53 protein-coding genes, 1 tRNA gene and 1 pseudogene (2 of these 55 running past the window's edge) are annotated in these 57,671 nt (G+C 39.1%); 22 read left to right on the forward strand and 33 right to left on the reverse strand.

Annotated features, from left to right (window positions below; translation table 11 throughout):
* Positions 1-826: the 5' portion of a CTP synthase gene (locus AAC026_RS07910; protein WP_339606512.1), read on the reverse strand. It extends 788 nt beyond the left edge of the window; the window shows 826 of its 1,614 coding nt (coding positions 1-826); the start codon lies at positions 824-826; the stop codon falls past the left edge of the window.
* A gap of 280 nt (positions 827-1,106) precedes the next feature.
* On the opposite strand from AAC026_RS07910, the gene AAC026_RS07915 reads away from it, so the two are divergent.
* Both AAC026_RS07915 and AAC026_RS07920 read left to right on the forward strand, forming a co-directional pair.
* Positions 1,107-2,525, forward strand: a complete 1,419-nt coding sequence (locus tag AAC026_RS07915) for an HD domain-containing protein (RefSeq protein WP_339696753.1) — start codon at positions 1,107-1,109, stop codon at positions 2,523-2,525.
* Positions 2,526-2,546: 21 nt separating this feature from the next.
* Complete coding sequence (locus AAC026_RS07920) at positions 2,547-3,236, forward strand: tetratricopeptide repeat protein (protein ID WP_339606514.1); 690 nt, start codon at positions 2,547-2,549, stop codon at positions 3,234-3,236.
* A gap of 58 nt (positions 3,237-3,294) precedes the next feature.
* On the opposite strand, the gene AAC026_RS07925 is transcribed toward AAC026_RS07920, so the two are convergent.
* Positions 3,295-3,795, reverse strand: a complete 501-nt coding sequence (locus tag AAC026_RS07925; protein ID WP_339606515.1) for a metallophosphoesterase family protein — start codon at positions 3,793-3,795, stop codon at positions 3,295-3,297.
* Between the two features lie 198 nt (positions 3,796-3,993).
* Here AAC026_RS07925 and AAC026_RS07930 point away from each other — a divergent pair, with 198 nt between their 5' ends.
* From AAC026_RS07930 to AAC026_RS07940, 3 genes are all read left to right on the forward strand, one after another.
* Entirely contained in the window at positions 3,994-5,403 is a 1,410-nt protein-coding gene (locus tag AAC026_RS07930; RefSeq protein WP_339606516.1) for a thrombospondin type 3 repeat-containing protein, read from the forward strand.
* 233 nt (positions 5,404-5,636) lie between these two features.
* Positions 5,637-5,939 (forward strand): metalloregulator ArsR/SmtB family transcription factor, encoded by a 303-nt coding sequence (locus tag AAC026_RS07935; RefSeq protein WP_053223262.1) that lies wholly within the window; start codon positions 5,637-5,639, stop codon positions 5,937-5,939.
* Between the two features lie 51 nt (positions 5,940-5,990).
* Entirely contained in the window at positions 5,991-7,355 is a 1,365-nt protein-coding gene (locus AAC026_RS07940; RefSeq protein WP_339696756.1) for an NAD-dependent succinate-semialdehyde dehydrogenase, read from the forward strand.
* 86 nt (positions 7,356-7,441) lie between these two features.
* Here the strand turns inward: AAC026_RS07940 and AAC026_RS07945 are convergent, their stop codons facing one another.
* The 5 genes from AAC026_RS07945 to AAC026_RS07965 form a co-directional block, all read right to left on the reverse strand.
* Entirely contained in the window at positions 7,442-7,903 is a 462-nt protein-coding gene (locus tag AAC026_RS07945) for a VOC family protein (RefSeq protein WP_339696759.1), read from the reverse strand.
* A gap of 69 nt (positions 7,904-7,972) precedes the next feature.
* Positions 7,973-8,791: a helix-turn-helix domain-containing protein gene (locus tag AAC026_RS07950; RefSeq protein WP_339696761.1), complete on the reverse strand. Its 819-nt coding sequence runs from the start codon at positions 8,789-8,791 to the stop codon at positions 7,973-7,975.
* Positions 8,792-8,931: 140 nt separating this feature from the next.
* Positions 8,932-9,999, reverse strand: a complete 1,068-nt coding sequence (locus tag AAC026_RS07955) for an endonuclease/exonuclease/phosphatase family protein (protein ID WP_339696764.1) — start codon at positions 9,997-9,999, stop codon at positions 8,932-8,934.
* A 262-nt stretch (positions 10,000-10,261) separates the two neighbouring features.
* A complete protein-coding gene (locus tag AAC026_RS07960) occupies positions 10,262-11,374 on the reverse strand; it encodes a hypothetical protein (protein ID WP_339696766.1) in 1,113 nt (370 codons plus the stop codon).
* A gap of 4 nt (positions 11,375-11,378) precedes the next feature.
* Positions 11,379-12,143, reverse strand: coding sequence for a YdcF family protein (locus tag AAC026_RS07965; RefSeq protein WP_339696769.1), 765 nt, complete (start codon positions 12,141-12,143; stop codon positions 11,379-11,381).
* A 145-nt stretch (positions 12,144-12,288) separates the two neighbouring features.
* Here AAC026_RS07965 and AAC026_RS07970 point away from each other — a divergent pair, with 145 nt between their 5' ends.
* The 7 genes from AAC026_RS07970 (at position 12,289) to AAC026_RS08000 (ending at position 17,896) form a co-directional block, all read left to right on the forward strand.
* Positions 12,289-12,801 (forward strand): sigma-70 family RNA polymerase sigma factor, encoded by a 513-nt coding sequence (locus AAC026_RS07970; protein WP_062302851.1) that lies wholly within the window; start codon positions 12,289-12,291, stop codon positions 12,799-12,801.
* Complete coding sequence (locus AAC026_RS07975; RefSeq protein ID WP_339696772.1) at positions 12,788-13,564, forward strand: HEAT repeat domain-containing protein; 777 nt, start codon at positions 12,788-12,790, stop codon at positions 13,562-13,564. Before AAC026_RS07970 ends, AAC026_RS07975 begins: the two co-directional genes overlap by 14 nt.
* Before the next feature lie 84 nt (positions 13,565-13,648).
* Positions 13,649-14,419 carry a DUF4097 family beta strand repeat-containing protein gene (locus AAC026_RS07980; protein WP_339696775.1) on the forward strand — a complete coding sequence of 257 codons (771 nt, stop codon included), beginning with the start codon at positions 13,649-13,651 and terminating at the stop codon, positions 14,417-14,419.
* Between the two features lie 249 nt (positions 14,420-14,668).
* Positions 14,669-15,409 (forward strand): hypothetical protein, encoded by a 741-nt coding sequence (locus AAC026_RS07985; RefSeq protein WP_339696777.1) that lies wholly within the window; start codon positions 14,669-14,671, stop codon positions 15,407-15,409.
* Positions 15,410-15,420: 11 nt separating this feature from the next.
* Positions 15,421-16,119 (forward strand): hypothetical protein, encoded by a 699-nt coding sequence (locus AAC026_RS07990; protein ID WP_339696779.1) that lies wholly within the window; start codon positions 15,421-15,423, stop codon positions 16,117-16,119.
* Between the two features lie 189 nt (positions 16,120-16,308).
* Positions 16,309-16,587, forward strand: coding sequence for a hypothetical protein (locus AAC026_RS07995; RefSeq protein ID WP_068418441.1), 279 nt, complete (start codon positions 16,309-16,311; stop codon positions 16,585-16,587).
* Between the two features lie 124 nt (positions 16,588-16,711).
* Entirely contained in the window at positions 16,712-17,896 is a 1,185-nt protein-coding gene (locus AAC026_RS08000; RefSeq protein ID WP_339696782.1) for an aminotransferase class V-fold PLP-dependent enzyme, read from the forward strand.
* An 85-nt stretch (positions 17,897-17,981) separates the two neighbouring features.
* Here the strand turns inward: AAC026_RS08000 and AAC026_RS08005 are convergent, their stop codons facing one another.
* The 12 genes from AAC026_RS08005 to AAC026_RS08060 form a co-directional block, all read right to left on the reverse strand.
* Positions 17,982-18,506 carry an NAD(P)H-dependent oxidoreductase gene (locus AAC026_RS08005; protein ID WP_339696785.1) on the reverse strand — a complete coding sequence of 175 codons (525 nt, stop codon included), beginning with the start codon at positions 18,504-18,506 and terminating at the stop codon, positions 17,982-17,984.
* 63 nt (positions 18,507-18,569) lie between these two features.
* Positions 18,570-19,679, reverse strand: a complete 1,110-nt coding sequence (chrA, locus tag AAC026_RS08010; protein WP_339696788.1) for a chromate efflux transporter — start codon at positions 19,677-19,679, stop codon at positions 18,570-18,572.
* Positions 19,680-19,899: 220 nt separating this feature from the next.
* On the reverse strand, positions 19,900-20,721 hold the full coding sequence (locus tag AAC026_RS08015; RefSeq protein ID WP_339696791.1) for a helix-turn-helix domain-containing protein: 822 nt from the start codon (positions 20,719-20,721) through the stop codon (positions 19,900-19,902).
* 6 nt (positions 20,722-20,727) lie between these two features.
* Positions 20,728-21,105, reverse strand: a complete 378-nt coding sequence (locus tag AAC026_RS08020) for a DUF3703 domain-containing protein (RefSeq protein ID WP_339696793.1) — start codon at positions 21,103-21,105, stop codon at positions 20,728-20,730.
* Between the two features lie 7 nt (positions 21,106-21,112).
* Complete coding sequence (locus tag AAC026_RS08025; protein WP_339696795.1) at positions 21,113-21,991, reverse strand: DNA adenine methylase; 879 nt, start codon at positions 21,989-21,991, stop codon at positions 21,113-21,115.
* Between the two features lies 1 nt (position 21,992).
* On the reverse strand, positions 21,993-22,880 hold the full coding sequence (locus AAC026_RS08030; protein ID WP_339696798.1) for a NotI family restriction endonuclease: 888 nt from the start codon (positions 22,878-22,880) through the stop codon (positions 21,993-21,995).
* 85 nt (positions 22,881-22,965) lie between these two features.
* Positions 22,966-23,796, reverse strand: coding sequence for an agmatinase (gene speB / locus AAC026_RS08035; protein ID WP_339696801.1), 831 nt, complete (start codon positions 23,794-23,796; stop codon positions 22,966-22,968).
* A 224-nt stretch (positions 23,797-24,020) separates the two neighbouring features.
* On the reverse strand, positions 24,021-25,688 hold the full coding sequence (locus AAC026_RS08040) for a glutamine--tRNA ligase/YqeY domain fusion protein (protein WP_339696803.1): 1,668 nt from the start codon (positions 25,686-25,688) through the stop codon (positions 24,021-24,023).
* 847 nt (positions 25,689-26,535) lie between these two features.
* The gene (locus AAC026_RS08045; protein WP_339696805.1) at positions 26,536-27,174 is read right to left on the reverse strand and encodes a carbonic anhydrase; all 639 of its coding nucleotides are present in this window, start codon (positions 27,172-27,174) and stop codon (positions 26,536-26,538) included.
* 71 nt (positions 27,175-27,245) lie between these two features.
* The gene (locus AAC026_RS08050; protein ID WP_339696808.1) at positions 27,246-27,998 is read right to left on the reverse strand and encodes a response regulator transcription factor; all 753 of its coding nucleotides are present in this window, start codon (positions 27,996-27,998) and stop codon (positions 27,246-27,248) included.
* Between the two features lie 11 nt (positions 27,999-28,009).
* Positions 28,010-29,029 carry a histidine kinase gene (locus tag AAC026_RS08055; protein ID WP_339608781.1) on the reverse strand — a complete coding sequence of 340 codons (1,020 nt, stop codon included), beginning with the start codon at positions 29,027-29,029 and terminating at the stop codon, positions 28,010-28,012.
* A gap of 61 nt (positions 29,030-29,090) precedes the next feature.
* Positions 29,091-29,492 (reverse strand): hypothetical protein, encoded by a 402-nt coding sequence (locus tag AAC026_RS08060; protein ID WP_339696810.1) that lies wholly within the window; start codon positions 29,490-29,492, stop codon positions 29,091-29,093.
* A 191-nt stretch (positions 29,493-29,683) separates the two neighbouring features.
* Between AAC026_RS08060 and AAC026_RS08065 the strand changes: the two genes are divergently transcribed.
* Complete coding sequence (locus AAC026_RS08065) at positions 29,684-30,205, forward strand: DUF6155 family protein (protein WP_339696812.1); 522 nt, start codon at positions 29,684-29,686, stop codon at positions 30,203-30,205.
* On the opposite strand, the gene AAC026_RS08070 is transcribed toward AAC026_RS08065, so the two are convergent.
* From AAC026_RS08070 to AAC026_RS08095, 6 genes are all read right to left on the reverse strand, one after another.
* The gene (locus AAC026_RS08070) at positions 30,202-30,714 is read right to left on the reverse strand and encodes a hypothetical protein (RefSeq protein WP_339696814.1); all 513 of its coding nucleotides are present in this window, start codon (positions 30,712-30,714) and stop codon (positions 30,202-30,204) included. The two genes, AAC026_RS08065 and AAC026_RS08070, sit on opposite strands and share 4 nt — an antisense overlap.
* A gap of 66 nt (positions 30,715-30,780) precedes the next feature.
* Positions 30,781-31,266: a DinB family protein gene (locus tag AAC026_RS08075; protein WP_339696817.1), complete on the reverse strand. Its 486-nt coding sequence runs from the start codon at positions 31,264-31,266 to the stop codon at positions 30,781-30,783.
* 21 nt (positions 31,267-31,287) lie between these two features.
* On the reverse strand, positions 31,288-32,889 hold the full coding sequence (locus AAC026_RS08080; protein WP_339696820.1) for an amidohydrolase: 1,602 nt from the start codon (positions 32,887-32,889) through the stop codon (positions 31,288-31,290).
* Positions 32,890-33,032: 143 nt separating this feature from the next.
* Positions 33,033-34,049 carry a hypothetical protein gene (locus tag AAC026_RS08085; RefSeq protein WP_339696823.1) on the reverse strand — a complete coding sequence of 339 codons (1,017 nt, stop codon included), beginning with the start codon at positions 34,047-34,049 and terminating at the stop codon, positions 33,033-33,035.
* 69 nt (positions 34,050-34,118) lie between these two features.
* The gene (locus AAC026_RS08090; protein WP_339696825.1) at positions 34,119-34,586 is read right to left on the reverse strand and encodes a RidA family protein; all 468 of its coding nucleotides are present in this window, start codon (positions 34,584-34,586) and stop codon (positions 34,119-34,121) included.
* Between the two features lie 14 nt (positions 34,587-34,600).
* Complete coding sequence (locus tag AAC026_RS08095) at positions 34,601-35,419, reverse strand: alpha/beta hydrolase (RefSeq protein WP_339696828.1); 819 nt, start codon at positions 35,417-35,419, stop codon at positions 34,601-34,603.
* Positions 35,420-35,627: 208 nt separating this feature from the next.
* Between AAC026_RS08095 and AAC026_RS08100 the strand changes: the two genes are divergently transcribed.
* The 5 genes from AAC026_RS08100 to AAC026_RS08120 all read left to right on the forward strand — a co-directional run bounded on the left by AAC026_RS08100 (position 35,628) and on the right by AAC026_RS08120 (position 43,649).
* Entirely contained in the window at positions 35,628-36,254 is a 627-nt protein-coding gene (locus AAC026_RS08100) for a TetR/AcrR family transcriptional regulator (RefSeq protein WP_339696830.1), read from the forward strand.
* Entirely contained in the window at positions 36,238-37,593 is a 1,356-nt protein-coding gene (locus AAC026_RS08105; protein ID WP_339696832.1) for a TolC family protein, read from the forward strand. The genes AAC026_RS08100 and AAC026_RS08105 overlap by 17 nt, the downstream gene beginning before the upstream one ends.
* Positions 37,583-38,758: an efflux RND transporter periplasmic adaptor subunit gene (locus AAC026_RS08110; protein ID WP_339609023.1), complete on the forward strand. Its 1,176-nt coding sequence runs from the start codon at positions 37,583-37,585 to the stop codon at positions 38,756-38,758. The genes AAC026_RS08105 and AAC026_RS08110 overlap by 11 nt, the downstream gene beginning before the upstream one ends.
* Before the next feature lie 24 nt (positions 38,759-38,782).
* Complete coding sequence (locus AAC026_RS08115; protein ID WP_339696834.1) at positions 38,783-42,226, forward strand: efflux RND transporter permease subunit; 3,444 nt, start codon at positions 38,783-38,785, stop codon at positions 42,224-42,226.
* Positions 42,227-42,401: 175 nt separating this feature from the next.
* Positions 42,402-43,649: a metallophosphoesterase gene (locus AAC026_RS08120; protein ID WP_339696837.1), complete on the forward strand. Its 1,248-nt coding sequence runs from the start codon at positions 42,402-42,404 to the stop codon at positions 43,647-43,649.
* Between the two features lie 63 nt (positions 43,650-43,712).
* Here AAC026_RS08120 and AAC026_RS08125 read toward each other — a convergent pair whose 3' ends face one another.
* Entirely contained in the window at positions 43,713-44,510 is a 798-nt protein-coding gene (locus tag AAC026_RS08125) for a M48 family metallopeptidase (RefSeq protein WP_339696840.1), read from the reverse strand.
* A complete protein-coding gene (locus tag AAC026_RS08130; protein WP_339609031.1) occupies positions 44,507-44,944 on the reverse strand; it encodes a DUF4870 domain-containing protein in 438 nt (145 codons plus the stop codon). Before AAC026_RS08130 ends, AAC026_RS08125 begins: the two co-directional genes overlap by 4 nt.
* 129 nt (positions 44,945-45,073) lie before the next feature.
* Between AAC026_RS08130 and AAC026_RS08135 the strand changes: the two genes are divergently transcribed.
* Entirely contained in the window at positions 45,074-45,289 is a 216-nt protein-coding gene (locus tag AAC026_RS08135; RefSeq protein WP_339696842.1) for a hypothetical protein, read from the forward strand.
* A gap of 67 nt (positions 45,290-45,356) precedes the next feature.
* Here AAC026_RS08135 and AAC026_RS08140 read toward each other — a convergent pair whose 3' ends face one another.
* Positions 45,357-45,695, reverse strand: coding sequence for a TM2 domain-containing protein (locus AAC026_RS08140; RefSeq protein WP_339609035.1), 339 nt, complete (start codon positions 45,693-45,695; stop codon positions 45,357-45,359).
* Positions 45,696-46,330: 635 nt separating this feature from the next.
* The gene (locus AAC026_RS08145) at positions 46,331-46,828 is read right to left on the reverse strand and encodes a hypothetical protein (RefSeq protein ID WP_339696845.1); all 498 of its coding nucleotides are present in this window, start codon (positions 46,826-46,828) and stop codon (positions 46,331-46,333) included.
* A 480-nt stretch (positions 46,829-47,308) separates the two neighbouring features.
* On the opposite strand from AAC026_RS08145, the pseudogene AAC026_RS08150 reads away from it, so the two are divergent.
* Positions 47,309-47,467: pseudogene (locus AAC026_RS08150) on the forward strand (metallophosphoesterase); the annotation flags it as partial.
* Between the two features lie 43 nt (positions 47,468-47,510).
* On the opposite strand, the gene AAC026_RS08155 reads toward AAC026_RS08150, so the two are convergent.
* Together AAC026_RS08155 and AAC026_RS08160 are read right to left on the reverse strand one after the other, a co-directional pair.
* Positions 47,511-48,056 carry an inorganic diphosphatase gene (locus AAC026_RS08155; RefSeq protein WP_339696848.1) on the reverse strand — a complete coding sequence of 182 codons (546 nt, stop codon included), beginning with the start codon at positions 48,054-48,056 and terminating at the stop codon, positions 47,511-47,513.
* Positions 48,057-48,206: 150 nt separating this feature from the next.
* Positions 48,207-48,293: transfer RNA gene (locus AAC026_RS08160), tRNA-Ser, on the reverse strand.
* 193 nt (positions 48,294-48,486) lie between these two features.
* Between AAC026_RS08160 and AAC026_RS08165 the strand changes: the two genes are divergently transcribed.
* A complete protein-coding gene (locus AAC026_RS08165; protein WP_339696850.1) occupies positions 48,487-51,777 on the forward strand; it encodes a hypothetical protein in 3,291 nt (1,096 codons plus the stop codon).
* A 155-nt stretch (positions 51,778-51,932) separates the two neighbouring features.
* On the opposite strand, the gene AAC026_RS08170 is transcribed toward AAC026_RS08165, so the two are convergent.
* Positions 51,933-54,395, reverse strand: a complete 2,463-nt coding sequence (locus tag AAC026_RS08170) for an FtsX-like permease family protein (protein ID WP_339696853.1) — start codon at positions 54,393-54,395, stop codon at positions 51,933-51,935.
* A gap of 236 nt (positions 54,396-54,631) precedes the next feature.
* Here AAC026_RS08170 and AAC026_RS08175 point away from each other — a divergent pair, with 236 nt between their 5' ends.
* Positions 54,632-57,097 carry an ABC transporter permease gene (locus AAC026_RS08175; RefSeq protein ID WP_339696856.1) on the forward strand — a complete coding sequence of 822 codons (2,466 nt, stop codon included), beginning with the start codon at positions 54,632-54,634 and terminating at the stop codon, positions 57,095-57,097.
* A gap of 24 nt (positions 57,098-57,121) precedes the next feature.
* On the opposite strand, the gene AAC026_RS08180 is transcribed toward AAC026_RS08175, so the two are convergent.
* Positions 57,122-57,671: the end of a DEAD/DEAH box helicase gene (locus tag AAC026_RS08180; protein WP_339696859.1), read on the reverse strand. The gene runs 665 nt beyond the window's last position; only the last 550 of its 1,215 coding nucleotides appear in the window; its start codon lies off the right edge, out of view; it ends in the stop codon at positions 57,122-57,124.

Consider the following 57,671-nt stretch of genomic DNA (forward strand, 5'->3'; position numbering starts at 1 on the left):
GTGGAGGCTCTTTGTGGGCAAGCTTTAATTTTGTTAAAACGCGCTCGTCTAGTTTTTCTTTACGCATCATCAACGGCACATCGTAGATGGTTTCCGCATCCAATGCCTCGATTACTGAGTTCAGCTGTACGTTACAGAAAAGAGAAAGCTTTCTTCTTATTTCTGAAGGCAAAGGTTTTTCTGAACGACAAACCAATATATCGGGCTGAATACCAGCTTCTAGTAATTGTTTTACCGAGTGCTGTGTAGGTTTGGTTTTCAATTCTTTGGCAGCTGCCAAGTAAGGAATAAGCGTAAGGTGAATTACCAAAAAGTTGCTTTCTCCTAAATCCCATTTGGCTTGCCTAACGGCCTCAATAAAAGGAAGTGACTCAATATCACCAACACAACCACCAATTTCTGTAATTACAATATCGTAATCGCCAGTTTCGCCAAGTCTGTAAAAATTATTTTTGATTTCATCGGTAATGTGAGGAATTACCTGAACCGTTTTTCCCAAATAATCTCCTCTACGCTCTTTGGTGATAACGTTGTGGTAAATTCTTCCTGTGGTTACGTTATTCGCTTGTGAAGTGCGAACATTCAAAAAACGTTCGTAGTGGCCCAAGTCTAGATCTGTTTCCGCTCCATCATCAGTCACATAACATTCGCCATGTTCGTAAGGATTTAGCGTTCCTGGGTCGATATTAATGTAAGGATCGAATTTCTGGATGGTGACACGGTACCCCCTTGCCATCAGAAGATTACCAAGTGATGAAGCAATAATTCCTTTTCCTAAAGAAGAGGTAACACCACCAGTAACAAAAATGTATTTCGTAGAAGCCATAAGTAAGAGTAAATGGAATAACTTATGGGGTACAAAGGTAGTATATTTACTTTGATATGAAGGTAACTTACTGAAAGATTGCCTCACTCTTTTAAAACTATGAGGCTAAATTGATTAGGCATGTCTTTGCTTGTTTCGAAGGAGAAAATTAACCTTGTTACGATATAATTTTAACTAATTTTATGACTCAGATAGCGTGATTTGATAAACCTTTGATCTACTTTTTGTCCGCTTTTGAATTACTACTAACTTTGCGCACCTTTTAAAAAAAGGTTAAGGAATGAACCTCTCAAAACATTTACAAAACAATATTTTTAAACTCGTTGGCACTGTTGCCGATAAAATGGGTGTAGACACCTATGTAGTAGGAGGCTATGTACGAGATATATTACTCGGTCGACCTTCTAAAGATATTGACTTTGTATGTGTAGGTTCTGGAGTAGAACTGGCACAAGCAGTTCATGATGAGTTAGGAGGGAACTTGCCTTTTACCGTTTTCAAATCCTTTGGTACTGCCATGATTAAAAGTGGCGACTTGGAATTAGAGTTTGTGGGGGCCAGAAAGGAATCATATCAACGTGATTCTCGAAAACCAATTGTAGAAGACGGTACTTTAGAAGATGATCAGAATAGACGCGATTTCACAATCAACGCCATGGCCATTTCTCTTAACAAAGAGAGTTATGGTGAGCTGATTGATCCTTTCAATGGTCAAGCTGATTTAGCTGCAAGAAATATTAGAACTCCATTAGCACCAGAAGTTACTTTTTCTGATGATCCACTTAGGATGATGCGGGCCGTTAGGTTTGCTACTCAACTTAACTTTGATATTGAACCCGATACCTTTGAAGCCATTACCAAAATGGCCGAAAGAATACAGATTGTTTCGATGGAAAGGGTAACTGACGAACTGAACAAGATTATTCTGGCTAAAAAACCATCTTATGGTTTTAAATTGCTGTTTTATGCGCAATTGCTAGATAAGATTTTCCCTGAAATGGTAGCACTTCAAGGAGTTCAAACCATTGAGGATAAGTCGCATAAAGATAACTTTTACCACACTTTACAAGTGCTGGATAATATATGTGAGAACACCGATGATCTATGGTTACGTTGGGCTGCCATTCTGCATGATATAGCCAAGCCTGCGACCAAGAGGTTCAATAAAAAAGTAGGTTGGACTTTTCATGGTCATGAAGATAAAGGTGCCCGAATGGTTCCCGGTATATTCAGAAGAATGAAACTGCCGCTTGGTGCCGAAATGAAAAAGGTGCAAAAGTTGGTAAGACTTCATCTGCGTCCTATTCCATTGGTGAGAGATGAAATTACTGATGCAGCAATAAGACGGCTTTTATTTGAAGCAGGGGAGGATACTGATGATTTAATGATGCTCTGCCGAGCAGATATTACATCCAAAAATCAAAATAAAGTAAAGCGGTTTCTTCAGAACTTCGACACTGTAGAAGAGCGCATGCGCGAAGTAGAAGAAAAAGATAAAATTCGTAACTTCCAGCCCGTAATTACTGGAGAAGTGATTATGAACACATTTAAAGTTGCTCCTGGCCGTTTGGTAGGAGAAATTAAGGAGGCGTTGAAAGAGGCGGTGTTGGAAGGTAAAATTCAAAATGAATATGATCAAGCTTTTGACCTAATGGTGAAACTAGGTAGGGAAAGAGGTCTTGAAGTTGTTAAAAGTTGAAATAATCTGAATTTGTATACAATGAGAAAAATGAAGTATTGGATGATCGCGGCCGTTATGATGGTTTCTGTAGCGTCATTCGGACAAGATAGTACCTACCTATCGAATGAGTATGCCAAAGCAATGGCTGTTTATAACCAAGCTCAATTATATAATGACATCGAAGTACAAAAAGCTGCATTGTATGATATGTTGGTCTTAGATCCAGGTGATAGCTCGGTTATGAGAACCCTTTCTGAATATTATTATAATAATAGAAGGTATACATCAAGTGCATTGGTAGCTATGGATCTTCTGAAGAAATACCCAGGAAACATGGTAGCTACAGAAATAGCAGCACTTAGTTATGAACAACTTAGAATTTACGATAAAGCCATTGAGTATTATCAAGAGATGTGGCTTAAGCTAGATGATAATAATATTCTTTATCAGATTGCTTATTTGCAATACTCTATTAAGCGCTATGAGGAAGCCAATACCAATATTGGAATACTTGAGAGCAAGTTGAAAGATGATGCTATTATCACTTTGACTAAACAAGATGGAAGTACCCAAGATGTTAAGTTCAAAGCAGCATTAAAAAATCTAAGCGGTTTAATGTCACTAGATCAAGGAAACAAAGAAGATGCAAAAGCACGCTTTAATGAAGCATTGGCACTTTCTCCTGACTTTGAAGCTGCAAAAATGGGCTTAGCAGAAGCGAGCAAATAAGAATAATTAGCTCATTTAATAAAAAGCTTAAGGCATTACCATATCAGGTGATGCCTTTTTACATTCCTCGCTTTCCTAATTCTATTACCTCAAGATTTTTTATCCTTCCAGCCTCTAGGTCGAAACGAAGTAAAGTTCTCACTTGGTGGAAACCATGATTGCCTGCAGCCCCTGGGTTCATATATAGCATCTTATCTAAGCTATCGTCTGCCATAACCTTAAGAATATGAGAATGCCCACAGATAAACAACTGTGGTTTTATTTCTTCAAGCCTTTTCCGAACGCCCTCTGCATATTTAGGAGGTTTACCACCAATATGAATCATATATACTTTCACTCCTTCAACTTTAAGAACGAGCTCTTCTGGAAAAACGGACTGAATCATTTTATCATCAATATTTCCATAAACACCTCTAGTAGGCTTGAATTGCTCTAATTGTTCAATTACACTGAAGTCACCAACATCCCCAGCATGCCATATTTCATCACAGTCTTTAAAGTGATGAAACACCCGCTCATGAAGGAAGCCATGTGTGTCTGAAATCAAGCCAATTCTCATAATGGTAAAAGTGTAAAATTTTTCCCGAAATGGGATGTTTTTTCCCGAAATGAAATGCCTGATTAAAGGATGAAGATAAATTACGCACTGTATAATGCTGATTTACAGCATGAACGTACTTATGTGCAAAAATAAAATCTAAAAATTATTTCTGGTTTAAGTTTTGAAAGGGGTATTAGAAAAACAAAACCAAAAACGATGAAAAAATTACTACTAATTCTTACAATGGCTGTCAGCACTTTTAGCCTTTCAGCACAGACAGAGGACTCACCATGGTGGTTGACTCTTGAGGTTACCAACAATAAGTTGGATTACAAATGGTACGATGGAATGTTCACTTTTGGGCAACTAGACAATTCTGGTTTCAGGCTTGGTATTGAACGTTATTTGAATCCGAGTTTCGATTTAGAAGTCGGTGCATCTTATGGTAATCTAGTTCATGAGTCAATCATAGACGGAAAAGCAGCTGACATTGATTTGAGATTTGCTTACAAGCTTGACAATGGGTACATCCTTAAAAAGGATGCAAAGGTAGCTCCTTATCTATTTGCTGGCTTTGGGGTAACTAGTTTCTCTAAAATTGAACCTTTTTATGAGGAATTCAATGAAGGAACCTACAAAATGCTTCCTTTAGGAGCTGGACTAAAAATCAAGGTGGTTGAAAACGCTGAGATTAATATGCGCGCAGCTTACAAAAAGAGCATTGATTACGCTCCAAACTACCTTCAGTATGCTGTTGGTGTGTCTTTCTCATTAAGCGGAAAGAAAGATTCTGACGGAGACGGTATCTATGACAAGGAAGATATGTGTCCTACAGAGGCGGGCCCATTAGAAAACAAAGGTTGCCCTTGGCCTGATACTGATGGAGACGGTGTGTTAGATAAAGATGATGCATGCCCTACTCAATCTGGAACATTAAACGGCTGTCCTGATACTGACGGTGACGGAATTAAAGATTCAGATGATACTTGTCCTACAGTAGCAGGTATTGCTAAATTCAACGGTTGTCCTGATTCTGATAACGATGGAGTACAAGACTCACAAGATGCTTGTCCAAATTTAGCAGGTACATTGAATGGTTGTCCTGATACTGACGGTGACGGTGTGAAAGATAGCGATGACGCTTGCCCAACAGTAGCTGGCACTTTAAACGGTTGTCCTGATAGAGATGGTGATGGTGTGAAAGATAGTGAAGATAACTGTCCTGAAACTGCTGGTTTGGCCTCAAATAATGGTTGCCCAGAAGTAAAAGAAGAAGTAAAGAAAGTTCTTGAACTTGCCGTGAAAGACATTCAATTCAACTCTGGTAGTGATGTATTGAAGTCATCTGCAAACGGATCTTTAGATCAAGTTGCTGATTTGATGAAAGAAGAAGATTTCAGCCTAGAATTAAGCGGTTACACTGATAGCACTGGTGATGCTGCTAAAAACCTAGATCTATCTAAGAGAAGAGCAAATGCAGTTAAGCAGTACTTAATTAATAAAGGAATTGCTTCAAGCAGATTGTTTGCTGATGGCTACGGAATTGTAAACCCAGTTGCAGACAACAAAACTGCAGTAGGTAGAGCAAGAAACAGAAGAGTAGAATTGAAAATCATCTTCAGGTAGTAAAGCAGATTAATAAAAAAAATAATAGAGAGGTCGTTGTAAAAGATGGCCTCTCTTTTTACATACTTATTGGTTGATTTAGTCCTAAGTACAGTTATTCATATATGTAAATCAGATGTCTGTATATAAAACTGATTTTGTAAGAATGGTATTTGGCTCTAGAAGGTCGAATATTTTTCGTTTTCCTTTTTTACATGAACATATGTTCATACCTTTGATAAAAACCTATCCAAATGGAAGAGCAGCTTGACAATGAAAGGGTCGAGAAAATTGCCTTCGTGCTGAAGACTATTGCGCACCCTATGCGAGTCGGTATCATTGATCTCCTAAGCAGGAATGAAAAGATGTCGGTGAATGATATTACAGCGTACCTCGGGTTAGAACAATCACTTACATCACACCATTTAGCTAACCTTAAAATGAAAGGAGTGCTTGGTAGTAAGCGTGATGGTAAGAATATTTTCTATTTTTTGAAGATGAAGGAAGCTCCGGAAATCATCAAAATTTTAGAAGATGTTAAGGTTAATGTTTTTTAGAACTTACTCCACAAAATACTGGTTACATTTGAGAACACAGTTTTCTCAATTATGCCTATACAATCAGTAAACCCTTCAAATAATCAATTAATACAAGTTTTTGAACCTCATTCAGAGGACTTTGTGAATGCAGCAATAGAGAGAGCCGACCTTCAGTTTTCTTTGTGGAAGGACGTGCCATTTGCTGATAAAGCCATTCTTTTCAACAAGTTGGCTACCGTATTAGAAGAGCGCAAAGAATCTTTAGCTGAAATTATGACCCTAGAAATGGGGAAACTTACAGCCGAAGGTATTGCAGAAGTTGAAAAGTGCGCATTCGTCTGTAGATATTATGCCGACAATGCTGAAAAATTCTTGAAGGATGAAATCCTTAAATCAGATCATTCTAAAGCCTTTATAAGCTATCACCCATTGGGTACTATCTTGGCTGTAATGCCCTGGAATTTCCCATTATGGCAAGTGTTTAGATTTGCAGCCCCCACTTTAATGGCTGGGAATGTAGGCTTATTAAAACATGCCTCAAACGTTCAAATGTGCGCTCAAGCCATTGAGGATGTTTTTATTGAAGCAGGCTTTCCAAATGGAGCTTTTCAAAATTTAAGAATAGGCTCTGATAAAGTAGAAGCCATTATTAATGATGACCGCATTAAAGCCGTAACCCTTACAGGAAGCGAAGGAGCAGGAAGTGCGGTGGCAAGTGTAGCTGGTTCAAAAATTAAAAAATCAGTTTTGGAGTTGGGCGGCAGCGACCCATTCATAGTGTTAGATAATGCCGACATGGACCTTACAGTTCGTACTGCTGTAAAGGCCAGAATGCGTAATTGCGGTCAGAGCTGCATTGCAGCAAAACGCTTTATTGTAGTAGAAAGAGTGTATGATGAATTTGTAGAAAAATTCAGCTCATTTTTGCAAGCACTCAAAGTAGGAGACCCTAGCGATATTATGACTTCTTGTGGCCCTATGGCTTCAGAAGATTTGGCCAATGAATTACTTAAACAAGTAGAAGAAAGTGTAAGCAAAGGCGCTAAAGTGGTTTTGGGAGGTAAGCGTCCTGAAAGGGAAGGAGCTTATTTTGAGCCTACAATTTTAGCAGATTTAAAGCCGGGTATGCCAGCCTATGAAGATGAGCTTTTCGGCCCAGTGGCATCATTGTTTAAAGTGAAAAATGAAGAAGAAGCCATTGCTTTAGCCAATAACAGTAAATTTGGTTTAGGTGCTTCCATTTGGACACAAGACTTGGTGCGTGGCGAAATGATTGCAAGGAAAATCGAATCAGGAGCCGTGTTTGTAAATCATATGGTTTCTTCTGATCCACGTTTACCTTTTGGCGGTATTAAAACCTCTGGTTATGGCCGAGAGCTTTCGCACTTGGGTATCCGTGAATTTATGAACACTAAAACCATTGCCATTAATTAAGGATTGCTGAACCTGTTTGATAATTCAGAGAGGTAAGCGAATAAAGAGCTGATGAACAATACTGTTCATCAGCTCTTTTCTTTTCATCAATTTAGAGAATGAAGCCCTATACGATTACCCTCTGTATCGAGGAACATAGCGAAGTGTCCATTTTCTTCATCAATTAACGTTTTAGGGACAATGATTTCTCCTCCATTAGCTTCTACTTTATTTAAGATAAACTGAAGATCATCCCCGCCATTGAGGTAAATTATTACACCATCAGATGAAGGGTTGTAACCTTCTCCTTTTATGAGAACTCCTGAGGCGGTTTGTCCATCACTTGGAAATAGCCCCATTTGTGTACCCTGCATTTCTATTTCAGTGATTTCTATATCTAAAATTGATTGATAAAAATTGACGGCACGTGAAAAATCAGTCGTTGGTATTTCGAAAATTGAGATAAAGCTTTTCATATTTTTTCTTTTTTGGTCTAGAGTGTTCTTATCAGTACAAGCAGTCAGTATGATTGCAGAAATTACAATTAAACTTAGTGGTATCTTTTTCATTCTGGGTTCTTAAAATTTTTTCAAAATTAAGAAACTCCAAAAAGAACGAATTGTAAAAATGCGACAGCTCTAGTCCTCTGAATAGAAAAGAGAAGAAAGCACCAATTGCTCGTCACTCAAATACTCTTTAGGATTAGTGCCCGTAAACTCTTTGAAATCTTTAATGAAATGTGCTTGATCATAATATTCACTAGCATACGCAATCGTTGTTAAACTATCAGGTTGCTTATTAAGTATCATTCTTAAAGCAGTTTGCAACCTTATTATTTTACCTAATTGTTTTGGGCTAATTCCCACCTGTTTCAAAAAGTTTCTTTCAAGGTTTCTTCTTTGTGATAGTTCACCTTTCAGAATAGAGCTAATGGGTATACTTCCGTTGGTTATAAAAAGGCTGTCAATAGTAGACTTTACGATTTTATCAATTGTGGATGTCTCAATTAGCTTGCTTAGCAGAAAACTCTCCACAATTTCTATTCTCTCTTCCGTACTTGCAGCATGAATAATTTTTTGTTCTAATTCATTTGCGGATTCCCCAAAAAGCATGGCGAGTGGTGTGTCCTTATCAGCTAATTCTTTAACTGGCGTTTTTATGAAAGTGGCAAAACCATAAGGGTAGAAACGAACGGCAAATGAGTTGACAAATCCTGTGGGTTGTATAAAGTATGACTTAGTAATTTGGCCAACAACCATTGCTCTTGGCTGTAATACCCAGTTTTCTTCGTTCTCCAACCTTTTTATGTCTTCCCCAAGAATAAAGGCCATTTCAATGCAACCGTCAGGTACTATTCTTTGCTTTTCAGTTGCCATTTCGGAAGGAACCTCTAGTGTCCAGTAACACTTAACAATGGCTTCTAGGTCGGGGTGAGCTTTAAACGTTTGGTAATTCATTTAGGGAGAATTAATCTTAGATAGCGTATAATCTGATCTAAATAAAACAAAAAGTAGCAGTTATACTCATGCGGGTGGTCATCAATACCGATTGAAAATGGTCGATTGTTGATGAAGGTACATGTTTGGTGTATTAAACCTTACACTGTTCGGTTGTCGCTCTCCTCTCTTTTTCCTTCGGCAATCAATTCTTTGGTTTCTTTTGCTTCCTCTTTCGTTATTGTTTCTACTTCTTCTTTTTGAGAGTGATCAGATGAATCGATACAGAAAACACAGCATATCGGAAAATGATCTGAGCCAATATGTTCTAAAACACTTAGTTCTTTCAGGAAAATAGTTGGGCTATGAAAAACCAAATCTAAAGGTGTTCGGAAAAACCAATACTTTGCATGATAAGAGGCTAAAATACCACGCCCCATTCTACCATCAATTAACCCGCTGTTTTCACGGAACAATTCAGAGATTTTAGACCAAGCTACTGTGTTGAAGTCGCCTATTACGAGTGTAGGCTTATCTATTTCTTTGGTGCGTTTTGCAATACATAGTAAGTCACCATCGCGCTCTTTAGAAGTATCTTCTTCCGTAGGGCTTGGCGGTGGAGGGTGAACACAGAAAAGAACAAAGTCTTTTCCATCTTTGGTTTTAAAATGAGCTTCAATACTTGGTATATCTTCAGAAACAAAATAGTGCGTAGTGATTTTCTGAAAAGGAATTTTAGCATACAAATGCATGCCATAGGTATTCTCTAGTGTTATTTTTTCTGTATAGGGATAGTCAGTTTCCGTTTCTCGCATGGCAAGTTCCCAATCCTTATTGCTCTCTATGGTGACGAAAATATCAGGCTTTTCTTTTCGAATAAAGTCTTTAAACCTGTCAAACTCTTGATTGAACTGATAAATATTGGTGGAAATAACCTTGAGGCTAGCTAATCCTTTTGTTATGTTCTTGTGACTTTTATAAAACTTTGTGAAACGAGCTAGCAAATAGGAATGATAAACAATTAACCCTATTTGAATTAAGGCGACCACCCAAAAAACAATGCTCTTTTCCGCGAAAACGAAAAGGCCAATGCTCGCTATAACTTGAAAAATGAGCAGTTGGATCTTAATGAATTCAGGCACACGAAAAACCCAATGTTGATTTTTAACAAAAGGCAATAGGCTTAAAAGAATAAGCAGTATAGATAGAATTAGAAAAAAGGTACTCACCTCACAAGTTTAAACAAAGTTACCGAAAGTAGAAGATTCTATGCATACCGAGCGACAAAGGTTCCGTATGTTTTATGTATGTGGTTTTGCCCCTTCACTAACGTGTAGGTTGAGAGGAAATGTATCTATAAAAGATTATTATTGAGTGTTAATGGTAGCTGGGCAACCTCTGAGGGTTTTTATAAGTAAACTGCTGGTTTTCTTTCCTTGAGGAACGAAAGGTCTAGAAGGTCGATTCCAGAAGACAGGTGAGTTACGATTGTTACTTCCTCAAAAGATCAACTTTGGTTTTGTCATTAAGCAGAATGTAGTTTTTAATTAAATCTCCATTTTCGGACCATTCCCAATACTTGAAAATTTTCGTTGAGTCATTTGGGAAATATTCCCATTTTCGCTTCTTATTACTGCTTTCGAAGAATTCTTCTGTCTTAATTTCGGAGTAATTTATGCTATTGTAAACTCCAATAGATGATATAGTGCCGGAATCAAAATAGCTAGTCTTTATAAATTGGTTTGAATCTTTGTCAACTAAAGAGACTTCTTCTAAAACACCTTTATTCGAGAATTTTGAATCTTTCAACATATTTCCACTCTTATCAAAAATTCTTTCATATCGAATCTTTCCATTATGTGGCCAATAAAAATAGCAGGTATCAACGGGGTGATTATTTAAAAAGGTAAAGTCTTTTTCTTTTCTCCCTTTTTGGTCAAACCATATGGAGTGACCTGACTTTTGGTCATTTAAATAGTTTTCAACAATCATTTTAGTCCCACTAGGGTAATATATAACCCTTTCACCATGGCGAAGACCATTCTCGAATTCTTCAAGGATTTCAACGCTACCACTTGGGTACATTGTTTCTATTTTCCCATTTAGCCTTTTGTCTATTTGTTGTTTGGGATGATTATAAATATCTCTGAGCAAGCGAAGTTCCTTAATACCTCTTTCGTATTTCCAGTCTTTTTCACCGTTAATATCCGAATAGAGTTTAGAAAAGGTGCAAAGACCAGTTCGTTGTTTTCCGCTGTTATCTTTATAGGCAAATATTATCCAATATTGATTTTCTTGAATTCCTATATCGCATGAGGTCATGGATAAATTCAGATTAAAATTTCCTCCATTCACTAAGATAGATGAAACGGATTCCCCTTTAAAGGTTTCGAGTGTTGTGACGTTGGCTTCATAAAAAAGATCATGTTCAGACTTCTTCTCAACTTCAGAAACAAATATTGAGTCTACTCTTACAAAAGCAATGAAGGAATACTCCTTTAAATCATCTTTAGTTTTAAACTCATAAGGCCCAGTACATTCACATGCCAACGCTTTAACTGTTGTTAATGAAAAGTAGATTAAAAGTAGAGTCTTGATTCTCATAATATTAAACATACCCCATCACTTTATAAGTTGCCAACCCTACCCATTCTTTAAAAAGGGTTTCCCAACGCTTAATGGCTTCTGCCTTTGGAATGACGATATCATCGAAATTTGGTGTAGGTCTATCTGTATAATAGCCTGCGGGAAATTCGTCAAACTCAACGCCTTGCTTGGCTAGACAGAGGGCCGAACGCTTCATATGAAAGGCTGAAGTAATCAACAGGTACTTTTGATTAGGGTAATCTCGTTTTAATATTTTGGCAGACTCCACCGCGTTTTCATAAGTGTTTACTGCATTGGGCTCCACAGTGATTGCCGAATCAGGAACGCCCGCCATTAGTAGAAAACTTTTTAGCCTTTCCGCAGCAATACTCATTCCTGCCTGCTGAAAACCCAAACCACCACTAACGATAATGTGTTTCAGTTTACCCTCATTATAAAGTTGAAGTGTATGGGTAATTCTATCGGCACCATGGTTAAAATACACTCTGTCGTTCGGACTTTTACTGCCTTTGGTTATACCCGTAAAAACTATCCCCACATCATATATCCCCACTTCATTCATAGGTGTAGGCTCAGGTTCCCACAAAAGCATGGCCCTGTTGCTGATGTATTGGTTCGAAAAGAAAATCAATAATACCAAGGGGAGGATAAAGAAGAGCTTTTTCCTTTTTGGGTTTTTGGTCAACCTAGAGTACACAAGAAAACCAATGACCCAAGTGAGGGGCATTACGAAAAGGGCGAGTATTTTTGAAAGAATAAAGAACACGATGGATTTTTTACGAAATTACACTAACATAGTCTTAAATCATTATCGATTGATTATTAATGAGTTAAATGTTTTTTGTTTTGTTTTTGATATTTATTTCACAACGGGTGTAATGACATACCCTCACCCTCGTCTCTACTATTGAATGGAGTTGCAAACGTTTAAATCACAAGTTCTACCAGTAAAGGATAAGCTCTTTCGGATTGCCCTCAATATGATGCGGTCTGTTGAGGAAGCCGAAGACATTCTACAAGATGTAATGGTAAAGCTTTGGGACAAACGGGCGCAATGGGGCGAGTACAGAAATCTAGAGGCTTTTGCAGTAACCATCACCAAAAACCTTTGCCTAGATCGACTCAAATCAAAAAGAATGAAAGGCCATTTCGATATTCAAGAAATGGAGTTGGATTCTGGAACGGTTTCACCTTACCAACGCATTGAGCTGGACGACAGTGTAAAAACGATGGTGAGAGTGTTTGAGCAACTGCCGGATCAACAGCGGCTTTTGATTACCCTTCGGGATGTGGAAGGCTACAGCTATGAAGAAATAGCGGAGCAAACGGGATTGGAAGTGAACAACATTAGAGTGGGCATTTCTAGGGCAAGAAAGAAGGCGAAAGAAGATTACTTAAAAATTGCGAATTATGAACAGCAATAAAGAAATAGAAGCATTAATCGAGAAATATAACAACGGAGAAACTTCTCTTCAGGAAGAAGAGCAACTCCAAAACTTCTTTCGGGGAGAAGACGTCCCCGACCATTTGAAAGAAGAGCAGGCTTGGTTTGCACAACTCGACTTAAGAGCGAAAACCGAATGGGAAGGTTTTTCTGATGATAAGCTTTTTGGAAAGTTGGATGCGCAGGTGAAGCAAGAAGAAGCCAAAGTGGTACCTATACTTCAACCTAAAACAAAGCAGGTTTGGATATATCGTGTAGCGGCAGCCGTGGCTTTAGTATTGGTAGGCTTCTACATGGGCAATGAAATCAGAAATGATGATGTAGCAGGAGTGAAAGAAGAATTGGCGCAGGTAAAAGCCATGATGCTCGAACAAATGACAAGCTCATCGGCAAGTGGAAGGCTGCAAGCAGTGAATTACTCCATCGAATTTAAAGAAGTAGATCAGGAAATGCTCAATGCTTTGATTAATGTGCTAGAAACCGATGAAAACATGAACGTAAGGTTGAAAGCAGTGGAGGGCTTGGCCAAGTTTTATGACGAGCCTACAGCCAAGAAAGCTTTACTGAAGGCTTTAAAAGAAGAGAAAGAACCGATGATACAAATCGCTTTGATTGACGTGCTAGTGGAAAATAATGAAAAAGCTGCATTGGACGAATTAGAACGCATAGCCGAAGATGGCAACAGTATAAAAGGAGTGAAGGATCAAGCCTATATGGGCATGTTCAAACTCAAGGAAATGTAAAAATATTTAATCGATTGAATTGGTCAGGATTAGCCTTCCTTAAAAGGTAAAACTCAAAATATCTGAAACATAAAAAAATCAATGATGAAAAAGTTAACAATGAATTTATTAGCGATAGCGCTCTTTTTAGTAGCCTTTACGGTAAAAGGCCAAGATTTTAAAGTAGCAGTATCGGGTCAGAAGAAAGTTGTGATTAAAGAAGTAAACAGGGTAAGTGTAGAAGCTTATGACGGCACTGAAATTCAAATTACTTCAAGTAATAAAGACGAAGAGCGATCTGAAAGAGCCGCAGGCCTTAAATCGCTCAGCGCAAGAGGGCAAGATAATACGGGCATAGGTTTGAATGTGAAGACTGAAGCTGGAGAGATTACGGTAATGCAAGTAGCCAGACGCGCAGACGGAAAGTATACCATCAAAGTACCCAAGTCCATGAATGTTAAAGTTGAGCATAATGGTAGCTGGGAAGGAAGCAAAATTGAAGTATTTAGAGTAAGCGGAGAGCTAGAGATTTCAGGTAATAATAACGGAGTGTATTTGGAAGATATCACTGGCCCAGCTTTGGTGAACACAGTGTATGGTGGAATAGAAGCTAAATTCTCTTCATTGAGCCAAGCAGGCCCAACCTCTCTAGTGTCGGTATATGGAGAGGTAGACGTAACACTTCCTGCCAATGCTAAAGCCAATATTTCAGCGAAAACTCCTTATGGTGAAGCTTATTCCGATTTGAATATTGAATTCCCTAAAACGGAGGGCATGAAAAAAATGAGTTCAACTGTGGAAGGTACCTTGAATGGTGGAGGCGTCAAACTCGATATTCAAGCTTCTTACAGCAATGTCTACCTTCGAAAGAAGTAACCTGAAATGTCCGTAAAGCTTGAATAGTAAGTTCTACGGACGTTTTTTAATGTTTGGCTAAAATAGGTAGCCATACTTCCCTCAAAAGGAAACTCAAGTCTAAGACAGTTCTCCCTTTATTTTACTTATTGATTCGTATTCAATTTTGGTTGAAACGGGAAGCTTATGTCTTGAAGTAATGAAGGATCAAACTTGAATTTTGGTTCGATTAGAATCCACAAAACGGTCAACAACTCAAAATATCACAACATGAAAAAGCCAATTTTAATCCTAATAATGCTCATGCTCTTTTCGGTTTGTGCCTTCGCGCAAAAGCAAATCGATCAAACCTTTGATGCCAGTGCAGTCAAAAACATCGACCTCTTTTTCAAATATCCCGAATTGGTCAAGATTAAAGTGTGGGATAAAAATGAAGTCAGCATTAAAGGTCAGGTTGAAATCCACAATGGAGAATTCGATGACGATTTCGAACTCTCTAGCAAGGTCAGCGGAGGTAAACTCATGATAGAGTCGAATATTAAAAACATTGACAACTATAAAAACTATCAGGTATACACCGATAAAGATGAGGACGGAGAAAGCAGAGCCATAACCATTTCAAAAAATGGAACCACCATTACTACTGGGAAAAGCGGCCGCTATACCAACGGAATCAATATTTCCATTGTGTTAGAAGTGACTGTTCCTCGCAACATGGCCGTTGTGCTCGATGCCCGCTATGGTTTGGTGGAAGTGTTGCAGAGCCCGAAACAGCTTGATGTAGAAGCCCGATATGGTGGAGTGGATGTGCAAGTAGACGAGACAGAATCACTCGACTTAGAGGCCAGTACCCAGTGGGGGCAAATCTTCTCTAATCTAGAAACCAAGGTAGAAATTGGTGGAGATGACGGCCTCGGTAAATGGATGAAGGCACATGCATCTATCAAAGATGGCAGCCAGCGCCTCAAGGTAGAATCACAGTATGGTCATGTGTATTTGCGTAAAAACTAAATCAAAGAATCATGAAAGCACTCTTTACATTCATCGCTTGTCTTTTCGCGCAGCTAGCCTTAGCCCAAGCTGAAACCATCGAAAAAAGCTATGCCTACACAGGTCAAAAGCTCGATCTTGACTTGAACTTCGGAACCGAAGTAATTCTGAAATCTTGGGATAGGAATGAGATTTCGGTAAAGATTACTTATGAAATCAACGAAGGCAAGGACAACGAGGTCATGGACTGGAAAGTGGATGATCGCAACGGAGAATTGACCGTTGAAATTGAACTAGACAGCAAGAAGCTAGAAAAACTGGGCGATTGCTGCTGTAATAGTCAGAATGGTAACTATTGGTCTGGGCGTGGCTCTAAAGGCAATAGAATTTGTGCTGACATTAAGGTGGAGGTGATGATGCCCGGCAAGTCAGATGTGAAGATCAAAACCATTGTGGCCGATGTAGTTGTAGAAGGCTTTTCAGGGAACCTCGATTTAGAAACCGTAACAGGAGAAATCAATTTGCTTTGGGCAAAGAGTGCTGGTGCCGAAGTGAATATCGAAACGGTGAATGGCGGTATTTATACCAATATGGATTTGGACATGGAAAAGGAGAAAGGGCTTCCGAAAATCAGTAGCCATAAAGTAAAGGCGACATACAAAAGCGGTGGCAAAGCATTAAAGCTGAAAACGGTGACCAGCGACATTTACCTAAAAGCCTCTGATTTGTAAGAAAGAAGGACTTGGAAAGCAGCCTTTATGTTATTGACTGTTAATGAATTTACCTTTTGCGGTTAATTTCAGTTAAAAAGACCAAATGCATGCAACATTTTTGCTCCGAGGCGCATCTATATAGCAAAGGAAAAAAGCAGCAGTCAGTAACTTTTCTGAAAAAGAGAAGTGTAGAAAAATAAAAACCAGATGTTCTCTCAATCCACATTATACTTCGGCACCATGGACGGTCACCATAAAATCAGCATCAGCGGAGTAGTTTTTTATGTAGAAAATGAATGTAAGAATCTACTTCTTAATCATCTCAAGTTCATGCATAGAAATAACACGCTCCAATCAGAAAATCAGTTTGAATCGGGTGAAGAGCGAGTAGCCGAAATTTTACTGGAGGAACTTAAAGGAGGAAAAGATGTGGTGACATGTAAAGAACTGGAAGCTGTAATTAACCGCACAAGAAATTCAAGATAACCTGATTTAGTTATGGTTTGAGGTGATTATTAAACAGGTGTTTTCTATCCAAGCCCCGGCATTTGTCGGGGTTTTTTTATGGATTCTACATTAAACAATCCATCCAAATTTCATACTTTCAAGGATGCTTACAGAACAGGATATTCAGCGATTTCGAAAGGAAACTTCAGGAACAGATAAGGTGATTCACTTCAATAATGCAGGCAGCTCGTTGCCGCCTCAGGCAGTGCGTCATGCCGTGATCAATTATTTGGAAGAAGAGATGACTTACGGAGGCTATGAAACCCATGAGAAGTATGCGGAGCAGATCTCAGGCGCTTATACTTCTATCGCCAAACTAATCAATGCTTCCACAGAAGAGATTGCTTTGGTGGAGAACGCTACAGCCGCTTGGCATGCCGCCTTTCAAGCCATAGACTGGAAAGATGGTGATGTAATCATTGCTACCCAAGCCGATTACGCTTCGAACTACCTTTCGTATTTGCATCTTCAAAGAAAAGTGGCCGTAGAAATTAAAGTGATTCCAAATAGGGCTTCGGGAGAACTGGATTTGGTGGCACTGGAAAACATGATGGATGCTTCGGTAAAGCTGGTTTCTATTACGCATATGCCTACCAATGGCGGACTGACCGTAGATGCCGAAGGAGTAGGAGAAATCACTCGAAAACATGGTGTCTTGTACTTATTAGATGCCTGTCAATCCGTAGGGCAATATCCGCTCGATGTAGAAAAAATTGGTTGCGATATGCTTTCGGCTACAGGCAGAAAGTATATGCGAGGCCCTAGAGGTACAGGCTTTCTCTATGTTCGAAAGTCGGTGCTGCCAAAATTGACGCCTGCTGTTATTGATCTTCATTCAGCAGAGTGGACTGGAAAAGAATCATACGCGATTCGAGAAGACGCTAAAAAGTTTGAGAATTGGGAAGGAAACCGAGCCAATACGCTAGGGCTCAAAGCTGCTGCGGATTATATTTTAGAGATTGGAATCAATAATATTTGGGAACGGGTGCAACATTTGTCTTCGGTGTTAAGAAAGCAAATAAGCCAGGTGAAGGGCGTGACCGTCCACGACATTGGTGAAGTAAAGAGCGGGATTGTGTCGTTTACAGTAGAAGGAAAATCAGCCGCAGAGGTGAAGACCTACTTACATCGCCAAGGCATTAATGTTTCATGGATGGGAATTCCTAACAGTTATCTCGATATGACTACTCGACAGTTGAAAGAGATTGCTCGTGCCTCGGTGCATTACTATAATACCGAAGAAGAAATTGAAGTGTTTACTGCGACACTAAAAGAAATGGTAAGCTAAGAACCCTCCAAAAGTTGGTGTCAATATACTATCAGGAGTTAATGGCCTCAGATGAACTATGAGTTTTAACTTTTGGAGGGTTTGGCTAATGAGAGGATTCCTCAGCTGTGTTAATCAACGCAATAAACTTTTCTAGTTTGTCAGTTTCGGCCTCAAAACTTGTACTGTCATTGATTACCGTATGAACGCTTCCAAGGTAATTCATGCCTAAGTATTTGGCGGTTTCAGAAAAGGGCAGCCAGAAGTGGTCGCCCAAATGATTTCCGATAGAACAGCTTATGGCAGCCATGTTTTTGCCTCTTAGTTTTCTGCCTAAATCCTTTTTAATTTCCAGTAAGTCGGTAATGCGATCAAAGAATACTTTCATGATGCCGCTCATGCTGTACCAATATACTGGAGTGGCAAAAACCAAAGTGTCGTACTTGTCGATGATGTTTCGCATCATGGGAAGGAAATCGTCCCCTGCGTTTTTATGATCATAGTCATAGTAGCTAAAATCATAATCATTCAAGTCGATTAAGTCGTATTCAGACTTTTCTTTGAGCAGGTTCACCACTTTGGAGGTGTCACCGTCATTTCTAGAACTGCCAAGAATGATAATGCTTCTCATAGTTGCATAAGTTTGGAAACGAGAAGCTAAAGCTACTTCATATCCTTTTTAGAAAGAAAATTTCTAAACCAAAGTCAACAAATAACCGAGAAGCGATCCGCCAACCACGATAAATGCACTGTTCAATTTTTTGAAAACGAATACGGTAATTAAACTAGCCACGGCAATCACAACGGTTTCCCAGTTCACAATGGTGTCTTTGCCCATTTCGATACAAACCGCGACAATCACGGCTACTGCAGCAATGTTTACCGCATCTAAGAAAGCAGCAATCACTTTCGATTTTCGCATTTTCGGAACCAGAGGGTTCAGTATAGCTACAAAGATGAAAGAAGGCATAAATATACCTATTGTAGCCGCTATAGCACCCCAAAAGCCTCCCAATTGCCAACCAATAAAGGTGGCGGTAGAAAGTACTGGCCCTGGTGTGAATTGACCTACCGCTACCGCATCAATCAACTGTTGTCTGGTGAGTAGGCCAGTGGTAACCAATTCGGCATCTAAGAAAGCAAACAATACATAACCGCCTCCATAAAGCAATGCGCCTACTTTAAAGAAAGTCCAGAAGATTTTCATTGAGCCTAAAGTGGCGGTGATTTGCACCAAAGCGATAGGAGAGATACTGTTCAGGGTACTTTTTGAATTTCGAATCAGGTGAATGATTAAGCCTAAAGCACCACAAGTAAACAGTGCGATGATTTCGTTCATGCCCAGTAAACTAGCGGCCAAGGTAAGCGCCCCCAGAATTCCGATTTCTACATTTTTGAGCGCTTTTTTCCCAAGACGATAAACGGCCGAAATAATGATGGCGATAACTGCTGGCTTAATACCGTAAATAAAGGGCTCTACGGAAGGCAGTTGGCCGTATTGCTGGTAGAGCCATGCAAAGAGCATGGTGATGGCAACGGCAGGAAAAACGAAACAAGCACCAGCCACAATCAAACCTTTCCAGCCTGCTCTTTCGTGTCCGCAGTGCATGGTCATTTCTGTAGAATTGGGGCCAGGAATAAGGTTAGTGGCGCCCACCAAGTCAAGAAAATGCTGAGGTGTCATCCATTTCCGCTTTTTCACCACTTCATCTTCCATCATAGCGATGTGGGCTGCAGGGCCTCCAAAGGCAATACTGCCCAGTTTGAAAAACAGCTTGGCGACTTCTTTTAATTCCTTATTCATGCTTCATTCAATCTAAACTAAAAATTTATCTTCGACACAAAAATATACAAGGTATGATTAGTTAAATGGTCTATTTGAAAAGGCTGTGGTCTTTTCAACTTGAGATCAACCAACTCTCCAAAAGTTGCTGACCGATAATGATCAAGGCTTAATGAGCTCTTCTGAATTATAAACAAGAACTTTTGGAGAGTTTTAGCAGGTAGGCCAACCTAAGTCAATCCTAAAGCAATTCTTTACGGAAAGCATTGGGTGTTAATGCAGTATGCCTTTTAAAGTATTTGGTGAAGTGTGAATTGTCTTTGAAATCCAGTTTATGCGAAATTTCATTTACGGTAAGGTCCGTGTAGAGCAATAGACGTTTGGCTTCGCTAATAATGTGTTCCGAAATAATCTCCGTAGCCGATTGATTGGCTTCTTTCCTGCAAATGGCATTCAAGTTCTGAGGCGTAGTATGCAAGAGTTTTGCATAGTGTGCCACCTTATTCGTCAACTGATTTTCTTGGTTCAGTAGCTCTTTAAAATGCTGAAAATCGCTGACTTTATTGCTTTCACTGGCTTTTTCTGCTTTGGCAGAAAGTAGCAGTTTACCCAAAATGGCTTTGAGTAATCCGTCCACTACTGGCTTTTGGCTGTAGCCGTTTTCTTGGTATTCTTGATTAAGAATTTCGAAGAGCGATTCCAACGGTTGAGCATTGGGGTAGAGGCAAGGGTAGGCGCTCAACTTGGCCAGCAGTTGTTTGATTTCCTTGTCCAAACAGTTATCGATGTACTGTTTTTTGATGATCAGCACATAGCCCGATGGTTCCGTTTCGATATTCCAAAAGTGAATTTGCTCTTTGCGCACCGTAAAAACGATGGGCGGAACAATGTCAAATTTTTGCGTGTCTGTGGTGTGCGTGCCTGAGCCTTCGGTAAGAAAGATAATCTCGAAATAGCTATTGTGTTTGTGCGGGGTAGTTTTCCGGATGTTCTTCCTAAAAGGAGAAATCTTAATGCTGTCGATGGGCGCAGTCTTGTCCTTTATTTCGAGCTGTGTAGTCATTGCTGTTTATGCCGTTTCAACTCCAGCTTTAATGAAAATATCCTGAATGTCCTTTTCTATGGGGAAGGGTTTCATTGAGGGCACATTGGCGCCACCAGGATTACCTACAGGTACTGTACCTACAAACGATTTTATGCCTCCCACCAACAAACGAGGAATTTGCCCAATCACTTCTTTTCCGCTTTTAATCCGAAACCCAAACTGAAGCATTTTCCAATGCACGAAAGTATGTGCAAAAGGATAGCGCTGTCCAATAATATGCGCCCGTTCCAAATGCGCCCAAGCCTTGGTCAAATCACCAGCCTTATATGCCATAGCATAAGCCTGTAACTCCGCTTTAAAATAGGGGGTAAGGGTTTTAGGAAGGGTGGTGTGGAGGTTCATTGCTATTTCAATTCCACCAATCAAAATTGTCTGAAATTATGAGTTCATTTTTTTGAATATGATGTGTTGTCTTCATTGGAATCGTTCTGAAATCAAGATTGTGTTTGAGCGCAAGTGTTCTAATTTCTTCTGTATCATCATATGTGAGCATAAACTTACCTTTAAGTTGGGAAGCCAGAGCAAAAAGAACATCATGATTGATGTCAAAATGAGTATATAGTCTCTTTCCAGCGGCTTTGTAAGGTGGATCTATGAAAGAATAAGCATCTTTCTGATTTTTGACTTTTTCCAACTCTTCAAAAGCATCGCCAGTTATGAAGCGCATTTTTTCTTTTACATACCCAATCCCCTTGATTCTATCATGTAATGTTTTAGGATACCAACGAGACTTAATTCCTTTTCCATTTTCCCCGTTCTTTATTAGCCCTGAACCTTTTGTGATAATACCTCCGTGGAAAATACGGTTTTTGAGTATTGTGCTAAATGCTTGTTCCTGAATGCTTTTACTCTTTTTCTCAAGAATTTTATTTGCATTTTCAGAAGTAAGATCAAACGAATAAATTTTATCAGCCAACCAATCGTGATCTCCATTTATAATTACTTCCCATACAGCGGCTACCTCTGGGTCAAGCTCAACCATTACTATACTGCCTGCCAATTTTTCAAAAGCTGCGGTTACACTAACTATTCCACCACCCGCGAAAGGCTCAATTAAAGTTTTGGAATTATCAGAAGATTGTTTGAGCCATTTTCTGACTACGGGGATTAACCATGTCTTACCTCCGGGGTATCTAAATGGACTTCTTTGGGGCACAGAGGCCACGTTTACAACCTTCTGGGTTGATTTTTTGCGATTAGTCTCAAAAATAGCTAGTTGACCATTCATTTTAATTACTGATTATATCTGTTAATGATGGAGCATCAGGTGAGTTTTTGTCTAAGTGTTCATCAAGACGACTCTGTAAAATATTGATGAAATTTGTGACATCTCCTGGCTCGGGCGTGGTTACCCTTAGAAGTGCAGGCTCAAATTCTGTATAAACTGTCTTTGTTAAGACTAAATTATTTTGATTTTGTTCTTCATTGAACTCTAGGTCATAGAGAAACCAAGCGATGTCAGCTTTCTCCTTTGTAGTGATAGGAAGTGAGGGGAGAGTCTCAAAAAAAGATTTCTGAATAGCTACGGTTTGTTTTCTCTTCCATGATTGAAAAATACCTCCTTTGTACAACATTTGAGGTATAAGCCGCTTACGTGAAGAGGATAAATAGTCAGGTTTTGGGTAGTTATATCCTGTCGGCCATTCAAAATCTTTAGATGGGTTCTTAATATACTCCTCGAAGGGATTTCTTAAGTTACCAGAAATATAAACACCCTGGACTTCGAGAGAAGCAAAATTTATAAGTTGCCCCTTTTCGTTATACTGTACTAATACAAAGTCAATATTGCCTGCTGACTGACCATTTTTATCAACTAGTTTAATTTCAGATATAGAAGTCCATGTGGCTTGCGATCCAAAGGCAAACTCGGCAGCCTTTTCTATTATAAGCCAATCCTCTCTGAACCTTGTTGGGCAAGTTATTACCGACACCCCATTGTGCCATACACTACATACTCCCAAAGGATTGTTGGCCTTGTCTTTGGTACAGTTGGGTACTTTGTTGTTGAAGGGACAAAGTTTTTGCTTTCGGTAACGTTGAGCCTTTGATCCATCATTTTTAATGGGAAAGCCAAATACTTCGCCTAATGGACTTTTCTGATCATTTTTTTTCAACATATACAAAGATAGATATTTCTATCGGCCGTTAGAAATATCGTAAATGATTTTTATATAACCAATATCTGTTTTTAGCTAAGTATTATCAATTATCCTGCCCGCTCACCAACTTCGCTAATAACTCCTTCACCACCTTAGCCGCTACCATGGCGGTAGCGCCATTAAGGTCTCTGTCGGGGTTGTATTCTACTACATCGCAGCCTACGATATTGAGGTTGAGGTTTTGAATCATAGTCAGTACTTCGCGGGTAGAAAAGCCTCCCGGTTCGTGATGCGAAACACCGGGTGCAAAAGCAGGGTCGAGCACATCCATATCAAAGGAAAGGTAAACGGGGCCTTCGATCTCAAATTTCATATCGGCTTTCCAGTCCTTCATCTGGATCATGTTCACATTGAACCTCTCGGCTTGGGCCTTTTGATGTGTGTTTAAAGTACGAATGCCCACTTGGGTCAGGTGTTGGGCAAAACCACCTTCCATAATTCTAGCAAAAGGACAAGCATGAGAGTATCGGTTGCCGTCCAGTTCGTCATATAAATCAGCATGGGCATCGAAATGGAGAATGCTGAGTTTAGGATGTTTTTTGGCCAATGCTTTCACCACAGGGAAAGTCACAGAGTGATCGCTACCCAAAGAAAAGGGGAGGGCGTCTTGCGCGAGCACTTCATCAATTCGCTGCTCAATGTCTGTGTATTGGCTCAGTTCAGCATTTCCACACCAATGCACTTTCGGGTGTTCGTTAAGGTCGGTCAGGTCTTCGGTAAAGTAATTGGCCGAATCGGACTCTAAGGCCTGAATGATTAGCTCAGGCGCTTTGGCTGGGCCTTGCAGAAAGGAAGAGTTTTGATCGAAAGACAATCCGATCAAAGCGATTTGACCCGGCTTTAATTGATTTACTGGAGTTCTTAAAATAGACATACACAAAAAAAGCACGATAATCTGAATATCGTGCTTTTGTGATAGTTTTTTCGGAAGAACTATTGTCAAACCTTAGATCCTTCGTGCCTCAGGATGAAAAACCCCAAAACAGTTTTTATTAGAAGTCGAATCAGTTTAGACTTAAAAAAGCAATGCAGTTTAAACCTAATTCCAATAAGGCTAATAGTCTAAAATCTAACTTCTAGTATCTAAAATCTAACAGTCTATTTAGCCCAATTATCCCTTAGCGTAATCGTTCGGTTAAAGACCTTCTTCTCTGGAGTAGAATCTCTGTCTACCACAAAGTAACCTTGTCTTTCAAACTGGAAAATATCGCCTGCTTGTGCCTCTTTAATAGAAGGCTCTAGCATGGCATCTTCAACTACGGTCAGCGAATCAGGATTGATATGATTCAAGAAATCATCGTCAATGCTGTTCAGGTTTTCGGTACTGAAAAGTCTATCGTATAAACGCAAGCTGGCCGGTACTGCATGAGCAATTGACACCCAACCCAAAGTTCCTTTTACCTTCTTGCCGCTGGTATCGTTGCCGCTACGGGTTTCAGGATCGTAAGTACAATGGATTTCCGTAATGTTACCATTGGCATCTTTTTCGAAGCCTGTACATTTTACGATATAACCGTATTTCAAACGCACCTCTCTGTCGGGCCCTAAGCCAAAGAATTTCTTAGGCGAAGGTGGTTCCTCCATAAAGTCTTTGCTTTCAATATAAACTTCGCGTGTAAATGGCATTTCGCGGGTTCCAGCCGTTTCATCCTCAGGGTTATTGATGGCTTGCATCATTTCCGTTTTGTCTGCCGGCCAGTTGGTAATCACCATTTTTAGCGGCTTCTGAATTCCGAAAACACGGTTGGCTTTCTTATTCAAATCCTCACGGATGCTGTGTTCCAAAAGCGCAACATCGGTAATGCCATCTCTTCGGGCTACACCCACTTTTTTTACGAAGTTTTTGATCGAATCAGGCGTATAACCTCTTCTTCTAAAACCAGAGATGGTCGGCATTCTCGGGTCGTCCCATGAAGTAACATGGCCTTCTTCCACCAATTGTAAAAGCTTACGCTTGCTTACGATGGTGTAGCTGAGGTTCAGTCTTGCAAACTCAGTTTGGTTGGAAGGGAAAATTTCTAATTCATTGATGAACCAATCGTACAAGGCTTTGTGATCTCTGAATTCAAGCGTACAAAGGCTGTAAGTAACATGCTCAATCGAATCGGATTGGCCGTGGGCGAAATCATAATTCGGGTAAATGCACCAAGTGTCGCCCGTGTTGTGGTGGGTTACTTTTTTGATTCTATAAATGATAGGGTCGCGCATGTGCATGTTGGGCGAATCCATATCGATTTTAGCACGAAGCACATGGCTTCCCGCATCGAACTCGCCATTTTTCATGCGCTCGAACAAATCAAGATTTTCTTCTACCGAACGATTGCGGAATGGGCTTTTAATCCCTGGAATGGTCGGGTTGGTTTTACCAGCCGAAATTTCTTCAGCCGACTGATCGTCTATATAGGCTTTGCCTTTTTTAATCAGCTTGACGGCATACTCATAAAGCGTATCGAAGTAATTCGAAGTATAACGTGCCTCGTCCGACCAAGTATAGCCCAACCATTTGATGTCTTCTTTAATCGAGTTGACGTATTCTTCGCTCTCCTTTTCAGGGTTGGTGTCGTCAAACCGGAGGTTACAGCTGCCATTGTATTTTTCGGCAAGGCCAAAATTCAATACAATCGACTTGGCGTGACCAATGTGGAGGTAACCGTTGGGCTCAGGAGGAAAACGCGTCTGGACGAATGAGTTTTTTCCTGATTTCAAATCATTCTCAATCATTTGCTCAATAAAGTTGAGCGACTCTTTTGGGTCCTTTTCACTCATTTTTCCTGTATTCAAAAGTTTAAAGTGCAAGTTTAGTAAAAAGCATTCAGAAGGGATTGAAAAATCCGTTTATCCTTTAACTAAACCCTCCAAAAGTTGAGGTTTCTATATAATCAGGTTTACTGAATTCATCTGAACAATGAATGAGAACTTTTGGAGGGTTCTCTCATTTAGCGTGAGTGTTTGACTTACAGGAGATTGGGCCGGAAATCGTGGATAAGTCGGTGTATAACCCTGTGGATAGTGGGGTGGGAAAGTTGTTGAAAACTAACTAGTTACAAAGTTTGAGCGTAAAGTTAAGGAGAGTATCTTAGTTATATCAAGTGAGGGATAAAAGTCAGAAACTCGTTTTCAGTCTCTCTTCGGGGGAAGCCCGGAAAAAATGTACGCGAAAGGGTTATTCTTGAAAAAGATGATCTGAAACAGTCAAGGCTTACTGATGGCAAGTGCGTGAGCACAAACCAAAGTCCAATTCAGAAGCGAGCGCATTTGGGTGTGTTAGCAGAAATTGGAAAAGATAATAGGCTCACCTTTATCTTTTCGGCTTGGTTCTTTCTTAGACTGAACCTTATAAAAAGACTGCAAAGCTGCGTTAAACTGTTTTAGCACTATGTGCGAACAACGGACGAAGCTGAAGAAGACAGCGTTTTTTGTTTATAGCTTGGGCCAATAAATGAAGAACAAAGGCTTGAACAGTAACTTGATGTTGTGAAAGGGCCACGGCTTTTTCATGGCAAGTGGGGGCGAATCTTCGTCCCCCGCTTTTGTTTTTGGGGGTATTTGTAAAAATACAGATGAAGACCGCTGCCAGGCGGTCTTTTTCGTTAAGTCAATGCCAATTTAGAAGCTACTCTTGATTGTATCCGTAAATGGAATTGACTGCTTCGGCTGAATTAAAGGAGCACTCTAAATCTTTAATGTTGCCATCTTTTAAGCTATACACCCAACTGTGGATAAACGGAAATTCACCTTGCTGCCATTCTTCTTGAACAAAGGATATTTTTGCCAAGTTCTTTGCCTGTTCAATAACGTTTAATTCCACAAAGCGATCGAATCGTTTTGTTTCATCCTGAATGCCGTTCAGTTCTTTACTGTGGTTTTTATAAATGTCTTTCAAGTTCAGTAACCAATTGTCTAAAAAGCCAAAACTTTCATTCGACATGGCTGCTTTAACACCTCCGCAACCATAATGGCCACATACGATGATGTGTTTCACCTTCAATACTTTAACTGCATAGTATACCACGCTCAATAAATTGAGGTCGGTATTTACGACCACGTTGGCAATGTTTCTGCCTACGAAAATTGAACCTGGAGTAGTGTTGGTGATTTCAGTTGCGGGTACCCGGCTATCCGAACAGCCAATCCAAAGGAACTCTGGCTTTTGCTGATGGGACAGTTTTGAAAAGAAATCGGGATCGACTTTAGTGATGTTCTTGATGAATTGCTTGTTCCCTTCGAGTAATGCTTTGTGTTGGTCAGCCATAGCCTAAAGGTATAGTATTTTGAAATTGATTAGATAAAAAACTTGCTAGACAAAAATAGGGTACAGAGCATTTACATTCCAGCCCAAACCTTAAAATTTAATACCCTTTCGCGGCTTACAATTACTTCTTCTTTAAAAGCAGGAGTGAGGGTAAGTAACAATCGGCTATTAAAATAGCTATGAATTTCCTTGATGCTTGAGATTTTGATAATGAATTGGCGGTTGATTCTGAAGAAGAGCTTAGGGTCTAATTCGTCTTTCAGTTGATCTAAGGTGTAATCAATCGGCAAAGCACTTTCTTCGGTTTGAAGGTAAGTAAGGCCATCTGAATAGAAGAAATATTTAATTGCGTTGGTAGGAATGCTCTTAAATTGTGGGCCGATTTTCACCAAAAACCTTTCGCGAACTCCAGTAGAGAATTGAGACTTTAGGTTGTCTAGATTTTCTTTGTATTGCACGGCTTCCGCAGCCTTAATGTTCTCAAGCTTTTCAAATGATTTTTTTAATTCTGTAGCATCAATCGGTTTTAATAAATAATCAATACTGTTGTGTTTAAAAGCGTCTAGCGCATATTGTTCATAAGCTGTAGTGAAGATGATTTTAGGGTAATCGCTAAGGGCTTTGAGAATGTCGAAACCGCTGCCATCGTTCAGTTGAATATCTAAAAAAATAAGGTCGGGCTTGGGGTTTTCTTTGAACCAAACCAGCGATTCACTAACAGATTCTAGCTTGGCTAAAATCTGGGCGTTCGGAACGATTTCAGTAATCATTTTGGCCAAACGCTTGGCCGAAAGCACTTCGTCTTCAATAATGATCAGTTTCATTCCAAGGCTTTTCATTGAGGTACCAGTGGTAATTTAACTGTAAAGCTATCTGCGCTTTCTTGAATTACAATGCTTTTATTGAGCAGCAATTCATAACGCTTATTGATGTTTTCTAAACCCAAATGTGTGGCTTTTTCTAAGTTTGGGCGCTTGTTCAAGTTATTGCTCACTACCAAAAAGTCACTTCCTTCCGTATAGATGTTGATGGTAAGTGGGTTTTCTTTGGAAAAGTAATTGTGCTTTAGGGCATTTTCTACCAACATTTGAAGTGAGAGGATGGGGATTTGATTAGTTCCGGCATCCAAATCGTAATTGACAATAATACTTTGGCCGTGTCTCGTTTTTAAAACAAAAACGTAGTGTTCTAAATATTCCAGTTCGGTACTGAGCAATACCAATTGAGAGGTGTTTTCCATTAGGTACCTGTAAATCTTAGAAAGCCTTGATACGAAATCTACCGCCAGTTTTGGATCTTCCTCAATTACTGCGGTCAGTACACTAAAACTGTTGAAGAGAAAATGAGGCTCTATTTGGTCTTTTAGACTCTCATATTTTGAAAGGGCAAGCTCTTTTTGCAGAATGTCTTTTTCATGTTCTGAGCGCTTGGTGTATTCTACATAAATCATAAATGATTTTGCTGAAATAATTAACCAAGAAAGCACCAAGCTTTGTGCAATCGTGGTGGCCAATGAAATTTCGACAGTGCAAGTAGTACAAGGAAAAGCGGGGATAAGTATTTCGGTATGGAATGCCGCAGCACCAATCACAAACGGGGCTGTTACAATACAATTTCCAATGTAAAACTTTGTGAGCGTACGGTACGAAGTAAGGCTACACTTGTAGTGCTTAATCAGGTATTTACCAGTGTAACCAATAATCTCAAAAACAACGAGTACTGTGAGTACAGTACTGGCCATTGATACAAAAGTGGATGTACCCCATTCAGAAAGTTTGTACGAGGTAATTTTGAAGAACATAAAGACCAAAAGCCCTATTGCTATTCTTAATCCATACACCTTTCCTTTAGACATGGCTCAATATAAGAAAAGCCCTTAAGTGTAAACTAAAGGGCTTCATTGAATTCTGAATTTTTTAGTCGTTTTGAACGACTTTAATCTTGATGGTTGAGCCTGTTACAGCACTTCTTCCTTTGCCCGGAACTTTCAGAATGCACAGGTAATCGCCCACTGGAGTCGATGCGTCTACTTTTACTTTCATGTCGTAGGTCAAAGGATCTTCTACTTCGGTTTGTTGTTCGAAGGTGAAGTGGATGCCTTCTTTGGCAGAAGCTTTTGGTTCTTCAACTACGAGGTTATATTTCTTTGCTTTTACTACCCACATTTGAAGATCAATTTCTTCACCTTGAGCTACTGTTACAGTATAATCCTTTAAACGGATTTCATTTCCAGACCTTGGTTTTTCCAAATTCTGAGCACTTAGGTTTCCTAAACCTACAAAAAGGAGTATGACGAATAATGGTATAATTCTTTTCATAATAGGGAGTGTTTTTATGCATATTTAAGCATTCATATAAATATTGAAATACGACTTTTGTTGGGTTGTCGAAGAATTAGGCTGAACTGTTGAAGGAAATAGTTAAGCTGTGGGTTGAATGAGGTATTTAGTGAAGCTGCTTTTTGAATAATTAATACCTTAGTAAAATCTAAGAAAGCGATTGAGAGGAAATGAGTAAACGTGCGCTTGTTAAGTATTTGCAGTCTTTAAAGAAGGATGAGCTTGAAACACAGGTGTTGGAGCTTTACGATAAGTTTATGCCTGTTCGTACCTACTATAATTTTGTGTTCAACCCCAAAGAAGACAAACTGATAGATGAAGCAAAACAGAAGGTGCTAAAAGAGTATTTTCCTCAAACCAAAAGAAAGCCCAAAGCGCGTAGATCGGTAGCGCAAAAAGCGATAAAGCACTTTTCAACATTGGAAATAGATCCATCGCTGTTGGCAGATTTTATGCTTTTTAATATTGAAACTGCCATGCGTTTTAATGCCCGAAAGGAAGTACGGCAAGAAGCTTTTTTCAAGAGTATTTACAATTCGTTTGTGGAAGCTTCTGAATTTGTTTTAAGGAATGGGTTGAAAGGCATTTATTGGGAGCGGCTGAATAAAATATTGGAAGAAGCCGAAGCACAAAATTGGTTCAATGCTTCAGCTTTTGAGCTCAAGTTTGGCGAACTTTCTGACCTATCTTAACTCGGACTCGGGGTTCCGCACCATTCAACTGGCACTCTCTCAAAAGAAATTTCCGTAGCACAGTTTTCATTTGGAGCACATGGCTGAAAATTGAAAGTGAGTTCCTGATTGTTATTACCGAAAGAAATAGTGAGTAACTCTTCACTGGTCTGTCCGGTCAAGGTTAAGTCTGTTGGGTCAGGGTATTGCACTTGACTGTCGTCATGTTTATAGATTTCTTGAAAGAAAAGGCTTAGCTGATTGCCTTCCAAAGTGAATACACCTGTCGCATAATATAGGTAATCAACTACCTCGTTGGTGGATGGGTTGGTAATAACGCGAGCAGATCCGAATGTTCCATTGGTGAAAAATGTATAAGCGAAAGCGCTGTTGTTATTGGTGTCGGTATTTGCCCAATTACCCAAAAGCGGGTTTTCAATGATATTGTCAGCCTTTGTGTCTTTTAGGTCACAAGAACCGAGAGCGCATATGAGAATCAAGCCCAATAGATTGATTATTGTAGATTTCATAAGGGAGAACTTTTGGTTTGCCTAGCTTCTTAGACACAGCCGTACAATTCTTGGTTGTAACCGTACTCAACCCTTTAGTGCTGCTTGTTTGGCTACCACCGCAATTTGGCCCTGATGATAAATGTCATGCTGCACAATTCCTTCAATAAGTCTCTGAATATTGTACTTTCTGCCATAAACTGGAGTCTCTAGAAAATCATCAGTTTTAGTGTTAAGTAGATCAAAAATCTCGTTTTGGGTATTAACTAATTTTTGAATCAAGTCAGCCCAGTCTTTTTCCGTTTCAATATGAAGATCCGTCCAGTCGTTTTGCGAATTCATTTCAATGTCGAATGCATCATTCCCTTTGATTTTTTCAATGACAAAAATCCGCCAATTGATGATGTGATGAACCAGTCTGGCTACAGAATTAATTGTTGGAACAGGAGCGATGTTTACAATTCGGTAGTCAATACGATTGAGTTTATCCATTAAGGACTCTCCATGCCAAGGGAGGCCTTGAAATGATTCATTCAAGACCTCTAATAGCTGATTGATTTTATCTTTATGCATTGTGATGGAATTCTTCGAGTTTTAATTCCCCTTCTTAATCGTAGGGTAAGTAACACCCAATTGCTCTAAGTAACTTCCGTACTTTGTTTCGTCATAGTAGAATTTCTCCAACTGCGGACGGAATTCATCCATGATTTTCTTGTTCAGGTAAATAGGTGGCGCATCGCTGGCCGAAATCATTGGCTTATACTGCGTTTCTTTGCTCTGTACATTGTTAAAATAATCCCAAGCTTGAGTCACTAACTCTGGTTTTAAGAGAAAGTCTAGAATAGTCATGGCTTCGGCTTTGGCACCAGCAGTGGCGCCTTTGTGTGCAATAGGAGTGGCCATGGCAATGGCATTGCTCCAATGGTGACCCTGCAAACCTGGAATGTTTGAAGGAAAACGCATAGTTACGGTAGGTACTTTCCAAGATACATCCCCTATGTCGTCAGAACCGCCACTTACTGGGCTTGTGACTGGCATTCCCAAACCAGAAAGCTTGGTGCTTAAACCTCTTGGGTTAGAACCTACTTCTTCTTGAGTAGCTTTGGCCAAAGCTTGATCTTCCTCGCTCCAAGTGGGTAGCCCCACTTGCTTGATGTTCTCATACATGGTTTCGGCTATGGTTTTGTTAAAATGACGTGGCCAAGCAGTGCCCAAAATGCGCGAGCTCATTTCTGTGTCTGTCATTAAAGCCGCACCTTTGGCAATATTATTGGCATCAGCATACATCTCCATAATACCTTCATAGGTTACATCACGGAAATAATACCAAATCGAAGCTTTTGAAGGTACTACATTGGGCTGATCGCCACCATCGGTAATTATGGAGTGAGAACGTTTTAGAGTAGTGAGGTGCTCTCGTTTGTAATTCCAGCCCACACTCATTAATTCTACAGCGTCCAAAGCACTTCTTCCTCGCCAAGGCGAACCAGCAGAGTGGGCGGCTTCGCCATCAAAAGTATATTCAACGGAGATAAGCCCCGTGCCAGAAGCTTGGCCATAAGAGACAGAAAGATTGCTGCTTACATGGGTGAAAATTGAAATATCTACATCGTCAAAAAGGCCATCACGGGTGTACCAAGCCTTGGCGGCTACTAATTCTTCAGCAATGCCCGGCCACAAAATTAGCGTACCTTGAATACCTTCACGTTCCATGATCTGCTTTACCGCAAGAGCGGCTGTAATATTTAATGGAATCCCAGCATTGTGTCCTTCACCATGACCCGGTGCGCCTTCTACCATCGGTTTGTGATAAGCAACTCCCGGATATTGTGATGCTTTTGGAATGTTATCGACATCGCTTCCCAAGGCAATTGTAGGGCCATCGCCTTGTTTCCAAGTGGCAAACCATGCGGTAGGAATTCCCGAAACTCCTTCAACTATATTGAAGCCGTTGGCCTTTAAAATGCCTGTAAGGTATTTAGAAGATTCATATTCTTGAAAACCAAGCTCAGCAAAGCTGAAAATCTTATCGATCATCACCTGAGTTTGCTTGTGGTTATCTTCCACAATTTGGGCAACTTCGGTTTTGAGTTTGGTGATCTGTTTCTCAGAATATTTCTTTTGTGCAAAGGCGAAACTGCTCGTAAAAAGTAGCGCAATGCACAGGAGTGATTTACTAGTAAATGGTCTTTTCATGGTTGATTATTTTGGAAGCTGTTGGTTTTCAGTCCTTCCAAAATAATCAATTTCATGAAGAGTTAAAGTTGGTTTTATTTAGAGGGCTATAAATGCTGGAATCAAGTAATTTCGTTTACAAGTACTTTTTTGGTTTTAGAGAGTTATCCAACCCTCAATTCCAACTCTAAAGCCTTTAAATTAGGCTTTTCTAATTCTGCCTTAAGCATTTCTACTTCCTCAGTAAAAAGCCCAACGCCATTTCCATTAATAAAGTAATAACCATCCTCTATGTACACACTCGTTTCGGTAGTGCCTTTTGGGCTTTCCGCTATTTCATCCAAGCGTTCTTCGAATTGATGGAGCAAGTCAGCGAATCGATTATCAATGGAAGTAAAGGCTTTTCTGAACTCGAAATTGGCCATTATGCCATCATACACTTCTTTTTCGTTCAGTTTGGCATACTCTAAGTATTTAAGAATAAAGTACTTGAACTCGTAATAGGCGTAGTAAGTGCCTGCTATGTTACTTACGTATTCAAGGTAGATTTCATGGTTTTGACTGGGCTTTGATTTATAATAATCAAATAGGTCAAGGGCGGTTTTTGTGCCAAAATAATAAGCATTCCACTCATCCGCTAGTCCGTAAATTCCATTGGCTTGACTACCCAACATTTTACTTCTTGGAGCAATGTAAGGCTTGAACCTAAAAGTTCTTAAGGCCTTGGGAATTTCATCGCTGATTCTATTACTGCTAAAAACCGGACTGTGCTTTACTAGAAAAGAAGAGTCTCTGTTTACATAAAAAGCAGAGTAGCTATCCTTAAAATTATAATAACTATCGCCTCGCTCTTTTAACAAAGTATAAGGTAACCGCGAGGTCAGTCCATGCATTGATTCATGCACAACGGTATTGAGCCTTTTAAGAATTCCTTTTTCAGAATGATCAGAAACCCAGAATGATGGTGCCTGTTCTTTTGTAAGGTTTATTGTGATTCCATTTAGTTGATACTTTGAAGGTAAGCTATACAACAAGCGAAGCATTTCGGAGCTTTCGGGAGAATACTTATCAAGGTATTCATAAATTTTTCTGTCGGTCGCTTCCTTTTTTTGACCAAATGAATAAAAATGGCTGAACAGGCAAAGACTGATACTAAAGACTGAGCGGAGAGTTAAGTTCATGCATCGAAAAATTACAGAGGAATAACGAAGTGATTTTCGATAAGTTATTGAGCACAAGCAATTAATAGTTTATTTTCTTTTCAAGGCAATGCACTCGATTTCAAGCCTTGCGCCAAGTGCCAAGCCGCTAGTTCCAAAAGCGCTTCTGGCGGGTTTCTTTTCAGCAGTAAAGTACTTGATGTATTCTTTATTGAACTCTCCCCATTCATCAATATCCGCCATCATTACGGTTACCTTGATTACATCGTCAAGTGAAGAACCATTGGCTTCTAGAACAGCTTTCATGTTTTCTATGGCTTGTTTGGCTTCTCCTTGTAAACCACCCGGAGCTAAGTCTAATGTACCAGGAAGATTTCCTACTTGACCCGATAGATAAATGATATCATCTACAATTACGGCATCAGAAAAGGGGAGGCCTAAGGTTTTCATCGACTCTGACTGATAATGTTCAAGCTCTTTCTCTTTCAAGGTAGTTTCAGTAGAAAAACTACAACTGGTTAAAAATAAAGTGAGTGCTAGTAAAGTATAGCTTTTCATATTGGGTTGGTTGATTAAGGTTTGTTTGCGAATTCAAGGTGTTTGACTACTGAATTCAATAAGGTACTGTGCCCAGACTCTAGTATTACCAACTCACTTTTAGGTAAAAGTTGATGTAAGGGTTTGATTTCTTTGGCATTGATTACTTTATCGTGCTTGCCTAAATAGAAAGTAGTAGGAGTATTTCGTTTATTGATTTGGTTGGCAAGTTCTTTAAGGTTAGGTAAAAAATGCCTTAAGTTGACCCAAGAATGATACACTTGAGAACGCTTAAACTCAGTATCCATTTGGCTTTCAGCAAATCTCAAGCTGTAATTGTTCATGATTTTTAAGCTTCGCAAGGTTTTTACCAAAGCTTTAAAGAACCAAGGGTTCTTAATCTGAGTTTTAAACAGCTTTCTGAAAAAGAAGGGGTAGGTAGAAAAACGATACGAGAAGTGAGTAGTAATGCCATCGGGCGCAATTAAGTGGAGGTGTTTAATTTGATCAGGGAAAAGTTCGGCCGTAATCATAGCGTATTTGCCTCCCATAGAGTAGCCCATCACTTCAAATTGATAAATCTCTTCTTTATCAAAAAATGCTTTCATCAGCTCCAACCAATCTTTGGGTTTAAGGGTCTGTTCATTTTTGGGGAACTGACTTTTGCCATGGTAGGGCAAATCAAAACTAAAGATAGTATGTGTCTCTTTTAGGCTTTCCCAAACGACCTTAAAAGAAGCGTGATCTAAGCCAAATCCATGAAAGCAAAGCATTACATTTTCTCCACCACCCCAAATGGTATAATTTAAAGAGTGGTGATTAATTGTAATATTTCTATGTGTTTCGCTTAACATCAATTCTGTTGGAATGTGTTTTGTAAAATTGAAGAATCATAATTGTAACGCAAGAAGTTGTAGAAAATAATCTTTGGCGCTATCGTCTTTTTTTGCTTGCATTTTTCTTTGATTTTTAATTTTTACCGAACAAAAGGTCGAAAATAAACGTCTGAAAGCCGAAGGAAACTTTGGAAAATATTTAAGTTTCCATAGTTTTGCGATCGAAATGGATGTTAGAGAGAATATTTTAGAGAAGGCAACAGAGCTATATACCCAGTTTGGTATCAGAGCTGTAACAATGGATGACATCGCCAAGGAGTTGGGTATTTCTAAGAAAACGATTTACCAATACTATAAAGATAAAAGTGAGCTTGTGAATACAATTACCAAGCTTCACTTTGATTTAGAGAGTAAGCGATTCTGTGGTTTAACCGAAGAGAGTAAGAACGGAGTACACGAGCTTGTGCTGCTTTCTGTATGTCTTAGGGACTCCATCAAGGAAACCAAAATGAACTTGCTTTATGAGCTTCAGAAATTCTACCCTAAGGCGTGGAAGATGTATGAAGAATTTAAAGGCAATGTGATGAAGGACTCTATTATGAAAGTAATTGAGCGCGGAAAGAACGAAGGGCTTTTTAGACCCGAAATAGATGCTGAGCTCATTGCTATTATGCGAATAGAACAGGTTCAGACATTTCTTATCGGAAACCTTGTTCCTCGCAACCAATACACATTAGAGCAAATACAAATGCAATTATTCGATCATTTTATGCATGGTCTTTTTACCATAGAAGGACATCAACTTTTTAACCAATACACAACAAACTCAAAAAACAATGAAGAGCAGAATTAACAAATACACGCTTATGCTCGCGCTTTTGCTGCCTGCTATTGCGGTAAAAGCTCAAACGGAATATTCTCTCAATAAGGCATTAGAGTATGCTTTGCTGAATAACGAGAATGTGAAGAATGCGCAACTTTCTACACTCGATGCCGAAGCACAGGTGTTTGAAACTCGTGCGGATGGTTTGCCACAGATTAACGGTAGTTTTAACTACACCAACAACCTGTTTATAGCCAAAAGCCCAATTCCAAATTCATTTTTTACAGGCGACCCAAATGCAGAAGGTGTAACCTTGGTAGGCTTTGGTGCTCAGCACATTGGTAACTTAAATGTAGGTTTGGAACAAATGCTTTGGGATGGATCATTTTTTATAGGCCTAAAAGCCGCCAAAGTACTAAGAGAAAAGGTGATCGTAGACAAAGTAAAAGCTGAAGTAGATGTAATCGAACAGGTAACTAAAGCCTATTATCTGGTTTTGGTGAATCAAACTCGTGTTGATTTGATTAATGCCAATTTGATAACCTTGAATACAACTTTGGAAGAAACCAGAACATTGTATGAAAATGGTTTTGCAGAAAGAATTGATGTAAGCAGACTTCAGGTACAAACCAATAACCTATTGGCTGAAAAAAGCGGTGTTGAGCAGGCAGTAACAACCAGTAAGGATTTACTCAAATTAAGCATGGGTATGTCTGTGGAAGAAGAAATAACCCTTACCGACCAATTAGAGGCCCTTGATTTCAATTATGATCTTGCAGAATTGAATGGCTTTAGCTTGGCCAATAGAGTAGAGGTACAGCAGTTAGATTATTTGAAAGAACTAGCTGGTCTTCAAATAAAGAACACTACATCTCAATACATTCCTAAGGTTACTTTTAATGCAGGCTGGGGTAGAAATACAGGTTCTAATGATTTTAGTGATTTAACCAACGGCAAAAAATGGTTTTCTAACTCTCAAATTGGACTCAATATCAATATTCCGATTTTTGATGGTTTGAGAAAGAAGTACACCATTCAACGCAATAAAATCGAGTTAGAAACCCTGAATAATCAGTACAGTTTGCTGACCAATAACTTAACCCAAGAGTTTGAGAATGCTAAGAGAAATCTAAATGTAAGCCTAGAGCAGCTAGAAGTTCAAAAATCTAATATGGAGCTGGCCCAAGATGTAAGTAGCATTACAAAAGAAAAGTACAAAGAAGGGGTTGGTTCTAACTTAGAAGTAACCAATGCCGAAAAAGACTATAAAGAAGCAGAAACCAACTATTTGAATGCCTTATACAATGCTATTATAGCAAAAGTAGACTTAGACAAGGCACTCGGAAAACTACAAAACAATGACAACTAATAACTCAAAATACATCAATCACATGAAAGCTAAATCAATCGCCACAATTTTTCTTGCTGTGCTTACGGTAGCAGCATGTGGGCCTAAATCTGAGGGTGAAGGTCTTGACGCAAAGAAACAAGAACTCACAGAAGCTAGAGTTCAACTTCAGGAAATCAGAAATAAAATAGAAACCATTGAGGCAGAAATAGCTGAAGCGGATCCTACTTTTTTCAACGGTTCGGGAGCAGCAACTTTGGTAACCACAATTACAACTCAAAAGAAAAAATTTGAGCATAAAATTGAAGTAAGAGGAACAGTAATGTCACGTACCAATGTGTATGTGAGTGCAGAGAGTGCTGGACTTTTGACTTCTTTAAAAGTAATTGAAGGTCAGTCTGTAAATAAGGGTCAACTTCTAGCCACAATTGATTCTGAGCAATTAGAAAAAACAATTGATGAAGTGAAAAACCAATTGGAGTATGCCACTACCATTTTCGAGAAAAGAGAAAGACTTTGGAAGAAAAATATTGGTACTGAAGTAGATTACCTTACTGCAAAAAACAATAAGGAGTCGCTTGAGAAGCAACTTTCAACCCTGAATACTCAGTTGAGCAAAACAAATATTGTAGCTCCTTTTTCTGGAAGTATTGAAGAGGTACCTGTAAAAGCAGGAGAGGTAGTTCAGCCAGGTTCTCCTATTGTGTTTTTGGTGAGCAATAACGACATGTACATTAACGCTGAAGTTTCAGAAGCCTATTTAGGTAAAGTTAATGTAGGTGATATGGTAGATATTGAAGTGCCTTCAATGAGTGAAACCTTTACCTCAAAAGTGGTAAGTGTTGGTAATGTAATCAATCCTGCAAGCCGAACTTTCACTATCGAAGTGAAATTACCAAGCCAAGCTTCAGATGCAAAAGTGAACATTGTAAGTATTGTTAGCCTTACTGATTATGCTAATGACGAAGCCATTACAATTCCTTCAAGAATTATTCAAGAAGACCTTCAAGGTAACTTTGTATATGTTTTAGATGCTGCTCAAAAAGCCTCTAAGGTTCATGTAAAACTAGGTCTTTCTCACGAACACGAAACAGAAGTACTTTCAGGGCTTAGTGGTGGAGAAATAATTGTTGATAAAGGAAATCGAACAATTGCAGATGGTACAACAGTAAAAGTGCAGAATTAATCTTAACCCCTGAACTAGAGCATTATGGCTGAAAATAATCAACAAAATGTGATTGATAAGGAGTTTGGATTAACCTCCCTGTCGATTCGCAATAAAATTACGGTATACGTTCTTACGCTAATTATTGTAGCAGCAGGTGTATACTCGTACATCACTTTGCCAAAGGAAAGTTTCCCTGAAGTGGAACAACCAACGGTTTATGTGAGTACAGCGCACCCAGGTAACTCACCAGAGGATATCGAGAGTTTGATTACTCGTGAGTTGGAAAAAGAAATCAATACCATTGAAGGTGTAGATAATATTCAATCAACTTCAGTACAAGATTTCTCTGCCATCGTAGTAGAATTTCAGGTAGGAATTGATGTAGACAAAGCAGTAATCGATGTGAAAGATGCTGTGGATAGAGCTAAATCAGAACTTCCTACAGATTTAAAGTCTGACCCAAGTGTAATCAAGTTTAGCTTTTCAGAGAACTTTCCAATACTTAACCTTAACCTAACAGACCCTTCAAAATCTTTGGATGAACTCAATGATATTGCAGAATATCTTGAAGATGAGATAGAGGAGTTTAAGGAAATATCGAAGGTAAATATTGTTGGGGTTGATGAAAAAGAAGTAGAAGTAAAAGTAGACCCTTTCAAGCTCGAAGCCAGAAAAGTAACTTTTACTGACATTGAAAACGCTATTTCAGCAGAGAATCTTACCCTTTCTGGAGGTAACGTAGTAGCAGATGGACTGAGAAGAAACGTAAGGGTAATCGGTGAGTTTGACGACCCAGCGCAAATCGAAGAAATAATCATTAGTAATGAAGAAGGGCATATCGTTTACTTAAAGGATGTAGCCACAGTTACATTTGGTTACAAAGACAAACAGAACTACGCCCGTTTGGATTTAGATCCCGTAGTGAAGTTGGACGTAATGAAACGAAGTGGTGAAAACCTTTTGATCGCTACAGACAAAATCACCAAACTGATTGATGATAGTTATGCAGGTGGTCAAATTCCATCATCTACAAAAGTAACAATCACCAACGATCAATCTAAAGACACGAAAGAACAAGTAAGCAGCTTGGGTAACAACATTATTTTTGGTGTGATCCTAGTAGTAATGGTGCTTCTGTTTTTCTTAGGAACTAGAAACTCACTTTTCGTGGGTATGGCCATTCCTTTGTCAATGTTTATGGCTTTGATGATTCTAGGATTATTGGGCATTTCTATTAACACCATGACACTCTTCGGGCTTATTATGGCCTTGGGTATGTTGGTAGATAATGGAATTGTAGTTGTTGAAAACGTTTATCGTTTAATGGAAGAAGGATTGAGTCCAATGGCAGCTACCCGAAAAGGGGTGGGTGAAGTGGCATTGCCAATTATATCGTCCACAGCCACTACTTTGGCGGCCTTTATGCCGTTGGCTTTTTGGCCCGGAATTATAGGTGAGTTCATGCTCTATTTGCCTGTAACCCTTATTATTACGCTAGGATCATCCTTATTTGTAGCCTTGGTTATCAATCCTGTTTTCATTTCAACTTACATGAAAGTTGAAGGCAAGAAGCAGTTCAATCATAAGCGTATCATTATTCGTTCCTCTATCGCTATTGTTTTAGGGCTTTTAATTGCGTTTGGTGCAGGAATTACGGCATTAGGTAACTTGTTAATGCTTATTGGAGGTATTACACTTCTCAATGTATATGTTTTAGAACCTGCTTCAAGAAGATTTCAAGCTGGCTTTTTGCCTTCCTTGGAAGGACGTTATGAAAAAGTATTGAAGAGCGCGGTGAAACATCCTGGCCTTTATTTGGGAGGAGCATTTGTGGCCTTGTTTATTTCATTGGCAATCTTTGGAGCGTTTCAGCCTAAAGTACTTTTCTTCCCAGAAAATGAGCCAAAATATGTAAACGTGTTTGTTGAATTTCCTGTAGGGACAGACATTGAAGTAACCAATGACTTTGCCAAAGGGATTGAAGCACAAGTACTTGAAATTATTAAACCTTTTGATTCTGTTGTAGAGTCAGTTTCTACCAACGTTAGTCAAGGTGCTGCCGACCCTAATGATCCAACAGCAGTTGGACAGTCAGAGGAGCCGCATAAGGCACGTATTACTGTCAACTTTATTGAGAGTAAGTTAAGGGGAGATATTAACACGAAAGACGTTATGAACGAACTTCGTGCTCAAATCAAACCTGAGCCTGGCGTTACTTTAACCATTGATAAAGATGCTGCTGGTCCACCAACTGGTAAGCCAATTAACCTCGAAGTAATAGGCGAAGACCTTGAAACTTTGATTCACGTAAGTGAAGACATTCAACAGAAAATTGATGAATCTGGAATTCGTGGTATAGAAGAGTTGAAAAGCTCTTTAGAGCTAGGTAAGCCTGAATTGATTGTAGAAATTGATAGAGACAATGCCAGACGTTTCGGCCTGTCTACCTATTCTATTGCGAATGAAATCAGAACTGCCCTTTTTGGTAAAGAAGTTTCTAAGTACAAAGAAGGTGAAGATGACTACGAAATCAATGTTCGTTTAAATCAAGACTATCGTTATGATATCGATGCTTTGTTGAACAAGAACATTACTTTCAGAGATCAAAATTCTGGTAAATTGGTACAAGTACCTATTTCTTCTGTTGCCCATGTTCGATACGGTTCAACCTATGGTTCAATTAAAAGAAAAGATTTGGATAGAGTAGTTACTCTAAGTTCAAACGTTCTTGCTGGAGCCAATGCTACCGAAATCACAGACCAGCTAAAAGTGTTAATGGCTGATTACGATATGCCAACAGGGTATAGCTATGCCTTTACAGGAGAGCAAGAAGAGCAAGCTGAAAACATGGCTTTCTTGGCCAAAGCATTGCTTATTGCAGTGTTTACCATCTTCTTGATTATCGTTTCTCAGTTCAATAAAATCACGGCTCCATTCATTATCATGGTGTCAGTGTTCTTGAGTACCATTGGTGTATTCTTAGGCTTAGTAATCTTCAATATGGAATTTGTGGTGATCATGACCATGGTAGGGATTATTGCCCTAGCAGGTATTGTGGTAAACAACGCCATTGTATTGATTGATTATATTGAGTTAACCAGAAGGAGAAGAAGAAGAGAACTAGGTTTGGATGACGATGCTCGTTTACCAATGGAAGAAGTTTTGAACTCAATTATTATTGCAGGTAAAACGAGACTTCGTCCTGTAATTTTAACAGCCATTACTACCATCCTTGGTCTAGTGCCTTTGGCCGTTGGTTTGAATATTGACTTTATAGGTTGGTTTACAAATTACAATGCCGATTTCTATGTAGGAGGTGATAACGTAGTGTTCTGGGGGCCAATGTCTTGGACCATTATTTTCGGACTCACTTTTGCAACTTTCTTAACCCTAATTATTGTTCCTACCATGTACTTATTAGCCGATAAATTCATGTATAGAATAGCAGGTAAGAAAGAAGCAAGAAAAGCCAACGCATTAAGTTAAAGAACAATGCAAACCGAGCTTTGGCTTGATGTTTGTTTAAAAATACTATGTGGTGATTTTGGAGCCCATAAATTCGGGCACCATTCATAGTTAAGGTTGATTTGGTGGCTCTCGGGGTGGTTCCCGAGAGCTCTTTTTTTGAACTCAAATTAAGTTCAGTTAGTTAGCAAAACGTATGAAATTTAATGGCTTCTCTTTTATTCTAATCGTTCTATTCTTAAGCTGGATAGAACTGTATGCATATCAAGCCACAAAAACACTTTTAAAGAATGTAAAGGCTAATAGAGCTAAATGGATAAATAGGGTTTATCTACTACAAGCCGTGGTAATGATGACCTTAGTGGTCTACCTTCGGCTTTCCCAAGCAGGAACCATTTCCTTTAGTTTTATTATCTCCATTATTTTCATGTCCTATGCAGCCAAACTTCTGGGCTTGGTCTTTGTATTCATTGATGATATGAGAAGAGCTATTGCATTGTTTTTTGCAGGAAGAAAAAAGAGAAAGGATAGAAAGATAGCTTCAGGAAAGAAAATACCCAGATCCGAATTTCTTGCCAAAACAGCCGTTGCAGCAGCCACTTTGCCAGTTGTAACCATGAGTTTTGGCATAGTGTCAGGTGCTTATGATTATAGAGTTAGAAGAAAGAAATTATACCTCCCCAATCTTCCTAGTGGTTTTAATGGAATCAAAATGGCTCAACTGTCAGATATTCACAGCGGGAGTTTTTTTGATAAAAAAGCTGTAGAGGGAGGTGTTAACCTATTGATGGCTGAAAAACCCGATGTAGTTTTCTTCACCGGTGATTTAGTAAATAATCAAACCAAAGAAGTAAACGAATACTTCGATATTTTTTCTAAAGTAAAAGCAGACCTCGGAGTTTATTCTACTTTAGGTAACCACGATTACGGAGATTACATGCACTGGACTTCTGCGCAAGCTAAACAGCAGAACCTCCAAAATATGATATTGGCGCATGAAAAGATGGGGTGGAATTTGATGATGAATGAAAATAAATCATTAAAAATAGGAGGGGATCAGATTTCATTGATTGGTGTAGAAAATTGGGGAGCAGGAAGATTTGCTAAGTATGGCGATTTGAACCTAGCCCACAAGAACTCGGAAGGCGATGTCAAAATTCTACTTTCTCACGATCCAAGCCATTGGGACGCCCAAGTAAGACCCAATTTCAACGATATTGATTTAATGTTTGCGGGCCACACCCACGGTATGCAGTTAGGAGTAGAGATAGGTAACTTTAGGTGGAGTCCTTCAAAATGGATGTATCCGCAGTGGGCCGATTTATATACTGAAGGAAATCATCACCTCTATGTGAACAGAGGCTTCGGCTTCTTAGGCTTCCCTGGCCGAATAGGAATCCTTCCCGAAATCACCATTTTTGAGCTTACGAATAGGCCTGTTTAAGGGTGGGGTATATTAATTTGTCTATGCGTAACAGCATCTCGTGAGCTGTTATTACTTGTGGGTTTATTCCATTAATTTTTCTTTCAATTTGTCCCATGTCTCAGATTTCAGAATTGCTTCGTAAGCAATCTTTTTATCTCCGCTATACTCGATTATGTATTCAGCCCTTTCCTTTGAGTCTGGGTGAGTGCTTATCCATGTCAAATACTTTGTGGCTTCATTTTCCTTGTCGGAGAGTTTGTAAAGGAAATTCGCAAATGGTTCGGGGTTTATTTTAGCCTTCATGAGGTAGTCAACAGCTTCAATATCAGCTTCTTTCTCAAGGTTTCTGTCGAATGCTGATGAAGAGAGTGTTTTCACGGTCTCTTTAATTACTTCTGAGCCTCTATTACCCGTTGTCATTGAAATCAAAACAGAAAGTCCAACTTCCTTCACCAATTTTTTCATTACATGGTTAAGCCTAACGTGAGCAATTTCATGACAAATAACTCCGCTCAATTCTTCTTGATTATCTGAATTTAAGATCAGACCACTATTAATCACTAAATGTCCATTTGGTAAAGCGAAAGCGTTAATGTCGTCTTTTTCAATTATGTGAACTTTTATTAACTGCCTTTCGATATTATTTGCCGAGCAAATTTTGCTTACAATACTATCAACCGAATTTATTACAAATGGATTTACATTTTCCTCTTCAGACTCTTGAATCATTTCCCACAAAAGGTTACCTAGTTTCTCGTCAGTTCTATCGGTTACTCGCTGAACTCTAAAAACGGTAATCCAGTCTATTTGTGCCAAAATAAACCATGTTCCGAAAAACAGAACAATTGTTATAAGCCCTTGCGCAATAGGATTTTTCATGATTTCGATTTGCAGATTACGTTAGTCAATGCGCCATAAAACCACCATTCCACGTGAATTCCTTTTCTGGTCTGAATTGCCGTATATATGGTTGCTATAAATTCGGTCAAGTTGAAAGCTAGTGCAGTAATTATGTATGCGATATATTTGCTCGTAATTGGTTCATCTGCAAACATTATTGAAACTGTCCACCAGAAACTGAAACTATTTATGACAAGCATTGACAATTGCGAGAGTAGCGCCTGTGTACAATGCCAACGAACAAAATACGAAGACTTTAAATTGGCCAAGTAAAAAATCAATGTGGCTATAAGGTTAACTATAGGTAATGGAAGTCCGGCTATAATGGCTATTAGGGACATCAAATAACTATTTGAGGCCGCCTCTGTTTCATGTTCACCAGGTTCGTAATTGAATTTTTTTATGTGTATCATAATCCTTTTGTGATATTCCAAATCCAATTGATTATTACGAGCAATATCAAGGGGACTGCATACTTTGGGTTTTTCAGATGAGTCTCTATTTTTTTATAAAAATCGAGTAAGGTTTTACGTCTAGTTGTAATGTCAACTGTAATCCAAAGAGGAGTAATGAGCATAATGATAGCAATTAATAAGCCCATTGGATTTATGCTTAGCGCTTTAATGAAGTCTCCTTTTGTCAATAAAGTAATGGAGCGAGTAGCGCCACAGGAAGGGCAGGGTATGTCTATAGCGTACTTTATTAGGCAAACTTCAACAGATTTATTTTCTGTTAAGTTTTTCGAAATGCTAAAGTAGAGCCAAGTATACCCTGCTAAACATGCTATAAATAATATTGAATACAGCTTGTTCCTGTCGAGCGTCATTAATACAATAATTGTTGAATTTTTTGCTTGTTCTTATCTCTTGTTGCCGCTTGAATCAAGAACCAGTCAACAATGGTCCAAATACCGAAACCACCACAGGTTAGAAGTTTACCAACCCCAAGCCCCGTGTCACCAATCATAAACCTATCTATACCTAAGCTACCCGCTAAGATTGAAACAATAAGTGTGGTTGTTGGGTCTTTGAACTGCGCAGTTGAGAGCGTAGCCCATTTTGAATCATCAATTGCAAGTAGTCTGTCCCTGATTGCATTGATATGATGACTCTCAAAAAATTTTCCATTTGACATAATGAACATGTCGACTTTTTGTGCATCCATTTTTACTTTTTTTGGTTGAAAATAATCCTACTCGTTAGGCCTTTCGGTTACGCCCCGTTTTTTTGGATGGAGTCAGGTCTCCCTTCTGCGGTTAATTATGTTTAGGGACTCTGAAAAGTCAATATATCTTTGTTCGCTTTTGGTTATTATGCTTTTTAAAATATCACTAACATCTAGTCAGGACAGGTTAGGGAGTACTAACCTATCCATTCACAATGGCCAAGCGTTGCTTTGAATCCCCGGAATTGTTTCAATATTAAAATAATTCTTCTCAAACAAATTGAGAGTAGAAATGGAATAAACACATAGTTGTGGTTATTCCATTGTTTTTTTGTTCAATCTAGAAAGTTTTCGATTTTATCGAAAGAAATAATAGTAATATAGGTAAGTGTTTATCTATTTATTAAGTTAATATGGACTAATAAACCTGGAATGCAATTGAGAGCAGAAAGCAGAAGTTCCTTAGGTGGCTTATTGGTGAAGAACAGGCTTGAACTTCCCTGGCCGAATAGGAATCCTTCCCGAAATCACCATTTTTGAGCTTACGAATAGGCCTGTTTAGGTGGGTTGAACATTCTTGTTACTATGAGGTTGTTAAAACCTTTACCCATAAAATCTCTTATTTATATAGTTTGTTACCGATTGGATTTTCGTCTTCGTTCATTACTGAATATTACTTGGAAGGAATAAGCCTCTTCTAAAGGTTTACCCCGAGCGTAGAATTTCTTTAATTGAGGAAACTGGTTCAAAACAGTTTGAAGTTCTTTGATATATGCTTCACCTGCTTTATCCCTAATTATAGTCAAGCTGTCAATTTCTCCTGTCTTAAGGCTCACTATGAGCTTTTTCTCTTTTGAAAGTTCAGGTAAATTTTCCCAGTTAATTCTTCTGTATACCTCAGCTATTACTGAATCTGGATCATTTGGAAACCCACTGTCATCTGGTCTAATACCATTAACGAATCGTTCTTCACTTATGATGTTTCCTTGTTCTATTTCAACAACGGTTTCTTCTTGAAAATATCGATCAAAGCCGATATGGTTGTATTTAATCATTTTGCCATGTTGGATAAAGAGTTGACCTGTAAACCATATGGCTTTACTTGGAGCTTGAGTTTGAAAGAATTCTTTCAAAATGCTTTTGTCTTTGTTCCCACATAGATATACATCAATCAAAGAGAGTTGATTATGCTCAAGTTTCCAAAACGCTTGGTAACCCCTCCATAGGTCTGTTGAGCATGTTAACTTGAGAATTGAATATTTTCTTTCCCGTTCATCGTATTCACCTAAAAATTCTTCTAGGGGTAAAGAGAGAAGTGCGAGAGTGTCACCCTTATATATAATTAGATCAGACCTTTGACCCGTTGCAAAAGTTAATTTTGCTGATAGTGTAAGGGTTAAGAATATTAGAGTTAATATCTTCATAGTGCAGAAGTACTTACCAACAATTGAGTAAACTCACCAATATATGTTTATTCTCATTGTGTTAATTATTCAATCTAATAAGTTTTTGATTTTATCGAAAGCGTTAATCTCAAGAAGAGTGAATGTTTCTGTTGTTTCTAAAATGCTGTGATCTAATATGGGTAGATATTGGAGTGGTAGTTTTAGATGAGTCCTTCCAAATGGATGTATCCGCAATGGGCCGATCTATATACCGAAGGAAATCATCACCTCTACGTTAACCGAGGCTTCGGCTTCTTAGGCTTCCCCAGCCGAATCGGTATTCTTCCCGAGATCACCATTTTTGAGTTAACGAATAGGCCTGTTTAAGGGTGGGGCTGCTTTAGCCCCACTTTGCATTGACTGTATAGCGTTATTTTTTATTGAACTTCTCGTTATACATTTCAAAACTCTCTTTGAGAATTTTAATGGCCGTTTGTTTATCTAGAAACTCTTCCACTACAACAGTTTTTTTCTCGAGTTTTTTATAGTCTTCAAAGAAGTTTCTCATTTCTGAAATGAAATGCGAAGGAAGTTCAGAGATGTCGTTGATATGGCTAATGCTTGGGTCTCCTGCCGCCACCGCAATGATTTTATCATCTGCTTCGCCATTGTCGAGCATGCGCATTACACCAATAACTTTGGCAGGAACAATACACATAGGAACAATGTCGATTTGCGATAGAATAAGAATATCTAGTGGATCTCTATCCTCACAGTAGCTCTGAGGAATAAAGCCGTAGTTCGCTGGGTAATAAACCGAAGAGTATAGCACTCTGTCAAGAATTAAAAGCCCACTGTCTTTGTCAAGTTCATATTTTGCCCTTGTTCCTTTCGGAATTTCAATGATGCCATTTACAATATCTGGAAGGTTATCACCAGGAGAAACATCATGCCAAGGATTGAATTTGTTTTTCATAAAGTGGAGTTTTCAATTGTATAAGGTCGCTTATTGTTTTTAAGCTATGAATTGTAAAGATAGTTAATGGAGAGTGTAAGTAAGGAGCTGGTTCACTTTAACTGTGGCAGAAGCATAAAAAAAGCCTTAGATATATTCTAAGGCCTTTTGCGGAGAGAGGGGGATTCGAACCCCCGGTACGGTTTCCCGCACGCATGTTTAGCAAACATGTGGTTTCAGCCACTCACCCATCTCTCCGTGTATTTAGCTGATATATTGCCCTCGTTTAAGAGGAGTGCAAATATAGGTGATTAGATCAGACTTCACCAAGCGTATTTTAGAAAAATTACCACCAATATAAATCCATTTTCATAACTCATTAAAATTGAGTCTATTCATTAAACGGTGGCTTACTATGGCTGTCTAAATCGAAAATCAACACAACTAAACTATGTATCAACCAAAATGTATGAATGCCATGAGCTTCCGTACTGGAATGCTTGTGTTTTGCGCTTTGCTGATCAGTTCTCTATCCTTTGGACAGAAAATTGACTTTAGTAAGCTAGAAGCAATGAAACCTCGTAGTATTGGCCCCGCCAACATGAGTGGAAGGGTTACCTCAATTGACGCGGTTAGAAGTAATCCCGAAATTATTTACGCTGGATCTGCATCAGGTGGCCTTTGGAAGTCTGAAAGTGGAGGTATTGCTTGGGAGCCTATTTTTGATAACGAACTGGCACTGTCCATTGGCGCAGTAGCCGTTTCTCAGAAAAACCCAAACATCGTTTGGGTAGGAACAGGCGAAGGTAACCCACGAAACAGTTTAACGGGTGGTTATGGTGTTTACCGCAGTTTGGATGCGGGAAAGACTTGGAAGCTGATGGGGCTTGAGAAAACCCGAAATGTTCACCGTATTATCATCGATCCGAATGACCCAAATATTGTTTACATCGGTGCTATTGGCTCTCCTTGGGGCGACCACAAAGAAAGAGGTGTTTACAAAACAACAGACGGTGGCGAAACTTGGAATCACATTCTTTATGTAGACGAGATGACTGGAGTTGGTGACATGGTGATGGACCCTTCAAACCCAAATAAAATTTTAGTAAACATGTGGCAGCATAGAAGAGAGCCTTGGTTCTTTACTTCAGGTGGCCCAAGCTCTGGTTTGTATATGACCGTAGATGGTGGTAAAAACTGGACGAAACAATCAGCTAAAGATAATGGCATTCCTGAAGGCGATTTAGGCCGTATGGGGTTAGCCTTTGCTACAAACAATCCGAATAGAGTTTATGCCCTTATTGAAGCCAAAGAAAATGCGCTTTATCGTTCAGACGATGGCGGGTTTAAATGGGAAATGATTAATAATGGTAATGACATTGGTAACCGACCTTTCTACTACTTTGATATTTATGTAGACCCTAAAAATGAAAACAGGGTGTATAGTATTTTTACGAATGTACACAGAAGTGAGGATGGCGGTAAATCATTTGAAAACATCATTGCAAGAAACCTTATTCACGTAGATAATCACGCTTTATATATTAACCCAGACGACCCAAAATACATGATTTTGGGTAATGATGGAGGTATGGCGATTACTAGAGACATGGGCAAAGCTTGGCAGTTTGTAGAGAATTTACCGCTTGGTCAGTTCTACCATATTAATGTAGATAACGAAATGCCTTACAATGTTTATGGTGGATTACAAGATAACGGAACCTATACTGGCCCTGCTTATACTTGGAAAAGCGATGGAATCAGAAATGATTACTTTTTCACCATTGGTGGGGGTGATGGTTTTGATGTAATGGCAGACCCTGATGATTCTCGTTACGGGTACTCTCAGTCTCAGCAAGGAAACGTAAGTAGATATGATAAGCTTACTGGAAGCAGCAAGAGAATTAAGCCTACAAGCGATGACCCTAAAGTAAAGTTACGTTTCAACTGGAACTCGGCCATGGCACAAGATCCATTTGACAACAGTACTATTTATTTTGGAAGCCAGTTTGTACACAAGAGTACAAACAAAGGTAATAGCTGGACGATCATTTCTCCGGACTTAACAACTAACGACACCACTAAACAAAATCAAGATAAAAGTGGTGGATTGACCATTGATGCTACTGGTGCGGAAAATCACACTACACTTTTGGTAATAGAGCCGAGTGCTTTAGAAAAAGGAGTGATTTGGGCTGGATCTGACGATGGTTACATTCATGTTACTAGAGACGGAGGTGCTACTTGGACCAACGTAGCTAAGAATATCAAGGGTGTTCCAGCTGGATCGTGGGTAAACCAAATCAAAGCCTCAAGATATAATAAAGGAGAAGCTGTAGCGGTAATCAACAATTATAGAAGGTTCGATTTCAAACCTTATTTAATGAGAACCAAAGATTACGGAAAAACATGGACATCTATGGCTTCTGAAAATGATATTTTCGGTTATGCATTGTCTTTCATTCAAGACCCAGTTGAACCAAAATTGATGTTCTTCGGAACAGAACACGGTTTGTATATCAGTATTGATGAAGCTAAAACTTGGGCCAAATTTGAAAACGGTTATCCAAGTGTTTCTACTATGGATTTGGTGATTCAAGAGCGCGAAAGTGATTTGGTTATTGGAACATTCGGTAGAGCAATTTATGTACTTGATGATATTAAGCCTTTACGTGTTTTAGCAGCTAAAGGACAAAAGTCTGTTACAGAATCGGCCGTGACTGCTATTGATGCCAGTACTTCTTATATGGTGAGTACCAGAGCAGCAAGTGGCCCTGCAAATCCAGGTAATGCTACTTTTGAAGGAGAAAACAGAGAGTCTGGTGCTGCGGTTATTAAGTTCTTTGCTAAAAAGCCAGATACTTCAGCCGGTGGTAGAGGAGCTGCTGGTGCTGCACCACAACCACAAGCCAGAGCTGGTGGTCAAGGTGGTGGCGGAGGCCGTGGAGGCCGAGGTGGTGCTGGCGGAGGCAATACCCCAAGAGGACCTCAAGCCAAGATCGAAATCTTTGATTTGAGTGGAAATCTAGTAAGAACTTTAAGCTCTTCAATTAATGAGGGTTTGAATAGTGTTTCATGGAGATATGATGAAAACCCTCCTGAAAACACAGTGCAACCAGAACTTCCACCAGGTGTTCCAGCGCAGTTTGCTAGTTTCTTCCGAAGAGGTGGAGCGCCTGCTTTGCCTGGCGCATATACTTTTAAAGTAACAATTGGAGATCAATCTGATGAAGGTAAGATTGAAATTCAAATGGACCCTAGAGATACGTATGATATGAATAATTTAATTGCAAGAAGAGATTTACTCAGAGAGGTAAATGTGCTTTCTGCAGATGTATCCGCCCTATCTTCTAAAATCTCGAAAGACATGGAGTCTGTAGATAAAGTGATAGAAGCTTTAAAAGGCAAGCGTGGGCCAGAAGTAAATGCCCTTAGAACCAAGAGTGAAGAAGTGAAGAAAGAGATGAAAGAACTTTCTGATGCTGTAGGTAGCGGAGGTGGTTTCCGTTTTGGAGGAGGCAGTGACTCTGACGTTGTTCCTTTAAACTCAAAAGTAACTGGTTTGTCTCGTACAATCTCAGGATCATTTGATGCTCCAGGTGCTGCAGATCGTAAGGATTTGACTGACTTCAATAACGAATTCAAATCATTACAATCTAAAGTAGACGCTTGGTATGCTGCCAATTGGGACGCATATTTAGCAGCCGTTAAAACAGTAGATTTCTCTCCAATAGGGGGGTAGAATATAGCTTACATATTATTAAATGTTAGTCAAATAGCACCGAGGTTTTCTTCGGTGCTATTTCTTTTATAGAGATTGTTAGCCTTTCGTTTAATAATGAATGCAAAAAGGCAACCCCTTTCGAGGTTGCCTTTTACTTGAATGAGATTGAAATTCTATTCGTATCGTAGAGCCTTTACTGGGTTTTGCTGTGCAGCTTTTAGTGAATGGAAACTTACTGTTAAGAAGGAGATGATTAGGGCGAGTACTCCCGATAGCCCAGCAGCCAATAGTATGACATCCTGTAAATTCATTCTATATGCGAACACGTTTAACCAATCGTTGACTAGCCAATAAGCCGCTGGGGCTGCCAAAACAAAGCCAATGAGCACTAAAATCATAATGTCTTTGAAAATCATGAAAACCAATTGCGGAACTGTGGCACCCAATACTTTTCTCACACCAATTTCTTTTATTCGGGTAGCTGTTGTAAAAGAAGACAAGCCCAACAAACCTAAACAAGAGATTAAAATACAGATGTATGAAAGTATTCCTGTAAGTTTGCTCTGCCTTTGATCTCCACGGTAAAGCTCTTCCGCTTGTTGATCAAGAAATTCATACTCAAAAGGATGGTTAGGGTCTAATTCCGTAAACTTATTTTCTAGGAACTTCATTGTTGGACCAACCGCACCATCATTAATATGAACCATTAAGGTAGGTAACCCCTGTGCACTACCGTTTTGCAATTGATATCTGAAAATTGCTGTAGGTTCTACTTTAACATGAAGTGAAAACGCATTAAAATCTTTAACCACACCAATTACCTTGTTAGGTGTTGGTGAGCCAACGGGTGATACCGTTTGGCCAATAGGGTCTGTCCAGCCCATTGCATCTACAACTGCCTGATTTACAATAACTCCTTGCGTAATATCGGTAGTCATTTTTTCATCAAAATCTCTACCTTGAACAATTTCAATGTTCATCGTTTTAAAGTAATCTTTCCCTACTCTTAAAACATTGTAAGTGTCTTGGGTAAGCTTAGATTCATTATCACTTATACTTAGTAGGTTTCTGCTGGCTCCGAGTAGATTATTTCCAACATTTCCGCCACCACGACCAACACCAAAAGCATCTGTAATGCCCTTAATATTAGGGTTCTGGTTTAATTCAGCTTTTATGAATTCCATTCTGTTGCGAACCGTAGTGTCTTGTAATGGAATCAATACCACATTGTCTTTATTGAAGCCCAAATCTTTAGTTCTTAAAAAGTCAATTTGGCTGTTCATTAATAAGGTAGTAATCACTACAGCAATTGAGATAAAGAACTGAAACGCTACTAGTACCTTTCTTAGGAAAACGCTTTTAGGGCCAGTTTTAACACTGCCCTTCATGGCTACCAATACAGAGATAGCCGATAAATAAAATGCAGGGTAAATACCAGAAAAGAGGCCAATAACCACAGCAACACCAATTGACCCAAATAGAAGCAATGGGTTATCTAAGAAATTAAGTTGAAGATCTTTACCCAATAACGCGTTTAAGTTGGTGCCATGGATTAAAACATTAACAATGAGTATGGCTAGCATTAATGAAAGGAATGTTATAATAACCGATTCACTTAAGAACTGACCACGTAATTTTCCTCTACTCGAACCCAATACTTTTCGAACGCCCACTTCTTTAGACCTATTAGTGGCCCTTGCTGTTGCCAAATTCATATAGTTGATACTGGCCAAAAGAAGAATAAAAACACCTATAGCGGTAAAAGCTCTAGTATAGTTTAAGTTGCCTGTCGGTAGATCATACTGAACTTTTGAATTAAAATGGATGTCGGCAAGAGGTGTTAAACGAGGGCTAAAACCAGCATCGCCTAAGCCTGCTTGTAACACTAAAGGCTTCATGTACTTTTCAAAAAAGTCTGGAAACTTGTTATAGATATTGTTAACGTCATAGTTCTTAGGAAGCATTATATAAGAATACAGCGAAACATTCCACAGTTGATTTGCTTTCTCTTGACTAGTAAGAATAGGCTGACCAGAAGTAATCGTAGACATTGAAATTAACCCTTCAAAAGTAAGATGAAGGTTGTCGGGCAAATCTTTAATGATACCAGTAACCTTTAAATTATTTCTATCGGTTTCTAAAACTTGCCCCATTGCATCGCTATTACCAAAAATGCGCTTGGCAGCAGTTTCTGTTAAAATAATGCTTTTAGGCTCACTTAAAGCAGTCTTCGGATTTCCTTCAATAAAATCATGAGTGAACATACTGAATGTGGAAGAGTCAGCGAAGTATAAATTGTCTTGATAAATGTTCTTGTCACCGATTCTAAATAACTGCCTTCCAGCATTCATAAACCTTGCAAAGTTTTGAATTTCAGGATACTCCTCTTTAAGCATTTCGGCAATCACAAATGAGCTTAAAGCGTATTCATCGTCTTTGGGAGGAATTCTGAATTTGGATTCTACTCTGTAGATCTGATCGTATTTCTCATGGTGTTTATCAAAGCTCATGTCGCTTTGAACATATAGAAGGATGATAATAGCCACCGCCAAACCAATAGCTAAGCCAAAAATATTTAGAAAGGAATAGAATTTATTTCGGAGTAATACTCTGAGGGCGTAGGAAAAATTCTTCATAGGGTTGGTTTAAAGCTGATTAACATAGCGTTTCTACCACTAAAGATGCCAAAGCTTTTTTGTGTTTATAAGGCTTTGTTAATCAAAGGATTGTGATAAAGGTGAGTGGTGGGTTAGATGTTTGATGTTCACATACGCACTTAATTATGAACGTATTCGTACAATTTTAGGCCATTTTTGAATACGGTGTAACGATTTTGTTTTATGTGAGTCTTTCTTACCAAACGGTCGAAACTATGTTTAAAAACTACTTCAAAATTACACTTAGGTCACTTCTGAAAAATAGAGCTTATTCTTTTATCAATGTGTCGGGCTTGGCCATAGGTATGGCTGGGGCACTGCTAATTCTCCACTACGTTACTTTTGAACTTAGCTACGACAACTTTCAAAAAGGTCCAGAGAATATTTACAGGGTAAGCCTCAATATTTTTCAAAACAACGAGGAAGTATTTAATAGTGCCGAAAACTATCCAGGAGTAGGGCCAGCCATGGTGCAAGAGTTTCCAGAGGTGGAAGATTGGGCACACCTCTATAATATGGGGTATAAGAATAATGTGGTAATTACTTACGAAGAAGGGCAAGGTCAGCCTATTAAATTCAAACAGAGAAAATTCCTTTATGCCAGCCCTAATTTCTTATCACTTTTTTCAACTCAAATGCTTTTGGGCGATGCGGAAACCGCACTTGTTGAACCCTTTTCAATTGTAATTTCTGAAAGTACGGCCAAAAAATACTTTGGAAATGAAGACCCAATGGGGAAGCACCTAAGACTAAAGGATGATGACTATAATGATGAGAACTGTGTTGTTACTGGCGTTTATAAAGATTTGCCACCAAACACCCACTTAAAATATGATGTCTTGATTTCTACTGCTACCCTTTATGGTCGCTTTGATGGAGCAATAACAAGGTATAAAACAGGCTGGGGAAGAAAGGACTTTTATACATATATCAAGGTGGCTGATGGTACAAATATCAAAGCTTTAGAGGCCAAGTTCCCCCAAATGATAGACAAGTACAAGCCTGAATTGAAAGGGAATGGGGGAGCGAATATGTTCGCTTTACAGCCGCTCCAAAGAATTCATTTAGACTCGCATTTAGGTGATGAAGCAGAACTGAATGGTAGTGGAGAACCAATAGTTTATCTCTCCATAATTGCCGTTTTTATTGTTTTAATTGCTTGGGTCAATTACATCAATTTAGCTACATCTAGGTCATTGGATAGGGCCAAAGAAGTTGGGATAAGAAAAGTTTTAGGATCACTTCGAAGTCAGTTAGTTCGTCAGTTTATGTTCGAATCTCTGGTGATTAACCTTCTGGCTGTGGTACTCGCCATCATTATTATTGCCTTGGTATTACCAGGCTTCCACAGCATAAGTGGAATTCCCAGGGAAGTTAAAATTTGGGAGAATGACTTGTTGCTTTGGTCACTATTGGCAGCCTTTCTTATAGGCTCATTTGTATCAGGCATTTACCCTGCTTTGGTGTTGTCATCATTTAAGCCCGTCAGTACTTTGAAAGGAAAGTTCAGGAATTCAGGAACTGGTGTTGTGCTTAGAAAAGCGTTGGTAATTTTTCAGTTTGCAGCTTCAACCGCTTTGATTATTGGCACTTTTACAGTGTACAAACAAATGCAGTTTGTGAAAAATGCAGAACTGGGTTTTGAAATGGACCAGATTGTTGTTGTGGAGCGTCCAGCGATCTCAAATGCTGATCCAGAAGGAAGAAACCAACAAATCACCAATTTTGGTGATGGATTAAGGTCAAATTCAAACATAAAAGAGGTAACAAGTAGCGGAATTGTTCCTGGGAAGAAAATTAGGTTTAAAGCAGACGTTCGCGCCTATAATCAACCAGTAGGACAAACATATCCACTTAATTATGTAGGGGCCGATTATGAGTTCATTAAGACCATGGGGATGCACGTAATAGCAGGAAGGGACTTTTCTCGTGATTTTCCTAATGATTTAGATACCGCTGCTTTAGTAACAAGATCTGCCTTGAGGCAACTAGGTTATGAAAATCCTGAAGATATTATTGGTCAAGCAATTGTGGCCGAAAATTTTGGAGCAACGGCTATAGTAATAGGAGTGGTTGAAGATTATAACCATGAATCGTTACGAGAGAAAGCAATTCCTTCAGTGTTTATTCTAAACCCATTTTGGGCTGAATACTTCTTAATTAAAGTTCAAGAAAGCAATATCTCACCAGCCTTATCGGCAATTGAAAGTCAGTGGGAAAGCATTTTTCCTGGAAATCCATTCGAATATTTCTTTCTTGACGAATTCTTTAATCAACAATATAGGTCTGAAGATCAATTTCAATCGCTATTCTCAGTTTTTGCAGTTTTAGCCATTTTTATTGGCTGTATGGGTCTTTTTGGGCTCTCAGCTTTTACCGCTATGAAAAGAACAAAAGAAGTTGGTGTAAGAAAAGTGCTTGGAGCTACTGTGCCGGGCTTGTTTTTCCTTTTATCTAAAGAGTTTATCGTACTTATTCTAGTTTCGAGCGTAATCGCATGGCCATTGATCTATTTAGCAATGGATGGCTGGCTTCAAGGCTTTGAATACCATACGGATATAAACCTGTTGGTATTTATTCTAGCCACGGTACTAATTATTGGAATAGCACTGATTACAGTCAGTTTTCAGACCATCAAATCCGCAAGGCTTAACCCAGTCGATTCACTTCGATATGAATAAGAGAGATTGAAAGAAGGTGGTTTTCTACCTTCTTTTAAAACCTTTTTTATTGCCGAATGAGCGTTTTCCTTTACTCTTATTCTTGACAGGATCATAAGCAGGGCCTTCTCCTAAAAATTCTGGCAAAGCTATTTTACGAACAGGCTTGCCAATTAATTCTTCAATTTTAGAAAACTTGAATTGGTCTTCTTCATTTATAAAAGTTACCGCCTCACCTTCAGAGGATGCCCTAGCCGTACGGCCAATACGATGGATGTAATCTTCCGCATCATTCGGTACATCGTAGTTAATTACCATGTCAATATTATCGATATCGATACCTCTTGAAATTACATCGGTGGCTACTAAAATTTGAAGTTTTCGGCTTTTAAACTCTCGAAGAATATCTTCTCTGTCTTTCTGTTCTAAATCAGAAGAAATGGGTTTGGCGTTCATCTTTTCACGCTGAAGCTCTCTTGTAAGCTCTTTAACTTTCAATTTTGTAGACGCGAAAATCACCAAACTTGGAATATCATTGAAGCGTAGCAAGTGCTTTACTAGTCCGATTTTCTGGCTATTGTAAGTGTTGAATGCC

Origin of the sequence: uncultured Roseivirga sp. (assembly GCF_963973945.1) — a bacterium.
Taxonomy (GTDB): domain Bacteria; phylum Bacteroidota; class Bacteroidia; order Cytophagales; family Cyclobacteriaceae; genus Roseivirga.

Excerpts from the sequence above, each read along its gene's own strand:
- AAC026_RS08085 (WP_339696823.1), bottom strand. The coding sequence starts at position 34,049 with ATGAACTTAACTCTCCGCTCAGTCTTTAGTATCAGTCTTTGCCTGTTC.
- AAC026_RS08015 (WP_339696791.1), bottom strand. The coding sequence starts at position 20,721 with ATGACTACACAGCTCGAAATAAAGGACAAGACTGCGCCCATCGACAGC.
- AAC026_RS07925 (WP_339606515.1), bottom strand. The coding sequence starts at position 3,795 with ATGAGAATTGGCTTGATTTCAGACACACATGGCTTCCTTCATGAGCGG.
- AAC026_RS08005 (WP_339696785.1), bottom strand. The coding sequence starts at position 18,506 with ATGAGAAGCATTATCATTCTTGGCAGTTCTAGAAATGACGGTGACACC.
- AAC026_RS07990 (WP_339696779.1), top strand. The coding sequence starts at position 15,421 with ATGAAAGCACTCTTTACATTCATCGCTTGTCTTTTCGCGCAGCTAGCC.
- AAC026_RS07970 (WP_062302851.1), top strand. The coding sequence starts at position 12,289 with ATGGAGTTGCAAACGTTTAAATCACAAGTTCTACCAGTAAAGGATAAG.
- AAC026_RS08020 (WP_339696793.1), bottom strand. The coding sequence starts at position 21,105 with ATGAACCTCCACACCACCCTTCCTAAAACCCTTACCCCCTATTTTAAA.
- speB (WP_339696801.1), bottom strand. The coding sequence starts at position 23,796 with ATGTCTATTTTAAGAACTCCAGTAAATCAATTAAAGCCGGGTCAAATC.
- AAC026_RS08125 (WP_339696840.1), bottom strand. The coding sequence starts at position 44,510 with ATGAAAAATCCTATTGCGCAAGGGCTTATAACAATTGTTCTGTTTTTC.
- AAC026_RS07935 (WP_053223262.1), top strand. The coding sequence starts at position 5,637 with ATGGAAGAGCAGCTTGACAATGAAAGGGTCGAGAAAATTGCCTTCGTG.
- AAC026_RS08155 (WP_339696848.1), bottom strand. The coding sequence starts at position 48,056 with ATGAAAAACAAATTCAATCCTTGGCATGATGTTTCTCCTGGTGATAAC.
- AAC026_RS07960 (WP_339696766.1), bottom strand. The coding sequence starts at position 11,374 with ATGAGAATCAAGACTCTACTTTTAATCTACTTTTCATTAACAACAGTT.
- AAC026_RS08050 (WP_339696808.1), bottom strand. The coding sequence starts at position 27,998 with ATGAAACTGATCATTATTGAAGACGAAGTGCTTTCGGCCAAGCGTTTG.
- AAC026_RS07975 (WP_339696772.1), top strand. The coding sequence starts at position 12,788 with ATGAACAGCAATAAAGAAATAGAAGCATTAATCGAGAAATATAACAAC.
- AAC026_RS08030 (WP_339696798.1), bottom strand. The coding sequence starts at position 22,880 with ATGTTGAAAAAAAATGATCAGAAAAGTCCATTAGGCGAAGTATTTGGC.
- AAC026_RS08130 (WP_339609031.1), bottom strand. The coding sequence starts at position 44,944 with ATGATACACATAAAAAAATTCAATTACGAACCTGGTGAACATGAAACA.
- AAC026_RS08055 (WP_339608781.1), bottom strand. The coding sequence starts at position 29,029 with ATGTCTAAAGGAAAGGTGTATGGATTAAGAATAGCAATAGGGCTTTTG.
- AAC026_RS07945 (WP_339696759.1), bottom strand. The coding sequence starts at position 7,903 with ATGAAAAAGATACCACTAAGTTTAATTGTAATTTCTGCAATCATACTG.
- AAC026_RS08135 (WP_339696842.1), top strand. The coding sequence starts at position 45,074 with ATGTCAACTGTAATCCAAAGAGGAGTAATGAGCATAATGATAGCAATT.
- AAC026_RS08175 (WP_339696856.1), top strand. The coding sequence starts at position 54,632 with ATGTTTAAAAACTACTTCAAAATTACACTTAGGTCACTTCTGAAAAAT.
- AAC026_RS07915 (WP_339696753.1), top strand. The coding sequence starts at position 1,107 with ATGAACCTCTCAAAACATTTACAAAACAATATTTTTAAACTCGTTGGC.
- AAC026_RS07930 (WP_339606516.1), top strand. The coding sequence starts at position 3,994 with ATGAAAAAATTACTACTAATTCTTACAATGGCTGTCAGCACTTTTAGC.
- AAC026_RS08105 (WP_339696832.1), top strand. The coding sequence starts at position 36,238 with ATGAAGAGCAGAATTAACAAATACACGCTTATGCTCGCGCTTTTGCTG.
- AAC026_RS08075 (WP_339696817.1), bottom strand. The coding sequence starts at position 31,266 with ATGCATAAAGATAAAATCAATCAGCTATTAGAGGTCTTGAATGAATCA.
- AAC026_RS07940 (WP_339696756.1), top strand. The coding sequence starts at position 5,991 with ATGCCTATACAATCAGTAAACCCTTCAAATAATCAATTAATACAAGTT.
- AAC026_RS08115 (WP_339696834.1), top strand. The coding sequence starts at position 38,783 with ATGGCTGAAAATAATCAACAAAATGTGATTGATAAGGAGTTTGGATTA.
- AAC026_RS08000 (WP_339696782.1), top strand. The coding sequence starts at position 16,712 with ATGCTTACAGAACAGGATATTCAGCGATTTCGAAAGGAAACTTCAGGA.
- AAC026_RS07980 (WP_339696775.1), top strand. The coding sequence starts at position 13,649 with ATGAAAAAGTTAACAATGAATTTATTAGCGATAGCGCTCTTTTTAGTA.
- chrA (WP_339696788.1), bottom strand. The coding sequence starts at position 19,679 with ATGAATAAGGAATTAAAAGAAGTCGCCAAGCTGTTTTTCAAACTGGGC.
- AAC026_RS08025 (WP_339696795.1), bottom strand. The coding sequence starts at position 21,991 with ATGAATGGTCAACTAGCTATTTTTGAGACTAATCGCAAAAAATCAACC.
- AAC026_RS08090 (WP_339696825.1), bottom strand. The coding sequence starts at position 34,586 with ATGAAAAGCTATACTTTACTAGCACTCACTTTATTTTTAACCAGTTGT.
- AAC026_RS08120 (WP_339696837.1), top strand. The coding sequence starts at position 42,402 with ATGAAATTTAATGGCTTCTCTTTTATTCTAATCGTTCTATTCTTAAGC.
- AAC026_RS08065 (WP_339696812.1), top strand. The coding sequence starts at position 29,684 with ATGAGTAAACGTGCGCTTGTTAAGTATTTGCAGTCTTTAAAGAAGGAT.
- AAC026_RS07920 (WP_339606514.1), top strand. The coding sequence starts at position 2,547 with ATGAGAAAAATGAAGTATTGGATGATCGCGGCCGTTATGATGGTTTCT.
- AAC026_RS08040 (WP_339696803.1), bottom strand. The coding sequence starts at position 25,688 with ATGAGTGAAAAGGACCCAAAAGAGTCGCTCAACTTTATTGAGCAAATG.
- AAC026_RS08070 (WP_339696814.1), bottom strand. The coding sequence starts at position 30,714 with ATGAAATCTACAATAATCAATCTATTGGGCTTGATTCTCATATGCGCT.
- AAC026_RS07995 (WP_068418441.1), top strand. The coding sequence starts at position 16,309 with ATGTTCTCTCAATCCACATTATACTTCGGCACCATGGACGGTCACCAT.
- AAC026_RS08140 (WP_339609035.1), bottom strand. The coding sequence starts at position 45,695 with ATGGATGCACAAAAAGTCGACATGTTCATTATGTCAAATGGAAAATTT.
- AAC026_RS08095 (WP_339696828.1), bottom strand. The coding sequence starts at position 35,419 with ATGTTAAGCGAAACACATAGAAATATTACAATTAATCACCACTCTTTA.
- AAC026_RS08170 (WP_339696853.1), bottom strand. The coding sequence starts at position 54,395 with ATGAAGAATTTTTCCTACGCCCTCAGAGTATTACTCCGAAATAAATTC.
- AAC026_RS08110 (WP_339609023.1), top strand. The coding sequence starts at position 37,583 with ATGACAACTAATAACTCAAAATACATCAATCACATGAAAGCTAAATCA.
- AAC026_RS08080 (WP_339696820.1), bottom strand. The coding sequence starts at position 32,889 with ATGAAAAGACCATTTACTAGTAAATCACTCCTGTGCATTGCGCTACTT.
- AAC026_RS08165 (WP_339696850.1), top strand. The coding sequence starts at position 48,487 with ATGTATCAACCAAAATGTATGAATGCCATGAGCTTCCGTACTGGAATG.
- AAC026_RS08060 (WP_339696810.1), bottom strand. The coding sequence starts at position 29,492 with ATGAAAAGAATTATACCATTATTCGTCATACTCCTTTTTGTAGGTTTA.
- AAC026_RS07985 (WP_339696777.1), top strand. The coding sequence starts at position 14,669 with ATGAAAAAGCCAATTTTAATCCTAATAATGCTCATGCTCTTTTCGGTT.
- AAC026_RS08045 (WP_339696805.1), bottom strand. The coding sequence starts at position 27,174 with ATGGCTGACCAACACAAAGCATTACTCGAAGGGAACAAGCAATTCATC.
- AAC026_RS07950 (WP_339696761.1), bottom strand. The coding sequence starts at position 8,791 with ATGAATTACCAAACGTTTAAAGCTCACCCCGACCTAGAAGCCATTGTT.
- AAC026_RS08100 (WP_339696830.1), top strand. The coding sequence starts at position 35,628 with ATGGATGTTAGAGAGAATATTTTAGAGAAGGCAACAGAGCTATATACC.